Origin of the sequence: Streptomyces sp. NPDC050418 (genome assembly GCF_044458745.1) — a bacterium.
Taxonomy (GTDB): domain Bacteria; phylum Actinomycetota; class Actinomycetes; order Streptomycetales; family Streptomycetaceae; genus Streptomyces.
This window is the reverse complement of record NZ_JBITIG010000005.1, coordinates 467,266-523,870: the sequence shown is the minus strand read 5'-3', so window position 1 is coordinate 523,870 and position 56,605 is coordinate 467,266. Positions and strand designations below refer to the sequence as shown.

Sequence of the window (56,605 nt, the reverse complement as noted above, 5' to 3'; positions counted from 1 at the left end):
CCACCCGGATCGGCGGAATGATCGCGTTGCGCAGCCGTACCGCGAGGTCCGCCGCGTCCGCGCGGCCGAGCCCGTCGGCGAGCACCACGAACTCGTCGCCGCCGAGGCGCGCGACGGTGTCCCCGTCCCGTACACCGCTGGTGAGCCGGCGGGCCACCTCGATCAGGACCGCGTCACCGGTGTGGTGGCCGAAGCGGTCGTTGATCGACTTGAAGCCGTCGAGATCGCAGAAGAGCACCGCGAGCCCCTTCGTCCCGTCGTCGTGCTCGCCCTGTGGTGCGACGACGTGGACGTGGTGGTCGTGGATGCCATAGCCGGCGGCTGCGGGCGATGCGGAGTCGGCGGCCGCACGCGCGAAGTCGAAGCCATGGCCGTTGGAGTCGTAGGCCGGGGCGCCTTCGTACAGAGGAGAGGCGTTGGCGTCGTAGGCCAGCGAACCGTCGTACGGTGCCGCGCCGCCGTACGCCGCGTCGAGCGACTCGATCGCGCTCTGCGGCACGGACTGCGGACGCCCGCACAGCCGGGCGCCGAGCCGCGAGCGCAGCTCGGCGCTGTTGGGGAGCCCGGTCAGCGCGTCGTGCGAGGCGCGGTGGGCCAGATGCAGCTCGCGCCGCTTGCGCTCCTCGATGTCCTCGACGTGCGTGAGCAGAAAACGGGGGCCGTCGGTGGCGTCGGCGACGACGGAGTTGCGCAGCGAGACCCAGAGATACGTGCCGTCGCGGCGCCCGAGCCGCAGCTCGGCCCGGCCGCCCTCGGCGGAGGTGCGCAGGAGCGTGCCGACGTCCTCGGGGTGGACCAGGTCGGAGAAGGAGTAGCGGCGCATCGCGGCGGCCGGGCGGCCGAGCAGCCGGCAGAGCGCGTCGTTCGTCCGCAGAATGCGTCCGTGCTGGTCACCGCCCATCTCGGCGATGGCCATACCGCTCGGCGCGTATTCGAAGGCCTGCCGGAAGGACTCCTCGGAGGCCCGTAGCGCCTGCTGCTCCCGTTCGAGTCTGACCAGGGCGCGCTGCATGTTTGCTCGAAGCCGAGCGTTACTGATTGCAATGGCGGCCTGGAATGCGTACATCTGGAGCGCTTCCTGGCCCCAGGGGCCGGGCTTGCGGCCGTTGCGCGGGCGGTCGACGGATATGACGCCGATCAGTTCGCCCCCGGCGGACCCCGTCGCGTACATCGGGGCGTAGAGGCGGTCGGCGGGGTGCCACTCGTCCTCGAAACGGGGCTCAGGACCGTCCGTGTGCCACTGCGGGACGTCGTCGTCGACGAGGACCCAGCCCTCGGTGTGCGGGATGAAGCGGAGCGCGCCCCAGCCCTCGCCCATGGAGAGCCGGCGCTCCCAGTCGCCGCGCGGGCCCACCCGGCCGGCCATCAGGGCCTCGGCGGCGGGATTCCCGGCGAAGGCGGCCACGACCAGGTCTCCGTCGGCGCGTACGAGATTCACACAGCCGAGTTCGTAGCCGAGCCCGGTCACGACGCCGTCGGCCACGGCCTGGAGGGTGTCGGCGAGGCTGCGCGCCGTGTTCAGCTCGGCGACGACCTGATGCAGCTGCCGCAGGGTCGCAAGACGGACGTAGGGCTCCGACTCGGTCTCCATGCTCGCTCTCCCCGAGACCTCGACGACAGGACCTGCGGCTTCCCCTGCTTCTCGATGTTCTTCGGCGTATCGGCCGTTCTCCTCAGCCACTGAATCACAGTGAGCAGCTCACCCGGTACACAGGGTCAACAAAATTTGGAGCCTGTGACTCAAGTCACAACAGGGGCTTAAGGGTTGAGGGGTGAGCGGGCGCGCGGTGCGTATGTTTCCTGAACGCAAATCGCGGTCGGGATCGGTCCGGGGACCTAGTTCCGTCGCCCGATGCGCGGACCCGTGGCGCGGGATTACGGTCCTGACGTGTCGCAAGCCGTGAAGTCCCTCGCCGCAGTGCCCCCGCCCGCCGTGCATCCTGTGGGGGTGAGCAATGACGAGTTCCGTGCCGCGATGTCGCGCCTGGCCGCCGGCGTCGTCCTGGTGACGGCCCAGGAGGAGCCCCTGGGCGAGGGCGGTCCGGTCGGTGAGGACGTCGGCATGACGGCCACGGCGTTCCTGTCCGTGTCCCTCGATCCGCCGCTGGTGCTCGTCTCGCTGCGCGAGGGCTCCCGGATGGACGACCTGCTCGCGGAGCAGCCCCGCTGGGCCGTCTCCGTCCTCGCCGAATCCCAGCGCCATATCGCGGGCCGCTTCGCGATGAAGGGCCGCATCAGCGACCGGCTGCTCTTCGAGGACATCCCTTATGTACGGGGCGAGTTGTCGGGTGCGCCGCTCGTCGGCGGCGCGCTGGCGACCCTCGAATGCGAGACGGAGTCGCGGGTGGCGGCGGGCGATCACACGCTCGTGGTCGGGCGGGTCCTGTCGGCGTCGCTGCCGAGCGCGGAGGGCGGACCGCTCATGTACTTCCGGGGCCGCTACCGCCAGTTGGGCTGAATCCCGGCGCGACGGATCCCCGGACGCGAGGGCTTCCCTCGCCTACGACCAATCCCGCCCGGAGCGGCCCTTCTTGGTGTCCGAGCGTGCCTTCTTCTGGCGCAGCCGCCGCTCGTTGATGCCCCGCGGGATACGCGTGGGGCGCCGCGGCCTCGGCGGCGGGGCGGTGGCCTCGGCGAGCAGCGCGGCCAGGCGGGTGGCCGCCATCTCGCGGTTGCGCCACTGCGAGCGGTGCTCCGAGGCCCGTACGGAGAGCACTCCGCCGACGAGCCGGGACGCGAGCCGTTCGAGCGCGCGCTCCTTCCAGACCTCGGGCAGCGCCTTGGTGTTGGCGAGATCGAAGCGCAGCTCGACCTGGGAGTCCGAGGTGTTGACGTGCTGTCCGCCGGGCCCCGAGGAGCGCGAGAATCGCCACTGGAGCTCGGCCTCGGGAAGGGAGACGGAGCCGCGGATGACGTAGGGACCAGGCATGGCTCCCATTCTGCGGGCGGACCCCGTCCGCCGTCATGTCGATTTCGGCCAGGGGGTGCCCGGCCACCGGGGCGACCCTTCTTGGGCAACGGATGCGACAACGGTGACCGTCTGTTGCACAAGCGATATCTGAGTGGTGTAGACCTGGTGAAGACACAGGACGTCACGGGGGACCGACTGGATCACAACAAGGGTGGGAATCGGCTGTGCAGCGTCGCACACACATACTGATCGCGGCAGGTGCCGCGCTGGGCCTCACGGCGACCCTGGCGGGCTGCGGAGTCGGCATCGGCACCGGCTCCGGCGAGGTGACGCTCCGGCTGGTCGCCGCCGACTACGGCGCGACCTCGGAGAACAGCTCCGAGCGGTACTGGGCGGACGTGGTCGACAAGTTCGAGGCCGCGAACCCCGACATCAAGGTCGAGGTGACCGTGATGTCCTGGAGCAAGGTCGACGCCGAGGTCGCCAAGATGGTCAAGGCGGACGAAGCGCCCGACATGGCGCAGATCGGGGCGTACTCGGAATACGCGGCCCAGGACAAGCTCTACGCCGCGGACGAGCTGCTCTCCGTCCCCACCCAGGGCGATTTCCTCGCCTCGCTGACCTCCGCCGGTGAGGTCAACCGGATCCAGTACGGCATGCCGTTCGCGTCCTCGACGCGCCTGATGTTCTACAACAAGACGCTCTTCGCCGACGCCGGCATCACCAAGCCCCCGCGGACCTGGGACGAACTCGCTGCCGATGCGGAGCTGTTGAAGGACAACGGTGTCACGTACCCGTTCGCGCTGCCCCTCGGCAAGGAGGAGGCCCAGGCCGAGACCCTGATGTGGCTCCTGGCCGGCGGCGACGGCTACACCGACCAGGTCGGCACGTACAACATCGACTCGGACGCCAACAAGCGCACCTTCGGCTGGCTGAAGTCCCACCTCGTCGACAAGGGCCTCGTCGGCCCCGTCGCGCCGGGCAAGCTCGACCGCCAGAAGGCCTTCGACGCCTTCACCGCGGGCAACGTCGGCATGCTCAACGGGCACCCGACGCTGATCGCCCAGGCGAAGAAGAAGGACGTGGACTTCGGCATGGTGCCGCTGCCGGGCCGCAACGGGGCCGCGAAGTCCACGATGGGCGTGGCCGACTGGATGATGGCGTTCAAGCAGAACGGCCACCGCGACGAGATCGGCGCCTTCCTCGACTTCGTGTACAGCAAGGAGAACGTCCTCGCCTTCTCCGACCGCTACAACATCCTGCCGGTGACCAACTCGGCGGTCGACGAGATGCTCGCGGACAAGAGGTACAGCGAACTCAGCAAGTTCCTCGAAGAGCTGCCCACCTCGCAGCTCTACCCGGTCGGCAACACCTCCTGGGCCGAGGTCAGCCGCACCATCAAGGACGAGATCGGCAAGGCAGTCGCGCCGGGCAGCAGCCCGGAGGGCATCCTCACCGACATCCAGAACAAGGCGAAGGCGGCCGAAGCGGCCGAGTGACGCCCCGCTGTGCGCCCCCGGGAGCGCCGCACCGGCTCAGCGCCGGCTGCGGCGCTCCTCGCGTATCCGGCGCAGGCGGTTGACCGTCACGGGGTCGTGGGCGAGGGCGCGCTCGTCGTCGAGCAGGGCGTTGAGCAGCTGGTGGTAGCGCGCGGGGGACATGTCGAGCTCCTCGCGCACGGCGCGCTCCTTGGCGCCGGGCGAGGCCCAGTTCCGCTGCTCCAGGGCGAGCACCGCACGCTCCCGCGCGCCGAGCCCGCCGCGATCCGTCTCTTCCGCCATGCCGCCACCGTAATCGCCGCCTCTGACAACAGGGTCCGCGCGAGCCCGGCCGACGGATGACGCGATACGGCATGGGTGGGGCGCCCTCGCGTGGATAGGGTCGCCGTATGGGCAGCCATCCGCACCGCACGCCTGATCACACACCTGATCGCACGCCTGATCTGCCGACGCCGTCCACGCCCGCCGGACAAGGCGGCCTCGCCGCGCTTCTCGCGCATCCCGAGCGGGCCGTGATCGCCCTCGACTTCGACGGCACGCTCGCGGAGATCGTCCCCGATCCCGAGCGGGCCCGGGCCCACCCGGACGCTGTCCCCGCGCTCGCCGCCCTCGCGCCGCGGGTGGCCTCGGTCGCGGTGGTCACCGGGCGGCCGGCCGGGGTCGCGGTCCGCTACGGGGGCTTCGCGGGCGTCCCCGGACTCGAGCACCTCGTGGTCCTCGGCCACTACGGTGCCGAGCGCTGGGACGCCGTCTCCGGCACGGTCCAGGCACCCGAGCCGCACCCCGGGGTGGCCGCGGTGCGGGCCGAACTCCCCGGGTTCCTCGACGCGTTGGGAGTCTGGCGAGGGACCTGGATCGAGGAGAAGGGGCGGGCGGTCGCGGTCCACACGCGCCGGGCCGCGGACCCCTCGGCCGCGTTCGAGTCCCTCCGCGGCCCGCTCGGCGAACTCGCCGCGCGCCACGGGCTGATCGTCGAGCCCGGCCGCCTCGTCCTGGAGCTGCGCCCCCCGGGCATGGACAAGGGCGTCGCGCTCGCCTCGTACGTCCGCGAGGTCGGGGCGTCCTGCGTCCTGTACGCGGGCGACGACCTGGGAGACCTCCCCGCGTTCTCCGCCGTGGAGAAGCTTCGGTCGGAGGGGTTGCAGGGGGTGCTGGTCTGCAGCGGGAGCTCTGAGGTCTCGGAGTTGTCGGAGCGCGCGGATGTTGTGGTGGAGGGGCCGGCGGGGGTGGTGGGCCTGCTGCGGTCCGTGGCGGCTGAGCTCGGCGGTTGATTTTCCCCACCCCGCCGCAGGCGCAACGGCGAGCACCCCTACCCCCGCAACGCCTCCACCTGCCCCAGGAACCACTGCGCGGGCGGCAGCGCAGTGGCCGCCGCCGCGAGGCGCTTCGTGCGTTCGGCGCGCTCCTCCGGCTGCATCGAGAGCGCCGCGTGCAACGCCTCCGCCGTCTCGCAGATGTCGTACGGATTGACGACCAGCGCGTCCTCGTGCAGATCGGACCACGCCCCCGCCTCCCGCGAGAGCACCAGGACGCACCCGTCGTCCGACACGACCGGCACTTCCTTCGCGACGAGGTTCATCCCGTCCCGGATGGGGTTCACGAGCGCCACGTCCGCGATCCGGTACGCCGCGAGCGAGCGCGCGAAGTCATCCTTGACGTGCAGGATCACCGGGGTCCAAGTCGGCGTTCCGTACGCGGAGTTGATCTCCTCGGCCAGCCGCGAGACCTCCGCCGTGTACGCGCGGTACACCGCCAGGTCCTGGCGCGAGGGGTACGCGAACGCCACGTGCACGACCCGCTCACGCCACTCCGGACGCGTGTCGAGCAGCACCCGGTACGCCTCGAGGCCGCGCACGATGTTCTTGGAGAGCTCGGTGCGGTCCACGCGCACGATCACCTTGCGGTCCGGATCCCCGATCTGCGCCCGCAGGTCCGCCATCCGCGACACCACGTCCGGCTGGTGCGCGCGCGAGCGCAGGAAGTCGCCGTCGGCCCCGAGCGCGTGGACGTCGATCCAGGTGGTGGTCACGGGCGGCCGCCCGGTGACCGTGTGCTCGATGCACTTCGGCTTGCTCGGTACGGGGGAGTACGCGGTGATCCGCTCGTCGATCTGGTTGGCGCAGCTCATGAACGCGTGCGCCCACCGCCAGTCCAGGAACCCGAGCCGGTCGGCGCCGAGCATGCCCCGGATGATCTCCTCGCGGATGTCCGCGGGCAGCATCGCGAAGTAGTGGTCGGGCGCCCACGGCGTATGCGAGAAGTGCCCGATCCGCAGGTCGGGACGGAGGGCGCGCAGCATCCCCGGCACGAGCGTCAGGTGGTAGTCCTGCACGAGCACCACCGCACCCTGCCGTGCCTCCTCGGCCAGCGCCTCCGCGAACGCCCGGTTGTACGCGCGGTACGCCTCCCACTGCCGCCGGAACTCCGGCCCGAAGGACGGCTCCAGAGGCGTCTGGTAGAGCAGGTGGTGCAGGAACCACAGCACCGAGTTGGCGATCCCGTTGTACGCGTCGGCGTGCACGTCCGCGTCGATGGCGAGCATCCGCACGCCGGGCTCGCCGACCCCGCGCCGTACCGCCTCGCGGTCCCCGTCGCTCAGGGCCGAGCACACCCACAGCGCGTCCGCGTCGGGCCCGATCGCCGACAGGCCGGAGACGAGCCCGCCCCCGCCGCGCCGGGAGTCGAGCGCCCCGTCATCCCGTACGACATACGAGACCGGACCGCGATTGGACGCGACGAGTACCGCTGCACCGTGCTCGGAGACCATGACGCGAACCTAGCCCGTGCCGTAAACGCTCAAACGTACGGGCGCGGGGCGCCGCACGTGAGACGGCCGGACTCCCCCGAGGGGAGCCCGGCCGTCGTGTACCGGAGAGGACCGTCAGCGATCAGTCACGGCGGGAGCGGGAGGCCGCGAGCGCCAGGGCGCCCAGACCGCACAGCACGACCGCGAGACCGCCGAACAGCATCGAGCTCGAGCCACCGGTCTCGGCCAGCTCCGGCGGGGCCGGGCGGGCCTGCGTCCGCTTGCTGACGACGACCGAGACGCACGGGTCGGTGCCGCCCGCGCGGGTCTTCGCCGGCGTGCAGGTGGTCTTCGGGACATCGCCCGTCACGGGGATGACCACGACGCCGCCCGGGGTGCAGGAGGCCTTGACCGTCTGCTTGATGACGACCTTGCCCTTGGCGGGCACATCGCCCGTCCACACCCAGTTCGAGCCGGACTTGGTGACCTTGCCACCGCTCGCCTTCGGCGTGCCGCCCTTCTTCACCGGCCAGTGGATCTTCGCGCCCGTGCGCGCGGTGGCCGACTTGTTGGTGAGCGTGATCGTGTTGGTCGTGTCGGCGCACGGCGGTACGACCGGCGGCTGCGGCTTGGACTCGATCTCGATCGGGACGACCGGCGGGGGCTCCTCCTCGATCACGGGGGTGGTGCCGCAGGCCGGGTCGGTGGATCCCTCGTCGCAGTTGGAGCGCGGCGACTCGACGTCGATGTTGTTGCGCATCCGGCCGTCACCGGTGAGCGGGTCGTTGACCTTCACCGAGTACGTGACCGTCACGGTCTCGCCCGCCGGGATGTCGCCGAGGAACGAGATCTTCGGCTCGTCGTAGGTCGCGGTCCCGGCCGCCGCCGGCGTCACCTTCGCGTCGTCGTTGTACGTCGCGTCGTCGAGGTTGTCGCTCAGGTCGTCGGTGAACTTCGCGTTCGGGTACGGCAGTCGGCTGATGTTCTTCGCCGTGACCGTGTACGTCAGGGTGTCGCCGGGCCGGACCGTCTTCGGCGACGCGGTCTTGGTGATCTCCACGTCCGGTACGGGCACGGAGAACGCCAGCGCCTGCGGCACATACGTGTCGCCGCGGGTGCGGAACGTCAGGTCCGCCGAGGTGGCGCCCTGCTTGATGGTGGACCCGGGGATCTCGACGGTCTTCGCGTCGATGCTGAAGTTGTTCGGGTCGCAGGGGTCCGCGCAGCCCTGGGCGTGGCTGTTGAAGAAGTTGTTGGTGTCCCCGTTCTCGTTGGGGATGTTGGTCGCGTTCACCAGGAACCGGTCGCCGTTGACGTTCGCGTCGCCCTCGTACGCGGTGACGCTGGTGCGCAGCGGGTCGTTGCCGGTGCGGTAGAACCCGTCGACCTTGATCGTGGTGTCCGGGTCGGTGGACCGCTGCACCACGTGGCCGCCGTAGACGTACACGTTCTTGCGGTCCGGCGCGTACGTTTCGTTCGGGGCGTCGTACTTGTAGACGACGGTCAGCGACCAGCCGCCGACGCAGCCGTTCCCGGTCGGCGCCCAGACGTCGCCGACGGCGATCGGGAGCGGGGAGCCGGTGGGCGCCGCGGCGAACTGCGCGGTCACGTCCGCCTCGGCGGTGTAGTAGTGCGGACCGCCGGTCTCTGCCGGGGTCTTCACCGCGTTCTGCACGGTCACGCGCGTTTCCGTACCGCCGCCCACCTTGAGGACGGGCCGCGTGGTCAGCGGGTCGCCGGGCGCGGGGGTCGCGAGACCTGAGGTGTCACAGCGCTGGATCTGGTTGCGGCCCAGCTTGTACGTACCGTCGTTGCCGCCCCAGAACAGCCGCGCGTACGCGACTTCGGCGCCCGGCGGGATCGTCAGCCTGCCGGTGCTGGAGTTGAACACGTCCGTGGTGAGACCGGCCGTGTCCGTGTACTGCATCGGGAACTGGTTGTTGTTCTCGGGCGTCGTGCCGGCCTGCGCGGCGCGGCAGCGTGCCACCAGGTCCGGCGGTGCACTCGGGCAGTCGAGTACCGCGTTGCCGAGCGTGATGAAGTCTCCGTACAGCGCCTCGTCGTAGCGCTTGGCGAACGGTTCGACGACGATCGCGGCGGCGGGCGTGAGCCCGGTCAGCGAGGTCGCGGCGGCGGCGGTGGCGACCAGCGCGCCCACCGTGCGGCGCCTGACCCTTCCCATTGCTTGTCTAACCCACATAAATGGGAAATTTAGGCAATAGGCATGACCGGAAACGGGCACGCCACGCACTCCCGCGATGACGCCACCCGTCGCGCCCTGCCCGCTAGGCCACCCGCCGCGCCCGGTACTCCGCGATCTCCGTCATCGGCGGCCGCTCCTCCGTGTCCACCGCGTGCGTCCGCGGCTCGAACCCCTCCGCGCCCCGCTCGAACTGCGTGAGCCGGGGCCGTACGAGATGGCCGCGGGCCAGGCGCAGCTGGGCCGTGCGGTAGATCGCCGCCGCCATCCGGCCGAGCGCCCGCCCGTCCTGGTGGCGGTGCTTGCGCACCCCGACGTCGACCTGGGCGAGCGCGTCCAGGCCCACGGTGTGCAGGGCATCGACGAGGAGGCCGAGCTCGACGCCGTATCCGACGGGGAAGGGCAGCTGTTCGAGCAGCGAGCGCCGGGCCGCGTACTCGCCGCCCAACGGCTGGACGAATCCGGCCAGTTGGGGCCAGTGCAGGTTCAGGAGCGGACGGGCGACGAGCTCTGTGACCCGGCCGCCCTGCCCGGCCTCGTCCCCGAGGGGGCGGTCGTACATCGCCTTCACGAACTGGACCTCGGGTTCGGTGAGCAGCGGTCCGACGATGCCGCTCACGAAGTCCGGCGAGAACTCGCGCAGGTCCGCGTCCACGAAGCACACGATCTCGCCGCTCGTCACGAGCAGCGAGCGCCACAGGACCTCGCCCTTGCCGGGGACGGCGGGGATCCGCGGCAGGATCGCGTCCCGGTGCACCACGCGGGCGCCGGCCGCGGCGGCCACCTCGGCCGTACGGTCCGTCGAGCCCGAGTCGATCACCAGGAGCTCGTCGACGAGCGGGGCCGCGGGGCTCATCAGCTCGCGCCGGATCACGGTGACGATCTGTCCGACCGTGGCCTCCTCGTCGAGGGCGGGCAGCACGACGCTGACCGTCGTCCCCTGCCGGGCCTTCTCCGCCAGCAGCAGGTCGAGCGGCCGGTCCTTCACCGACCAGGAGCGCCGCTCCAGCCAGCGCTCCACCTCATCGAGCACGTCTGCCACTCCTTGGTGTGATCCATCTCGCCGTTCGGACGACTATCTCAACGGTCGGGGCGTTCGGTTACAGTCTTGAACAACGCGGATGACCGTCGCATGTCGGGGGTCACCGTCCACACAAACACCTGGCGGATGCCAGGTCATACCGCTCATCCAGAGGGGCAGAGGGATACGGCCCGTTGAAGCCCCGGCAACCCTCCAGTCAGTTCTCGCACCGCGCGACGCGAGGTCCCTGACTAGGGAAGGTGCCAAATCCGTCTCACGGCGAAGTGCGCCCTGAGGAAGATGAGGAGAAAGGGCCTCCCTCTCATGTCTGCACAGACGGTTGAAAACACCACCACTTCCGTGGACCTCGGACCCGCCACGGCCCTGAGCTGCCGCGAATGCGGCCACCGCGTCCCGCTCGGCCCGCTCTTCGCCTGCGAGGAGTGTTTCGGCCCCCTCGAGATCGCCTACGACTTCTCCGCGCACGACACCGAGGAGCTCCGCCGCCGCATCGAGGCGGGCCCCGCGAACATCTGGCGCTACGCCCCGCTGCTGCCCGTACCGGCCGACGTCGCCGAGAAGCCGAACCTGAACCCGGGCTGGACCAAGCTCGTCAAGGCCGACAACCTTGCGCGGGAAATCGGCATCGACGAGGGCAAGCTGTTCGTCAAGGACGACTCCGGCAACCCCACGCACTCCTTCAAGGACCGTGTCGTCGCCCAGGCCATCGAGGCCGCCCGCGCCTTCGGTTTCACCACGCTCTCCTGCTCCTCGACGGGCAACCTCGCGGGCGCCGTCGGCGCCGCGGCCGCCCGGGCCGGACTGCGCTCCTGTGTGTTCATCCCGCACGACCTGGAGCAGGGCAAGGTCGTGATGGCCGCCGTCTACGGCGGCGAGCTCGTCGCCATCGAGGGCAACTACGACGACGTCAACCGCTTCTGCTCCGAGCTCATCGGCGACCCGCTGGGCGAGGGCTGGGGCTTCGTCAACGTGAACCTGCGCCCGTACTACGCGGAGGGCTCCAAGACCCTCGCGTACGAGATCTGCGAGCAGCTCGGCTGGCAGCTCCCCGACCAGCTGGTCATCCCGATCGCGTCCGGCTCGCAGCTCACGAAGATCGACAAGGGCCTGCAGGAGCTGATCAAGCTCGGCCTGGTCGAGGACAAGCCGTACAAGATCTTCGGCGCCCAGGCCGAGGGCTGCTCCCCGGTCTCCGTGGCGTTCAAGGGCGGCCACGACGTCGTACGGCCGCAGAAGCCGGACACCATCGCGAAGTCGCTCGCGATCGGCAACCCGGCCGACGGCCCGTACGTCCTCGACATCGCGCGCCGCACCGGCGGCGCCGTGGAGGATGTCAACGACGAGCAGGTCGTGGACGCGATCAGGCTGCTCGCGCGGACCGAGGGCATCTTCGCGGAGACCGCGGGCGGTGTGACCGTCGGTGTGACGCACAAGCTCGTCAAGGAAGGCGTGCTCGACCCGACGCTGACCACGGTGGTCCTGAACACTGGCGACGGCCTCAAGACCCTCGACGCGGTCGCCGGTGCCGGTGCGACCGCGACCATCCGTCCGAACCTCGACGCGTTCCGCGCGACCGGTCTCGCGAGCTGACGCCGCCGTACGCCGCCGTACCCCCTGCTCCTCCTGAAAGGCTTCGATCCCATGAGCGTGAACGTCCGAATCCCCACCATCCTGCGCACCTACACCGGCGGTCAGGCCGAGGTCCCGGCCGAGGGCGCGAACCTCGGCGAGGTCATCGCGGACCTGGAGAAGAACCACACCGGGATCGCCGCCCGCGTGCTCGACGACCAGGGCAAGCTCCGCCGCTTCGTGAACGTGTACGTGAACGACGACGACGTGCGCTTCGAGCAGGGCCTGGAGACGGCCACCCCGGACGGGGCCGGCGTCTCGATCATCCCCGCCGTCGCCGGCGGCTGATCCCCGCTGCTCCGGATTGCCCTCTTCGCTTCCGTACGGGAAGCGGAGGGGGCAATTCTGCATGGTTGAGCGCGGTACAGTTGGGAATGCTGTTTCGCCTTTCGAGGCAGGCGCGAAGAAGAGTGTGCCGGGGTCATATGAGAACTCGCGCGCGCACCGCCAATAACTCGCAATGATGCTCGCGCCATTTGCACGTTTCGGCCCCTATGTCGGGCCCGACTTGCCCTGAAGTTCACGGAATTCTCCGCAAATTCCCGATCGGTCGTGCCCAGAATTCTCGTCCGATTGACCTGTTGCAGACGGCAGTTGGACAGATACATTCAGCGGCGGTCGACGCGTTCCGGCGCATCACCTCCACCTGTCGGGGGGTGAGTCTGACCCGGATCCTGCGAAGTGCGGATCTGTGCAAGGGCCAGTAATAGGGGAGTTAGGCATGGCTCAGGGCACCGTCAAGTGGTTCAACGCGGAGAAGGGCTACGGCTTCATCGCGGTCGACGGTGGTGCGGATGTATTCGTCCACTACAGCGCGATTCAGATGGACGGCTACCGCACCCTTGAAGAGGGCCAGCGGGTCGAGTTCGAGATCTCGCAGGGTCAGAAGGGGCCGCAGGCGGACATGGTCCGTGTGGCTGGCTGATCGCGCCGGAGCAGTCTGCAACGACGTGATGGAGGGTCCGCATCCCGGGAACGGGGTGCGGACCCTCTTGTTTGCCCCGGCATCGTGAAATCGATACCGCCGTATCCCCTTGACCACCCCTCCAACTGCCCCTAGCTTCCCGCCCGTAGCTCTGAAATCGATTGCACAGAGACCTGGCGGATCGACAGCAGGAGGCACACGTGAGACCTCGCAGGTGGATACGCGGCTCCGCGGCCGCGGCCCTCGCGCTCGCCGCGGCGGTGGTGCCGCCCTCGGCGGCCGGAGCGGCGGAAGAACCCGCCCCCGCGGCGGCGCCGGCCGCGGACGCAAAAGGCCCCGTCGGCTGGGACACCTACCGGCAGCTCGACCGGTTCGCCGGCCTCCCGGACGGCGTGCAGACCAAGCAGTTCTCCAGCTTCGACCGGACCGGCGGCAACAACCACGACGGGTTCGACGGCCGCTACTCCTGTCTGCGGGAGTCGGCCGCGGGCTGCGTCATCGCCGAGGCCGAGGGGGCGGGCGAGATCGGCGCCCTCTGGTTCACACGGGACGGCGGCGACGTCAGCCGCACCGGGAGGATCACGATCGAGCTCGACGGCCGCAAGGTCGTGGACGCCCCGCTGCAGGACCTCGTCGACGGCAAGCTCGGAGCGCCGTTCGCCGAGCCGCTCGTCGGCAACGCGGACGACAGCTCCGGCGGCGTCTACGTCGAAGTCCCCATGCCGTACCGCCAGTCGATGCGGATCACCACCGAGAACAACCCGCTCTTCCACCATGTCTCGTACCGGACCTTCGACGACGCCGCGGGCGTCACCACCTTCGACCCGCGCGACAAGGCCGAGGACGTCCTGAGCGTCCTGCGCAAGGCCGGAACCGCCGACCCGAAGCCGCAACTGCCCGGCGCCACCACGACGAAGGCGCCGCTGAGCATCGCGCCCGGCGGGACCCAGACCCTGGCCCGCACCGGCAAGGCGGGCCTGCTCTCCGCGCTGAAGGTGCGCCTCCCGCAGGCCGAGCACGTCACACCGCGTACCGCCGCGGACGAGGGGCGGGCCTTCGGTGCGGGCGGCGCCAGCGAGTTCACCGTGGCCGTCGACCCCGCGAACCAGGGCGTACGGCTGACGCGCCGGCTCGACCCGTCCATCGCCCAGCAGGTCGCGGACGTGTACGTGGACGGGGTGAAGGTGGCCGCCTGGCCCGCCAACGAGGCCTCCGGCGGCGGGGTGTGGGCCGAGCAGACCGTCGACCTGCCGGCGTCGGCGACCGCGGGCAAGGCGCGGATCACCGTCAGGAACGCCTTCGTCTCCTCGTCCCTGGACTACAACGAGTTCACGTACTGGGCCGACAGCCTCGTCGGCGGCGAGGCCCGCCGCACCGACACCGTGGACGTCGGCGACACGGCGGACGAGGCGGCGCACGCCTACCAGATCACCGCGCAGACCTGGCAGGGCGACCGGACCTTCGCGTTCCCGTTCAATGACGAGGAACTCGCCAAGGTGCGCGCCACCCGCGCCCTCCTCGAAGACCTCAGGATCCGCGTCTCCTTCGACGGCGAACGCACCGTCGACGCCCCGCTCGGCGAGTTCTTCGGCTCGGGCCAGGCGCTCAACGACGTCCGCTCGCTGATGTACGGCATCGACGCGAAGACGGCCACGCTCTCCTCGTGGTGGCCCATGCCGTTCGCCGACCGGGCCACCGTCTCCCTCTTCAACGGCTCGCGCACCGCCGTCACCGCGGGCGAGGCCGAGGTCACCGCCGCCCCCTCCCCGGCACACGCGCGCGCCGTGCGCTCCGGGGCGCAGGGGCACTTCGGTGCCGCCTCGCACGCGGGCCCCACCCAGGACGGGAAGAGCTGGACGTTCCTCAAGGCGTCCGGGCAGGGCAAGTTCGCGGGCGTCACCCACACCATGGAGGGGCCGGCCACCCGGTTCTTCCTCGAAGGCGACGAGCGGGTGCACGTGGACGGCTCGCGCAGCCCGCAGATCCACGGCACCGGATCCGAGGACTTCTACCAGGCCGGCTGGTACTTCAACCGCGAGACGTTCTCCGCTCCCTGGCACGGCAACCCGACCCACCTGGGAGGCGGCACGGGCTGCGGGACCGGCAAGGACTGCACGGGCGCGTTCCGGCTGATGCTGCACGACGCGGTGCCGTTCTCGTCCTCGATCGACTACGGCATCGAGCACGGCCCGACCAACGACGTGGCGGCGGACTACTCGTCCACCGCGTACTGGTACGGACGCTCCGCCGCGGCGAGCACCCGCACCGACTCCCTCACGCTCGGGGACACGGACAGCGAGCGGGCGCACGCGTACACCTCGACCGCCCCCGGTGAGGTGCGGCGCCTCACCTCCCGCTTCGAAGGCGATCTGCGCAACGCGCCGGGTCTGACCGCCGACACCCGGGCCACCGGCGCCGAGGTCTCCTTCAAGCTCGCGACCGACCGCGGCAACCGGGGCGTCGAACTGCGCCGGCTCTCCGACCAGCAGCACGCGTACCAGCACGTGAAGGTCTCCGTGAACGGCCGGGCGCTGCCCGACTGGCTCCAGCCGCTCGGCAACGGCGACCGGCGCTGGCTGGAGGACGCGTACCCGATCCCGGCCGGGATCACCGCGGGCAAGGCCTCGGTCACCGTGACCCTGACACCCGTGGACGGGGCGCCGGACTGGTCCGCCGCCTCGTACAGCGCGTACAGCCTGCGCTGACCTCGGACGCCGGTCCGCGCGGGGCGACGGGGTGGGCCTTTCGCCCTGCGCGGAGTCCCGCGCGGACTCTCCTGAGCCGCTTGCACTCGACAGGGGCGAGTGCTAATCATTGGCGTTAGCACTCTCCCAGTGAGAGTGACAAGAACTTGGATCGGACCGGTGAGGTCCACGGGCCGGGCGGGGCAAGGAACCGCCGGGGCCGAGGGCCGTCCGTCGCGGGCATCGCGCTCGATCCGGAGCAATCCACCCCTGTCCGGGAGGACCACTTCACATGGCCAAGATCATCGCGTTCGACGAGGAGGCACGGCGCGGTCTCGAGCGCGGGATGAACCAGCTCGCCGACGCCGTCAAGGTCACCCTCGGCCCCAAGGGCCGTAACGTCGTCCTCGAGAAGAAGTGGGGCGCCCCCACGATCACCAACGATGGTGTCTCCATCGCCAAGGAGATCGAGCTCGAGGACCCGTACGAGAAGATCGGCGCCGAGCTGGTCAAGGAAGTCGCCAAGAAGACGGACGACGTCGCCGGCGACGGTACGACCACCGCCACCGTTCTCGCCCAGGCGCTCGTCCGCGAGGGCCTGCGCAACGTGGCCGCGGGTGCCAACCCGATGGCCCTCAAGCGCGGCATCGAGAAGGCCGTCGAGGCCGTCTCCGGCGCGCTGCTCGACCAGGCCAAGGAGGTCGAGACCAAGGAGCAGATCGCTTCGACCGCCTCCATCTCCGCCGCCGACACCCAGATCGGCGAGCTCATCGCCGAGGCCATGGACAAGGTCGGCAAGGAAGGCGTCATCACGGTCGAGGAGGCCCAGACCTTCGGTCTGGAGCTGGAGCTCACCGAGGGCATGCGCTTCGACAAGGGCTACATCTCGGCGTACTTCGCGACCGACATGGAGCGCATGGAGGCCGTCCTCGAGGACCCCTACATCCTCATCGCCAACTCCAAGATCGGCTCGGTCAAGGACCTGCTGCCGCTCCTCGAGAAGGTCATGCAGTCCGGCAAGCCGCTGCTGATCATCGCCGAGGACGTCGAGGGCGAGGCGCTCTCCACCCTGGTCGTCAACAAGATCAAGGGCACCTTCCGCTCCGTGGCCGTCAAGGCCCCGGGCTTCGGCGACCGCCGCAAGGCGATGCTGAACGACATCGCGATCCTCACGGGCGGCGAGGTCATCTCCGAGGAGGTCGGTCTCAAGCTCGAGAACGCGACCGTGGACCTCCTTGGCCGCGCCCGCAAGGTCGTCATCACCAAGGACGAGACCACGATCGTCGACGGTGCCGGTGACAGCGAGGCCGTCGGCGGCCGCGTGAACCAGATCCGCGCCGAGATCGAGCAGTCGGACTCCGACTACGACCGCGAGAAGCTCCAGGAGCGCCTCGCGAAGCTCGCCGGCGGCGTGGCGGTCATCAAGGCCGGTGCCGCGACCGAGGTCGAGCTCAAGGAGCGCAAGCACCGCATCGAGGACGCCGTTCGCAACGCGAAGGCGGCCGTCGAAGAGGGCATCGTCGCCGGTGGTGGCGTCGCTCTCCTCCAGGCCTCCTCGGTCTTCGAGAAGCTCGAGCTCGACGGTGACGAGGCGACCGGCGCCAACGCCGTGAAGCTCGCGCTCGAGGCCCCGCTCAAGCAGATCGCCGTCAACGGTGGTCTCGAGGGTGGCGTCGTCGTGGAGAAGGTGCGCAACCTGCCCGTCGGCCACGGCCTCAACGCCGCGACCGGTGAGTACGTCGACATGATCGCCCAGGGCATCATCGACCCGGCGAAGGTCACGCGTTCCGCTCTGCAGAACGCCGCGTCCATCGCCGCGCTCTTCCTCACCACCGAGGCCGTCATCGCCGACAAGCCGGAGAAGGCCGCGGCCGGCGCTCCGGGCGGCATGCCGGGCGGTGACATGGACTTCTGATCCTCGCGGATCGGTTGTTCGTGGTCGGACGTCTCGTACGTTCGTAGCCGTACGTCTCGTACGCAGCTGTACGCAGGGCGGCACTTCCCTCACGGGAGGTGCCGCCCTGTCGCGTGTACGGGATCACAGTGGGGCCACGGAATGCCGGACCGGCCCGGGGAGTTGACCTCCCCAGGAAGCCCGCCACCCCCTCCCCCCAGGAGCCCCTGTGACGCTCAGCGACGCCACCTCCCGTACCGCGGAAATACTGTCCCGGCCGGTCACGCTCAACGGACTGACCGTGCCGAACCGCATCGCGATGGCGCCGATGACCCGGCAGTTCTCGCCGGGCGGCATCCCGGGCGAGAACGTCGCGGGCTACTACGCGCGCCGCGCTGCCGCGGGCGTCGGCCTGATCGTCACCGAGGGCACGTACGTCGGGCACGACTCGGCGGGCCAGAGCGACGACATCCCGCGCTTCCACGGCGAGGAGCAGCTCGCGGGCTGGAAGAACGTCGCGGACGCGGTGCACGCCGCGGGCGGCAAGATCGTGCCGCAGCTGTGGCACATCGGGATGGTGCGCAGGGCGGGGCAGCCGCCGTTCGCCGATGCCGAGCCGATGGGGCCGTCCGGGCTGTACAAGGAGGGCGCCGAGCCGACCGGCAAGGCCATGACGCAGCAGGACCTCGACGACGTGATCGCGGCCTTCGCCCGCGCCGCCGCCGACGCCGAACGTCTCGGCTTCGACGGCGTCGAGCTGCACGGCGCGCACGGCTACCTGCTCGACCAGTTCCTGTGGGACGGCACCAACCGGCGCACGGACGCGTACGGCGGCTCGGCCGTGGCCCGTACGAAGTTCTCCGCAGAGATCGTCGCGGCGGTCCGCGCGGCCGTGTCCCCCGCCTTCCCCATCCTCTTCCGCTACTCGCAGTGGAAGCAGCAGGACTACACGGCCCGCCTCGCCGAGACCCCCGAGGACCTGGAGTCGATCCTGACCCCGCTCGCCGCGGCCGGCGTCGACGCCTTCCACGCCTCGACCCGCCGCTACTGGCTCCCCGAGTTCGAGGGCTCCGACCTCAACCTGGCGGGCTGGACGAAGAAGCTCACGGGCAAGCCCACCATCACGGTCGGCTCGGTCGGCCTGGACGGCGAGTTCATCAACGCGTTCGCGGGCAAGGGCTCCGAACTGCGCGGCATCGACGACCTCCTCGACCGCCTGGAGCGCGACGAGTTCGACATGGTCGCGGTCGGGCGGGCGCTGCTGCAGGATCCGGAGTGGGCGGCGAAGGTGCTGTCCGGGCGGACGGCCGAGCTTTCTGCGTACGACGCGGCGTCGCTCGGCTCGCTGAGCTGACACCGGGCGGGGCGGGCTTCGGGCCCGCCCCTCCGCTTCAGTCCGCGTCAGTCCGCGTAGTCCTTGAGCTTCTCGGTTTCGAGGGTGAGGGCCACCGGGCCCGGCGAGCGAGCTCCTCGAATTCCTCGACCGACATGTCAGGGCGGTTGGTGGCGCTGGGGGTCATCGGATCGCCTCCTCCCTTCCATCGTGCCCCGCACCGGCGACGGATGTGCAGAAGGTTCATGTGTGGCTCCTCGCCGGGGTCCTGACGGCCGTGGCGCGGATCTGCGCCGCACGCGCGCGGACGTCCTCAGGCGTCAGTGGCGTGGGAGGCGCCGTCCCGGGCGGGGCTTCGCCACGGCACCCGGCGCACATCCCGCCTGGCAGAGCCTCCGCCCGCCCCGGGGAGCCGCACATCGCGCACTCCAGGACGCGCAGTACGGAGCGGGGGACGGGCTCCGGCGGGAGCTTGGTGGTCAGGCGGTTGCGTACGAGGCCGGCCGGGCTGTGAACGAGGGGTGGCAGGCCCGCGGTGAGGGCGCGCACGATGTCCGCTTCCGTGGCACCGCGCTCGAACCAGCGGACGGTGAGGGGCGCGAGCGCCGCGCAGTCGGCGGCGGAGAGGGAGAGCGCCGGGGCAGTGCGGCCCAGGGCTGCGAGGAGGATGTGGGCGCGGCTGCGGGTGGGTGGGCGACGGGGTGGGGTGGGTGAGTCACCCTCCGGCTCCTCTTCGTCGCCGGTCTCGTCCGCTACGTACTCCTGCGGTACGTCACCACGGGTGAAGCTTGCCCACCAGGTGTCGTCGCGTGCGGTGCGGGTCCACCACGTTCGGGTGATCCAGCGGGCGCTGTCCGCTCCGCGCACGTGTTCGCGGCCGCGCCTCAAGTGGCCTGCCTCTTGCAGGCGGTTGAGGGAGGTGCGGAGGGCGCACTGGCCGTACGGGAGCTGCTTGGCCAGCGTCTTCACGGAGATGTCCGAGCCGTCGGGCAGCCGGTCGATGTACGCGGCGATCGCGCCATCACGGGGCAGGAGATGGGTGAAGTCGTGGCGTCGGCGGGGGTGTTGGCCCGGCGCGGAGCGCTTTCCGTAGCCCGGGGTGGACATCGGGTGCGGGGAGGTGGGATGCGCGGGGTGCGCGGCAGCACTAAAGTTGGCGTCAGCCATGGGATCGACTGCTTTCGATCTCGTCGGTGAAGCCCCCGCAGGTGTTGTCCGCACCTGGCGGGGGCTGTTTTGTTCGTTAATCGGGCACCGCAGACCACCGTCACGCTGCGTTGCAACCCGGTCGCTGAATGCGCTCGACCTGCTCAACTCGCAGGGAGGGAGGGTGGGTTGAGGTCCACTCCCGTTCAAAACAAGCACTGCTCGGGGCTTGCCGCTTGAGCCCCGAGCGGGGGTATCGCCGGTGCTGCTGAGACCCGCGACGAAGGCCGTCCAGTCCGATGCCCGGAACGCAATCCTGCGCCAGACGTGCAGCGAAGGCCGGATCAGCCTGTGGCCGTGAGGTCGACGATCTGGGCCGCGGTGGCGGCGGGGTCGACGGTCTGGTGCAGGTGGGCCTCGGTGGCGAGGGGCTCGTAGGGAGGGCTGAACAAGAGGTACGAGCAGGTGGGAGGGTCGTCCCAGCCCGGGGGCACCGGAATGTGCTGCTCGTAGTAGGACAGCGGGAGTCTCGGTTGTTCGTCGGTGATGGCCTGGCGGACTGCCGGATCAGGGAACAGCGGGGCGAGGTCGGTCTCGTCCCACCAGTCGGTCCATCGCGGCAGCTTGCCGTTCTGTGCCAACGGGCGGAGGAATCTCAGCAGTTCGGGAGGGGCGGAGGGAGTCGTCCCGGTCCGCGACGGTAGTGCGGCGTCCACGAAGACCGAGCCCCACCTGCCGGAGCTCGTGACGTACCGCTTCGGCGATGCGGGGCCAGAAGGGCGGAGTGCCGGCGCAGGCGTTCAGCAATGAAGGGACGAGGACCTGCCGCCCGGCTTCTGCCAGCTGTCCGGCGACGGGACGCCAGGTCGAAGGGCCGACCACCGGGCTGTGCACGAGAACGAAGACCGGCTTCATGGATCGATCCTGTGGCGTTCATGCGGGAAAGTCCACGGCACCGGCGCAAGCGCGGCCTGGCACGCAAGTGGGCACCGGTGCATCGCTCACACGATCGTGGGACGCTGAGGGGAGCGGCTTCGGGCTGCCGCTGCCCGTCGATCTGCGCTCGGCCACGTCAGGCCAGTGAAGGAGGGACTCGCGATGACCGCTGCGATGGTCGAGCCCGACCAGACGCCTCAGGGGCGCCCGTGGGACTACTTGCTCCAGTCGTGGCGCGAGGTGGACGCGCCCGAGGGCTGGCGCGCCGAGATCGACGAAGGCCAGATTGTCCTGGTACCACCGCCCCATGCGCGGCATCACCACATTGCGGGTGTGGTGCAGCGCGCGCTCTACCGGAATCTCCCCGAGGAGCTGGACATTTACCAGACCCTTGGGCTGCATATCGCACCACTCGACAAGCTGTACGTACCGGACTTGGTGGTCGTCCCGTCGGAGCTGACCGCGACCGCCGACCCGGACAGTAACGACCCGGTTGATGCCGCCGAGGCCCTCCTCGTCGTAGAGATCACGTCCAAGAGCAACGCCAAGGACGACCGTACGAAGAAGCTGTGCGCCTACGCCCACGCGCCCGTTCCGGTGTATGTCCTGATCGATCGTTTCGATGAGCACGGGCCCACGACGACGGTGTTCACCGAACCGCTCAACGGGGCGTACAAGCATGCGGAGCGCGTCCCCTTTGGGGAGACGCTGTCCCTGGGGGAGCCTCTGAGCACCGATATCGATACGGGGCGGTTCCCGCGCTGACGCAGGTCGGAGCAGCAGAAGGGCGGCGCCCCGGTGATCGGGGGCGCCGCCCTTATTGATGCGAGGCGATCAGACCTTCGCCGCCGCCGGAGCCGGCTCCGCCGACGTGGCCGACGTAGCAGGCGTGCCCGACGCCACCGTCACCTCCTGCGGAGCGTTCAGGTCCACCAGCATCTGCTTCGAGAAGCCGAAGAAGTACGTGGCGAAGAAGCCGACCAGGTAACCGACCAGGAGGCCGCCCGCGTAGATCGCGATCGTGGTGCCCAGGCCGTGGTTGCCGTCGAGGAGCGGGAACAGGGCCCAGCCCGAGGGGCCGATGGCGGTGGAGCCGACCTTGTCGCCGAGCATCGAGAACGTACCGATGAACGCGCCGCCCGCCGCGCCGCCGACGCACGCGGTGATGAAGGGGCGGCCCAGGGGGAGCGAGACACCGTAGATGAGGGGTTCGCCGACGCCCAGGAAGCCTGCGGGGAGGGCGGACTTGATGGTGGTGCGGATGGAGGTGTTGTTGCGCAGGCGCTTGTAGACCGCGATCGCGCAGCCGACCTGGCCCGCGCCCGCCATCGCCAGGATGGGGAGCAGGACGGTGAAGCCCTGCTGCTCGATCAGGGTGGTGTGGATGGGGATCAGGGCCTGGTGCAGGCCGAGCATCACGAGCGGGAGGAACAGGCCGCCGAGGACCAGGCCCGCGAACGCGCCGGTGTTCTCGAGGAGCCAGTTGGCCGCCGTGCCGATGCCCGTGGAGATCTCACCGGCGAGGAACATCAGGCCGAAGATCGTGACGAGGCCGGAGATGAGGACCGTCAGGGTCGGGGTGACGAGGACGTCGACCGCCTCGGGGACCCACTTGCGGCACCACTTCTCGACGTACGTGGCGAGCACCGCCGCGCCGAGTGCGCCGAGCACACCGCCCTGGCCGGGGGAGAGCTGCTGGCCGAAGGCCGAGATGTTGGCGACGCCCGGGAAGACGATGATCGCGGCGACCGCACCGCCCAGGATCGGCGTACCGCCGAACTCCTTGGCCGTGTTGAAGCCGACGAAGACGGCGATCAGGGCCATGAAGCCGGAGGCCATCGCGGCGAGTGCCGGGGTGACGGACGGCAGCCAGCCGAGGTTGATGAGCAGGCCGTTCAGACCCGCGATGATGCCGCAGCCGATGAGGGCGGGGATCAGCGGGACGAAGATGTTCGCGATCCGGCGCAGGAAGAGCTTGAACGGGGTCTGGTTCTTGGCCTTCTGGGCGGCCTTCATCTCCGCGCCCTGGGACGCCAGTTCATCCGCCGATACGGACGAGGAGGGGGCGGCCGCCCGCTCCTCGGCGACCAGCGCCTCGAACTCCGGCGTGACCCGGGCGACCGTGCCCGGGCCGAGCACGATCTGGTACGTGTCGTCCTCGACGACGCCCATGACGGCCGGTACGGCCTTGAGCGCCTCGTCCTGGACGAGCGAGCGGTCGCGCAGACCCAGCCGGAGCCGGGTCATGCAGTGGGCGATGGAGGTCACGTTGGCCGCGCCGCCGACGAGGGGCAGGATCGCGGCGGCAGTGGCGCGGTTCTTGTCTTCGGTGCTCATGTGCGGTGGTGCCTTGCTACGAGGGGGGTACGGGGGTGCGTCAGCCCGAGGCGGACTGGAGGGCGGCGCGCAGGTGGCCCTGCGAGTCGCCGAGGAGACGGTTCGCGGTGGTGGCGTCGAGGTCCGCGAGGATCATCAGGATGGCGGTCTTCACCTCCCCGTCCGCCCCGGTCAGGGCCGCCTCGATCGCCTCGTCGGAGGCGTCGGTGGCGAGGGCGACGATGCGCCGTGAGCGGGCCCGCAGCTTCTCGTTGGAGGCGCGGACGTCCACCATCAGATTCCCGTACGTCTTGCCGAGCCGGATCATCGTGATGGTGGAGAGCATGTTCAGGACGAGCTTCTGGGCCGTGCCCGCCTTCAGACGGGTGGAGCCGGTGAGAAGTTCGGGGCCGACGACGACCTCGATGCCGTGCTCGGCGGCGGCCGCGAGGGCCGAGTCCGCGTTGCAGGACAGGCCGATGGTCAGCGCGCCGACCGTACGGGCGTGCTCGACCGCGCCGATGGCGTACGGGGTGCGGCCCGAGGCCGAGATGCCGACCACCGTGTCGCCGGCGGTCAGCCGCAGGGCGTCGAGGTCCTCGCGGGCCAGCTCCTTGGAGTCCTCCGCGCCTTCGACGGCGGTGACCATCGCGGACGGGCCGCCGGCGATCAGGCCGATGACCTCGGACGGGTCGGTGTTGAAGGTGGGCGGGCACTCGGAGGCGTCGAGCACACCGAGCCGGCCCGCGGTGCCCGCGCCCGCGTAGATCAGCCGTCCGCCGCGTGCCATCCGCTCGGCCGTGCCGTCGATCGCGGCGGCGATCTGCGGCAGGCGCGCGGCGACGGCGGCCGGGACGGTGGCGTCCTCGCCGTTCATCGTGGCCGCGATCTCCTGGGTGGAGAGCCGGTCGATCTCGGCGAGTTCGGGCCGGAACGCCTCGGTCGTCAGCGTCGCGAGCTCGGCGCGGAGCTCACCGTAGGTGCTGTCGGCACCGGCGTCGTCCCGGGCGATCGAGGTGCCGGTGGTTTCGGGCGTGGTCGAGGTCATGACGGAGTGCTCTTCCATGTGCGGGTGAAAGGGGTGGCGGCAGGAATTGCGGGTGGCTTCAGCGGGTCGTCCGTGGACTGTGCCGGTGGGCGAGCGCCTCGTAGGACGCGGCGAGCGCGGGCGCCGCGGTCTCGTAGGTCCGCTGCGCGACGCCGACGAACAGGCAGTCCACGACGAGCAGTTGGGACGTACGGGAGGACATCGCGGCGGGGCGCAGCTCGCTCTCGCGCGCGGTGGAGGTGGTCAGAATGTGGTCCGCGTACTGCGTGACCGGGCTGTCCGGGCGGCCGGTGATCGCGATGGTCGTGGCGCCGTGCTCGAAGGCGACGCGCAGCGGCTCGATGATGTCGCCGGTGGAGCCGGAGTGGGTGATCGCGATGGCCACGTCGCCGGAGCGCAGGGTCACCGCGTTGGTGACGGCCAGGTGCGGGTCCGAGTGGGCGTGCGCGATGTGGCCTATGCGGAGCAGCTTCTGCGCGAGGTCCTGGGCGACGAGCCCGGAGGCGGCGACCCCGTAGACCTCGACGCGGCGGGCGGCCGCGAGGGCGGAGACGGCGGCGCCGAGCTGGGCCATGTCGAGCCCGGCGGCGGTGTCGGCGAGCGTCTGCTGCTCGTCGTAGGCGAGCTTGGCGACCACGTCGGGCAGCGGGTCGTCGACCGCGATGTCGGCGGTGACGGCCGGGGCGCGGCCCGACTGCTGCTGGGCGGCGAGGCCCGCGAGCGCCAGGCGCAGATCGCGGTAGCCGGGGTAGCCGAGCAGGCGCGCGGTGCGTACGACGGTGGCTTCGCTGGTGCCGGTGCGTTCGGCGAGGCCGGTGACGGTGAGCGCGGCACAGCCGGCCGGGTCACCGGCGACGGCTTCGGCGACGCGCTGCATCGAGCGGGTCATGGAGGGTGCGAGCGTGCGCACCTTGGCCGCGAGTGCGGCAGGCGCCGGCGGGGTGCTCGGCAGCGTGCCGGTGCTGAGGCCGGTGCCGCCCGGGGCGCCGCCCGTGAAACTTTCCTTCAAGTCATTGCTCACCCTTGAAAGATATTTTCCGCGTTCTTACATCGTCAAGAGGCCCTTGGTCCCGCGTTCATCACGGGGGGCATACGGAATGAAAGCCGCCACCTGCTTGTTCGCACCTGACATGCCCGCACCCGCCAGCAGCTCCCGTATGCCCATAGCCGTCTACACGCTCGGCACAGCTGTCTTCGCACTCGGCACCAGCGAGTTCATGCTCTCCGGACTGCTCCCGGAGATCGCCCGCGACATGGACGTCACCATCCCGCAGGCCGGACTGCTCATCTCGGCCTTCGCCATCGGCATGGTCGTGGGCGCGCCACTGCTCGCGGTGGCCACACTGCGGCTGCCCCGCCGCACCACCCTCATCACCCTGATCTCGGTCTTCGGCCTCGGGCAGATCGCGGGCGCGCTCGCCCCGACGTACGAGATCCTCTTCGCCTCGCGCGTGATCAGCGCCCTCGCCTGTGCGGGCTTCTGGGCGGTCGGCGCGGCGGTCGCCATCGCGACGGTGGAACTCGGGCAGCGGGCCCGTGCGATGGCCGTGATGATCGGCGGACTCTCCGTGGCCAACGTGCTCGGCGTGCCCGCGGGCGCCTTCCTCGGCGAGCACCTCGGCTGGCGCTCCGCGTTCTGGGCCGTGGCCCTCTCCTCCGCGGTCGCGCTCGTCGGCGTCGTCACGCTCATTCCGCGCATCCCCCTGCCCGAGCGCAAGCCGGAGCTGCGCCGCGAACTGGCGATCTACAAGGACCGCGCCGTCTGGCTGCAGATCGCGCTGATCGCGCTCGCCGCGGGCGGCGTCTTCTGCGCGTTCAGCTACCTCGCGCCGCTGCTCACCGACGTGGCCGGGCTCGACTCGGGCTGGGTGCCGTGGGTGCTCGGGCTCTTCGGTGTGGGTGCGCTCATCGGTACGACCGTCGGCGGACGGATCGCGGACGCGCACCTCTTCGGCGTGATGTTCAGCGGCATCGCCGCCTCCACGCTCTTCCTGTGCGCGTTCGCGCTCTTCGCGAGCAGCGCGGTGGCCGTCGTCGGCCTCGCGTTCCTGCTCGGCTTCTCGGCGTTCTACACGGCTCCGGCGCTCAACGCCCGGATGTTCAACGTGGCCGGCGCCGCGCCCACGCTCGCCGGGGCCACCACGACCGCGGCGTTCAACCTCGGCAACACCGGCGGGCCCTGGCTCGGCGGCGCGGTGATCGACGCGGACTTCGGCTACCGCTCGCCCGCGTGGGCCGGGGCGGCGATGACGGTGACGGCGCTCGGGGTCGCGTACGCGGCGCTGCGGGTGCAGCGCAGCCGTGGTGCGGCGTCGGTGCGGGTGGCCGGGCACGTGGCCGGGTCGTCCGAGCCGGCGGTGGACCGGGCCGCGCTGTAAGGGGACCGGGCCGCGCTGTGAGGGGACCGGGCCGCGCTGTGAGGGGACCGGGCCGCGCTGTGAGGAGGCGGGTCCGGCACGTCCGCTGCTCCCCGCGCGTGCGGTGGCGATCACGCCTGCCGCAGTACGGCGGGTGGGGCGCACAATGGCGTTATGGACGCCGCGGAACACAGACCTCGCCTGGAACAGGCCCTCCACACGGCACGCGCCCTCGTGCTCGCCGACCTCGTGGCCGGTGATGTGGCCGAGGCCGATGTCGTCTCGCTGGTCGAGGACGCGGTGGCGCACCGGCGGTGGTGGGTGGAGCAGTGGCCGGACGGCGCGGAGTTCCTGTCCGGGCTCGTGGCGCAGGACGTCCAGGACGCGCTCCTCGAACGCTACGGGCGGTGGCCTCTGTGCCCCGTGTGCGGCTCGGGCGACCCGCACGCCCTGGAGGTCGAGCCCGAGCTGGGGGCCGACCCGCACTGGGTGTGCGCGAAGGCCGCGGTGGTGGTGGCGCGGGTCGGGGCGCTCGGTGGGGTGGCCCGGTGACGGTCTACATCGATCCGCCGACGTGGCCCGGGCACGGGCGGATGTGGTCGCATCTCATCAGCGATTCCTCGTATGAGGAGTTGCATGCGTTCGCGGCTTCGATCGGGTGTCCTGCGCGGGCGTTCGAGCGGGATCACTATGACCTGCCGGCCGGGCGGTATGCGGATGCGGTGGGTGCGGGGGCCGTGGAGGTCTCCTCGCGGGAGGTTGTGCGGTTGTTGGTTGCCTCCGGGCTCCGGCGGCCGAAGGGGCGGGCTGTGGGGTGAGGCCCCCGGGCCCCGGCATCCGGACTTCGTTCGGATCTGCTCAAGCGCCGCAGGGGCTGGGTGTGCCGAACGGGCTGAGTTCGTACGCCAGCCAAGCCGGATCCTCCGAAGCCACCCGCCTGAACCCGACCCGCTCCAGGGCCCGTTGGGACGGCTCGTTCGTGGGGTCCGTGCGGGCCGTGATCGTGTCGGCCTGCGGGGTCGAGAGGGCCCAGGTGGTGAGGGCGCGGAGGGCCTGGGTGGCGTAGCCGTTGCGGCGGGCCGTGGTGACGACGTCGTAGCCGATCTCCGCGCGGCCCTCGGCGGGGGCGCCGTGGAAGCCCATCGCGCCGACCGCGAGGCCGTCCGACTCCCTGACCAGGATGTAGGTGCCCCAGCCCGGGACGTACGCACCTTCTGCCGCCGCCTTCGCCATCAGGCCGGCACCGATCCGCGTGCCCTCCTCGGGCCCGCCCTCGATCCAGGTGAAGCCGCCCGTGCCGCCCGAGGACAGGTCGAGCGCCGCCGCGGGGGCGAGCGCGACGAGGCGCAGGTCGGGGGTGCGGAGGGCGAAGGGGGCGTCGAGGGAGCCGTGGCCGGAGTCGTTCATCGCATCTGTCACCGCGCGATTATGCGAGGCCCCGGGTGAGTTGCGCGAGCTCTTTCTCCAGGTTGGCGCGGGCCCGGGCCTCCCACTCGGTGGCCGCGTACGGCGTGTGGAACAGCCGTGGGAGCGCGAGGAGTTGGGCGAGGATCCGGGCGCGGCCCGTACGGAAGGCGTCGTCGGGCACGAAGCCGTACTCGTCACGTACCGCCGCCGTGTACGCGGCGTAGGCGGCGGGGTCCGACGCCAGGATCGCCAGGTCAGCGTCGCACAGGACCTGCCCGTTGCGGTCGTCGGGGGCGGGATCGTGCGTGACGGTCAGCCGGACGAGACGCGCCACCTCGGCGACGGCGGACGCGCTCAACCCGGCCTCCGCCAGCGCCCGTTCGGCCAGCCGCGCCGACCGCTCCTCGTTCTCCGAACGGTCGGGCAGGTACACGGCGTCGTGGAACCACGCACCCAGCCGCACGAGGTCCGGATCGTCCGCGTGCGAGGCCAGTACGTCGATGTGGTCGAGGACCGCGGTGAGGTGCGCGACCGTGTGATAGCGCCGCTGCGGTTCGGCCCAGCGCTTCAGCAGGTTCTCCGCGTACGGGGCCGGATCCGGCGCCGGATGCCCCGGCTCCGTCCCCGCGGTACCGCGCACCGCGTGCAGGGTGTCCGAGAAGCGGGTGCGCAGCGCGTCGAGTCGCTCGGTCATGGGGCGGGACATGGGGTGAGCGTAATGGCCCGCCCGCACAACGGACCGTGCCGGGAGGGCGGCTGAGCCTGCCCTCCCGGCACGGGGTGCACGGGACCTCCGTCACGAAGCCGCCTTGAACCCCCGCAGCCGCAGCGAGTTCGCCACCACGAACACCGACGAGAACGCCATCGCCGCTCCCGCGAGCATCGGGTTGAGCAGCCCGGAGGCCGCCAGCGGCAGCGCGGCCACGTTGTAGGCGAAGGCCCAGAACAGGTTCACGCGGATCGTGCCGAGCGTGCGGCGGGCCAGGCGGATCGCGTCGGCCGCCGCGCGCAGGTCGCCGCGGACCAGCGTGAGGTCGCCCGCCTCGATCGCCGCGTCCGTGCCCGTGCCCATCGCGAGGCCGAGGTCGGCCTGGGCCAGGGCGGCCGCGTCGTTGACGCCGTCGCCGACCATCGCGACCGAACGGCCCTCCGCCTGGAGCTTCTTGACCACGTCGACCTTGTCCTGGGGGAGGACCTCGGCGATGACGTGCTCGGGTGCGATGCCCACCTCGGCGGCCACGGCCTCGGCCACCGCCTTGTTGTCACCGGTCAGCAGGATCGGCGTCAGACCCAGTGCGCGCAGCCTGCTGATCGCCTCGGCGCTGGTGTCCTTGACCGCGTCCGCGACTTCGAGGACACCGCGTGCCTCGCCGTCCCACGCGACCGCGATGGCCGTACGGCCCGCGGCCTCAGCGGCCGACAGGGCCCGCTCCAGCTCCACCGGCAGGTGGATCTCCCACTCGGCGAGCAGCTGGGTACGGCCCACCAGGACCGCGTGGCCCTCGACGATGCCCTGGACACCGAGCCCGGGAACGTTCGCGAAGTCCTCGGGGACGGGCAGGGGCTGCGGGGCGCCCGCGGCGACCGCCTGGGCGATCGGGTGCTCGGAGGCGTTCTCCAGCGCACCGGCCAGGCGCAGCAGCTCGTCCGCGGAGACTCCGTCGGCCGTCTGCGTGGCGAGGAGCGTCATCCGGCCCGTGGTGACCGTGCCGGTCTTGTCGAGCACGATCGTGTCGACCTTGCGGGTCGTCTCCAGGACCTCGGGGCCCTTGATCAGGATGCCGAGCTGCGCGCCCCGCCCCGTACCGACCATCAGCGCGGTCGGCGTCGCGAGACCCAGGGCGCAGGGGCAGGCGATGATCAGGACCGCGACGGCCGCGGTGAAGGCGGCGCTCCAGCCGGCCCCGTTGCCCAGCCAGAACGCGAGGGTGGCGAAGGCGAGCGCGATCACGACCGGGACGAAGACCGCGGAGATGCGGTCCGCGAGGCGCTGCGCGGCCGCCTTGCCGTTCTGCGCGTCCTCCACCAGGCGCGCCATCCGGGCGAGCTGGGTGTCGGCGCCGATCCGGGTGGCCTCGACGACCAGCCGGCCGCCCGCGTTGAGGGTCGCACCGGTGACCGCGTCGCCCACGCCGACCTCGACGGGCACGGACTCGCCGGTCAGCATCGAGGCGTCCACGGCCGAGGAGCCCTCGACCACGGTGCCGTCGGTGGCGATCTTCTCGCCGGGCCGCACGAGGAAGCGGTCACCGGTCTTCAGCTCGGAGGTGGGGATCCGGACTTCGGTGGTGCCGTCGCGCAGGACCGTGACGTCCTTCGCGCCGAGTTCGAGCAGCGCCTTGAGCGCGGCGCCCGCCTTGCGCTTGGAGCGCGCCTCGAAGTAGCGGCCGGCCAGGATGAAGGCCGTGACGCCCGCGGCGGCCTCCAGATAGATGTTCCCGGCGCCGTCGGTGCGCGCGATGGTCAGCTCGAAGGGGTGCGTCATGCCGGGGGTGCCGGCCGTCCCGAAGAACAGCGCCCACAGCGACCACAGGAACGCCGCCGACGTACCGACCGAGATCAGGGTGTCCATCGTCGCCGCGCCGTGGCGGGCGTTGGTCCACGCGGCCTTGTGGAAGGGCCAGGCGGCGTACGTGACCACGGGCGCGGCCAGCGTCAGGGACAGCCACTGCCAGTACTCGAACTGCAGCGCCGGGATCATCGCCATCGCGATCACGGGAACGGAGAGCACGACCGCGGTCGTCAGACGCTCGCGCAGTGTGCGCAGCTCGTCGGACGCGGGCGCCTTGCCCGCCTCGTCGCCCGCCGTGTCCGCGGTGCGCGGCGGCTCGGGCTCCTGGGCGGTGTAGCCGGTGGCCTCGACCGTGGCGATGAGGTCCCCGACGGAGATGTCGTCACGGAAGTGGACCTTGGCCTTCTCGGTCGCGTAATTGACCGTGGCCTCGACCCCGTCCATCCGGTTGAGCTTCTTCTCGATACGGGCCGCGCAGGACGCGCAGGTCATCCCGCCGATTTCCAGCTCGACCTGTGCCTGCGCCTGTACGGCCCCGGTATCGATCTCGGTGGTCATGGCTGCGGTCTCCTCGCGTCCGTTCGGCAGGTACCCCAGGGGGGTATTGCTGAGTGCGAGTTCATGTATACCCCCCACCCCTATCGAATGCAAGCGGCTCCTCTCGCTTGACTTTATACCCCCTAGGGGTATGGTCGCAGGTATCGGACCCAGGCCGCACAGGGAGCACGCCATGAAGACAGCACTCCGGATCACCGCCTTCGTCGCCGCGCTCGGCGCGACCTTCGGCACCGCGTACGCGGTCGGGACCGGGTTCGACCCGGTGATCGACAAGAAGGAGAGCGGCGCGGCCGCGCACGACGAAGGCGGTCACGACGGTGGAGGGGAGGAAGCGGGTGCCGGCAAGGAGAAGGCGGCGAAGACCGCGTACACCCTCGGGCTCAAGACCCCGCGGCTGACCGCCGACCGGGCCGGTGAGCTGCGGTTCGCGATCGAGGACGAGCAGGGCAGGCCGCTCAAGTCCTATACGCGCGAGCACGGCAAGGAGCTGCATCTGATCGTCGCCTCGCGCGATCTGACCGTGTACCGGCATCTGCACCCCGAGCGGGACGCGGACGGCACCTGGTCCACGCCCGTGAAGCTGCCGGAGGCCGGCAGCTACCGGATCTTCGCCGACTTCAAGGCGAAGGGGGCCGCCGAGGGCGATGTGCAGGCGGCCGAGGTCGCGGTGGCCGGCCCGTACAAGCCGAAGGAGCTGCCGAAGGCCTCGCCCGTCGCGAAGGTCGACGGCTACGAGGTGCGGCTCAACGGGAAGCTGAAGCCCGGCAAGGCGAGCGAGCTGGTCCTGAGCGTGAGCAAGGACGGCCGCCCGGTGAAGAACCTGCAGCCCTATCTCGGCGCGTACGGCCACTTGGTCGCGCTGAAGGCCGGGGACCTGGAGTATCTGCACGTCCACCCGAACGACGGCCCGGCCGGACCGGACATCTCCTTCACCGCGGAGACCACCGGCAAGGGCGCGTACCGCCTCTTCCTGGACTTCCAGCACGAGGGCAAGGTCCGTACGGCCGCCTTCACGGTGTTCACGGACGGGACCGTGTCCGCGGCGCCGGAGACCTCCGAGGCGCCCGGGGCCGAGGAAGAAGAGGGGCACGGTCACTGATCGACTCCCCAGCGGCCCGATCACCGCGTACTCTGATATTGGACTAGACCAGCAGAGTGCAGATTGTCGCGATCAACGGTGATCCGTGAGGAGTGGGCCCATGACGAAGCGTGCAGTCCTTGAGGTGATCGCCCTCGGGCCCGAGGACGCGGTCGCCGCACAGACGGGCGGCGCGGACCGGCTCGAAATGGTCACCGACATGGCGGCCGACGGGCTCACTCCGAGCGTGGCCACGTTCAAGTCGATCCGCTCCTCGGTGGACATCTCCCTGCGGGTGATGCTGCGGGCCGCGGACGGCTTCGCGGCCGGAGACGTGCAGGCCCTCGTGCGCTCGGCGCGCGAGCTGCGCGAGGCGGGCGCCGAGGAGTTCGTGCTCGGCTTCCTCGACGAGACGGGCGCGCCGGACCTGCCGGCCGTCGAGGCGCTGGTCGCGGCCCTCGACGGCGCGCGCTGGACCTTCCACCGCGCCATCGACCGCGCGGCCGACCGCGACGCCCTGCGCAAGCAGCTCGCGGAGCTGCCCGGCCTCGACACCTACCTCACGGCGGGTGCGGCGGGCGGCGTCGACGAGGGCATGGCGACCCTGGTGGCGGAGGCGGGCCGCGCCGCCTCGGGCGAACCGGGCTACGAGCCGCAGATCCTGGTCGGCGGCGGCCTCGCCCTCCACCACGTGCCGCACCTGAAGGCCGCCGGCCTCGACGCCTTCCACATCGGCTCGGCCTCGCGGCCGGGCGGCTGGAACGAGCCGGTCTCGGCGGACGCGGTGGCCGAGTGGCGGGCGGCGGTCGACGCCTGACGTCCGGGCGGTGGTCGACGCCTGACGTCCGGCGGTGGGCGAGGTGCCTGCGGCGGGCTTCGCTCCCCGCCCCGCCGCAGGGCCGGGAAATGGCACACTGGAGGTTTGGCCAGCAGAAGGGGTGTGCGTGTGAACGGCCCGCTCATCGTCCAGTCCGACAAGACCTTGCTCCTCGAGGTCGACCACGAGCAGGCCGACGCCTGCCGTCGTGCCATCGCTCCGTTCGCCGAACTGGAGCGCGCACCGGAGCACATCCACACCTATCGCGTGACCCCGCTCGGCCTGTGGAACGCGCGGGCCGCGGGGCATGACGCCGAGCAGGTCGTCGACGCGCTCGTCGCGTACAGCCGCTACCCCGTCCCGCACGCCCTCCTCGTCGACATCGCCGAGACGATGGACCGCTACGGGCGCCTCACGCTCTCCAAGCACCCGGCCCACGGCCTCGTCCTGACCACGACGGACCGGCCGGTCCTGGAGGAGATCCTGCGCTCCAAGCGGATCACCCCGCTCGTGGGCGCCCGGATCGACGCGGACACCGTCGCCGTGCACCCCTCCGAGCGCGGCCAGATCAAGCAGACCCTGCTCAAGCTCGGCTGGCCCGCCGAGGACCTCGCCGGGTACGTGGACGGCGAGGCGCACGCCATCGAGCTCGACGAGTCGGGCTGGGCGCTGCGTCCGTACCAGAAGCAGGCCGTCGAGAACTTCTGGCACGGCGGCTCCGGCGTCGTCGTCCTGCCCTGCGGCGCGGGCAAGACGCTGGTCGGCGCGGGCGCGATGGCCGAGGCGAAGGCGACCACGCTGATCCTCGTCACCAACACCGTCTCGGCCCGCCAGTGGAAGCACGAGCTGGTCAAGCGCACGAGCCTGACCGAGGACGAGATCGGCGAGTACAGCGGGACGAAGAAGGAGATCCGCCCCGTCACCATCGCCACGTACCAGGTCCTGACGACGCGGCGGAAGGGCGTTTATCCGCACCTGGAGCTCTTCGACTCCCGCGACTGGGGCCTGATCCTCTACGACGAGGTGCACCTGCTGCCCGCGCCCGTCTTCAAGTTCACCGCCGATCTGCAGGCGCGCCGCCGCCTCGGTCTCACGGCCACGCTCGTACGCGAGGACGGCCGCGAGTCCGACGTGTTCTCGCTCATCGGCCCCAAGCGCTTCGACGCGCCCTGGAAGGAGATCGAGGCGCAGGGCTACATCGCGCCCGCCGACTGTGTGGAGGTCCGCGTCAACCTCACCGACTCCGAGCGGCTCGCGTACGCGACGGCGGAGACCGAGGAGAAGTACCGCTTCTGCGCGACGACCGCCACCAAGCGCAAGGTGACGGAGGCGATCGTCAAGAAGTTCGCCGGCCAGCAGATCCTCGTCATCGGCCAGTACATCGACCAGCTCGACGAACTGGGCGAGCACCTGAACGCGCCCGTCATCAAGGGCGAGACCAGCAACGCCCAGCGCGAGAAGCTCTTCAACGCGTTCCGTGAGGGCGAGATCAGCGTGCTCGTCGTCTCGAAGGTCGCGAACTTCTCCATCGACCTGCCCGAGGCCACGGTCGCGATCCAGGTCTCCGGCACGTTCGGCTCCCGCCAGGAGGAGGCCCAGCGCCTGGGCCGCGTCCTGCGCCCCAAGTCGGACGGCCACCAGGCCCACTTCTACTCGGTCGTCGCCCGCGACACCATCGACCAGGACTTCGCGGCCCACCGGCAGCGGTTCCTGGCGGAGCAGGGGTACGCGTACCGGATCGTGGACGCGGACGATCTGCTCAAGGACGCCTAGGGCGAGTGCCGGAAACCCCGCACAAGGCAACGCTCAGGCGGCTGCCCGCAGTTCACGCCGGTAGCCGCCGGGCGCCTGCCCGTACTCGCGCTTGAAGGCCTTGGCGAACGCGTACTCCGAGCCGTATCCGGTCCGCGCCGCCACGGCCGCGAGCGTCTCCTCGGACTCGCGCAGCAGCCGCGCCGCCGTGGTCATCCGCCAGCGGGTCAGATACGCCATCGGCGGCTCGCCCACGAGGTCGGTGAAGCGGCGCGCGAAGGCCGCGCGCGACAGGCCCGCCCGCGCGGCCAGTTCCTGGACGGTCCAGGACCGGGCCGGATCGCCGTGCAGCGCGGTGAGCGCGGGCGCGACGGCCTGGTCGGAGAGGGCCGCGGCCCAGCCCCGCGCACGCTCCGTCGGCTGCTCCTCGTACCAGGCGCGCAGGACGTACAGGAGCAGCGAGTCGATCAGCGCGGGCACGATGCCGGCCGAGCCCATCCGCGGCCGGTCCAGCTCGGATCTCAACAGGCCGATCGCGGCGGCCAGTTCGGGCGAGCGGGTGCCGGCGGCCGGCAGGTGGACGATGCGCGGCAGGCGGCTCACCAGCGGGTGCGGGCGGGCCTGGTCGAGGTGGTAGTAGCCGCAGAGCAGATCCGCGCGCTCGCCGCCCTCCTCGCCGACGACCACCGTGCCGATGGGCGCCCCCGGGGCGAACTCGGCCTCCCGCGGCTCCTGCGGTGCCGTGTCCGGACGGTCGCCGAGTACGGCGCCGCAGCCGTCCCGCAGGAACACCACATCGCCTTCGAGCAGCCGCACGGGCCGCGCCGCCTCCCCCTCCGCCGGACTCTCCAGAGGAGTCAGCCAGGACGAGCCCGACAGCACCACATGGAACCCGGAGCCGGAGACCGGCGGCAGACCGACCGCCCAGGGGGCATGGCCCGTGGTGCGTACGGAGACGGGCCGGCCGGTGCGCATCGAGGCCAGCGCCTCACTGAGGATGTCCACCGCCGGCCCCTTCCGCCGTCCGCCCGTTGCGCCGTGCCCGCACCTTACGCGGCGACCCGCAGGACGACCTTGCCGCGGGTGCGCCCGGAACCCACCAGCTCATGCGCCTTCGCGGCCTCGTCGAGCGGCAGCGTCTGCGCGACATGCGGGCGGACGCGGCCCTCGTCGATCAGGGCGGCGATCGCTTCGAGCGAGGCGTAGTCGGGCTCGACGGACACCCCGGCGAAGCGCCGGCCCGCGGCCTCGACCCGGGCGGCGAGCTCCGTGTTCCAGTGCTCCATGATGCTGATGAGCGTGCCGCCGGGCTTCAGGACCTCCAGCGAACGCTCGCCCTGCGAGCTGGAGTCGAAGACCACGTCGAGGTCGCGTACGGCCTCGGTGTAGTCGGTGCTCCGGTAGTCGATGACCTCGTCGGCGCCCAACTCCCGTACGAAGGCGTGGTTCGCCTCGCTCGTCAGGGCCGTCACGTGCGCGCCGCGCGCCTTGGCGATCTGCACCGCGAAGTGCCCGACCCCGCCGGCGGCGCGGTGCACGAGCACCCGCTGCCCCTCGCGTATCCCGGCCGCGTCGACGAGACCGTGCCAGGCGGTGAGCGCCGCCAGCGGTACGGCGGCGGCCTCGGCGTGGCTCAACGATGCGGGCTTACGGGCGACTTGGCGCGACGGTACGGCGACGTAGTCGGCGTACGCGGTCGCCGCCCGCGGGAAGAACGGCATCCCGAACACCTCGTCCCCCGGCTTGAACCGGGCCCCGGGCCCGGCCTCCTCGACCACCCCGGAGATGTCCCAGCCGACCCCGAACGGCGGCTCGCCGAGCAGCGGGAGCGCACCGGCCCGCACCGCCACGTCCACGGGATTCACCCCGGCCGCGTGCACCCGGACCAGGACCTCGCCGCCGAGCGGGGCGGGCTTGTCGGTCTCGGTGACCTGGAGGACCTCGGGTCCGCCGAACGACTGCTGCAGGACTGCGCGCATGGTGAACTCCCTTGAGACGGCTACGGATTGGGCCCCACCGAGTGGGCGGTGCGCCTTCGATGTCCGTAACTCTAGGAAGATCCGTTGAGCGTCTGAATATCCTAAGGACTCGGAAAGATGTCCCAGCGTCTACGGGTTCACTGGGCGCCCGATCGGTCAGGGGTTGCCGTCGAGCAGGATCCGGCCCGTTGCTCGATCAGCCGTGAGGACGGGTACTCACGGCGTCCGAACCGCAGCGCCACGCACACCAGGAGCGCCACCGCGAGCAGCGCGTACGGGGAGGCCAACGGCTGCTGCCACCACGGCAGATGCAGGTCCAGGTCGCCCTGGTGCGGCAGGATCCAGAAGCTGCGGGCCGTGAACACCGCCACCACCGCGAGCGCGATCCGCGTGCGGCCCTCCGCGAGCAGGAGCGCGAGCAGCGGTACGCACCACACCCAGTGGTGGGACCAGCTGATGGGGGAGACGAGCAGGGCCGTGAACGCGGTGGTCAGGAGGGCCCACGCGGGGGAGCGCCGGTGGACGCGGGCCGCGAGCCACAGTCCGTACGCCGCTGTCAGGGCCGCCGGGACCAGCCACAGCACGCCGGGCGCCGGATCGCCGAGGACGCGGGCGATCAGGCCCTGCAGCGATTGGTTGTCGACGATCCAGGCCTTGCCGACGCGGCCGGTCGCGAAGAGGTGACGGGTCCAGAAGTCGAGGCTCGCGGACGGCAGGACCAGCGCGCCCAGCAGGACCGTGCCCGCGAAGGAGGCCGAGGCCGTGGCCGCGGCGCGCAGTTGGCGCGTCAGGAGCAGGTGCACGATGAAGACGGCGGGTGTCAGCTTCACACCGGCGGCGACCCCCAGCGCGAAGCCCTTGCCGAGTGCGGAATCCGGCCGGTTCAGGTCCCACAGGATCATGCAGATCAGGACCAGGTTGATCTGGCCGAACAGGAGCGTCTGGAAGACGGGTTCGAGCCAGAGACCCACCGCCACGGTCACGTACAGAAAGGGGCGGGGGAGCGGGAGGCGGGCGAAGCGGGCCGAGTGGTGGATCAGGAGCGCGAGGAGCAGGGCGTTGCCCGCCATGAACGCGAGTTTGAGGGCCGGAAGGGGCAGCCAGGTCGTCGGGACGAAGAGGATCGCGGCGAACGGCGGATAGGTCGCGGGCAGGGCCCACTCGGTGACGGTGAAGCCGTACAGATCGGTGCCGTGCATCACGGCGGCGCCCTCGGCCCGGTACACGAGCGTGTCGGCCATCGGAACGCGCCGTACGACGCAGAGCACGGCGAGCGCCAGGGCGGACACCGCGAGTGCGGCGGGTGGGCGGAGGGGGGCAGTCCTGCGGATCACGCGCGTGACCCTAGCGCAGGGTCACCATCCGCATACGGATGGTGACTTGCGCTGCTCGGGCTATGTGCGCCGGCGGACCACGCCCGCGTCGCGTGCGTACTCGCCGAGGATGATCACGTCCATCGCCGCGGCGGCGAAGACCTTGACGGCGCGCAGGGCGTTGCCGACGTGGTGGGTGTGCCGGGTGGCGCCGGTCGCGGTGGCTCCGCTCGGCTTTCCGGGGCGGACAGGGGCCTGGGTGAAGGTTGCGCTGCTCATGTACTCAAGGATGGCCGAGCGCCCCATATCGGACATCGACCTGCGGGCTGAACCCGACCCTCATCCCCATAGGGGACGGTCTCCGACTTTGGGCAGAGGGGGAGGCCGAAGGGAAGGCCACGAGGAAAAAACGGTTGGCCCGGCCACCGATCCGTGATCTAGACTGCACGGTTTCCCGCCTCCGACGCACCCGCGGAGCGCCGCCGCCCGGCTGATACCGGGGGCCACCCTGGAACAAGGTCCAACTCCTGTGGAGGCTCTGCTGTGCCCGTGCACGACGACAACCCCCTGACCCGCGAGCGGTCCCACCTCACCGCGTCCCGCGCCGCCCTGCGGGCGATGCGCGAGGACGCCGAGGGGCTCGACATCCGCGACGTCACGGCGAACTGGGTGAACGCGGCCGTCCTGCAGCACCAGATCGACGAGCGCATCAAGGCCCTCGCCGACCTCGCCCACACCCCGCTCTTCTTCGGCCGCCTCAGCTACCTGCACACGGTCGGCGCCGAGGACGCGGAGGGTGCCGCGGGCGACCAGTTCTACATCGGCCGCCGGCACGTCCACGACGCCGACGGCGACCCGATGGTCATCGACTGGCGCGCCCCCGTCTCGCAGCCCTTCTACCAGGCCTCCAAGCAGAAGCCGATGGACGTCGCGCTGCGCCGCCGGTTCGGTTACACGGGCGGCGAGATCACCGCGTACGAGGACGAACACCTCTCCGACCCCGCCGCTGTGACAATTTCCGGCTCCGCCGGGGGGACGCAGACAAGCAAACTGCTCCAGCAGGAGATCGAGCGCCCGCGCGTCGGCCCGATGCGCGACATCGTGGCGACGATCCAGCCGGAGCAGGACGAAATCGTCCGCAGCGGCCTCGGCGGGACCGTCTGCGTCCAGGGAGGTCCCGGCACCGGCAAGACGGCCGTCGGCCTGCACCGTGTCGCGTACCTCCTCTACGCGCACCGCGAGCGGCTCGCCCGCACCGGCACCCTCGTCATCGGCCCGAACAAGTCCTTCCTCCACTACATCGAGCAGGTCCTTCCCGCGCTCGGCGAGCTGGAGGTGCAGCAGGCGACCGTCGACGACCTTGTCGCGCATGTCGAGGTGCGCGGCACGGACGCCGCGGAGACCGCCCTGGTCAAGGGTGACGCCCGGATGGCCGAGGTGCTGCGCCGAGCCGTCCGCTCGCACGTCACGCTGCCGACCGAGGCGCTGATGGTCGTACGCGGCTCACGCCGCTGGCGCATCCCGTCCCACGAACTCACCGAGATCGTGGAGGAGTTGCTGGCCCGCGACATCCGCTACGGGGCCGCGCGCGAGGCGCTGCCGCAGCGGATCGCGCACGCCGTGCTCGTCCGGATGGAACAGTCCGGTGAGGCGCCCGACGACCGTGTGCAGGACTCCGTCGCGCGCAACGCGGCCGTGAAGGCCGCCGTCAAGGCGATCTGGCCGCCGGTCGATCCCGCGAAGCTGGTGCTGCGGCTGCTGTCCGACCCGGAGTTCCTCGCGGCCCACGCGGAGGGGCTTCTGAACGCCGACGAGCAGAAGGTGCTGCTGTGGGCGAAGCCCGCGCGCTCGGTGAAGTCGGCCAAGTGGTCCGCCGCGGACGCGGTCCTGATCGACGAGGCCTCGGACCTGGTGGCCCGTACGCACTCGCTCGGCCATGTCGTCCTCGACGAGGCGCAGGACCTCTCGCCGATGCAGTACCGCGCGGTCGGCCGCCGCTGCACCACCGGCTCGGCGACCGTACTCGGTGACCTCGCGCAGGGCACGACGCCCTGGGCGACGCGCAGTTGGGACGAGGCGCTCACGCATCTGGGCAAGCCGGAGGCGATCATCGAGGAGCTCACCGCGGGCTTCCGCGTGCCGCGCGAGGTGATCGCCTACGCCTCGCGCCTCCTGCCGTCGATCGCGCCGGGCCTCGCGGAGGTCTCCTCGGTCCGTGAGGCCCCGGGCTCCCTGTCCGTACGGGAGTCGTCCGCGCTCGACACGGACGTGGTGGCCGCGTGCGTGGAGTCCCTGCAGCGGGAGGGCTCGATCGGCCTGATCGCGGCGGACGCCCGTATCCCCGCGCTGGCCCAGGCCCTCGACGCGGCGGGTCTCACCTACCTCGACCCGGGCGAGGAGACCACCCGGGAAACCCGTCTGACCCTGGTCCCGGCCTCCCTGGCCAAGGGCCTGGAGTACGACTACGTGGTCCTCGACGAGCCCGCGGCGGTCGTCGACGGCGAGCCGGACGAGCGGACGGGCCTGCGCAGGCTGTACGTGGCGCTGACGCGAGCGGTGTCGGGGCTGATCGTGGTGCACGGGGCACCCGTGCCCTCAGGGCTGGCGGCCTAGGCGGCAGTTCGGCCGGGGTGGGGGCGAAACCCTGCGGCGCCCCCGCCCGCCCCGTGCGCCTTCACTCCCCGGAGGCCCGCTGCGACCGCCACACCAGGAACAACGCCGACGCGGCCGCCGCCCCTCGTACGACCCACGGAATCGTCTCCTGGACGGCCGCGCCCATCGCCTCGTCCCCGATCGGCTGCCCCCAGCGCCCTTCGACCCGCCCCCACAGCCACACAAGGCCCGAGGCGACGGCCAGACCGGGCACCCACATCACCGCGAGCTTCGCCTCGTTGCGGGTGAGGCGGCGCGAGGCGTAGGCGATGCCCCAACCGCAGATCAGAGGTACGGGGTGACCCATGACCGCACCGGCCACCAGCAGCGCCGCCGCGATCAGGAGCAGCGGGTTGGTGAAGCTCAGCGAGCGTTCGGCGGGGGCGCGGCGCCGGCGCAGGAGACGGCGGCGCGGACGCTCCTCGTCCTCCTCCTCCTCTGCTTCCTCCTCGTACGCGTCCTCGTCCTCGTCGTCCGCCTCCTTGGCGACCCGCCTGGCACGAACCTCGCGCGCGTCCTCCTCCTGCTGCGGCGGCCGCAGTATCTCGGGGATCTCGATCCCGCCCACGAACCCGGGCACGCCGTCCCCCGGCCCGCTGCCCGTCGCGTCGACACGCCACCAGTCAGGCTCGACCCCGCCGCGCCCGAGCTCGTCCTCGCCGGCGAGATGCGGCGGCGAGGCGGCGGTGGACGGCGGGGGCGTGACCTCCTCGGGCCGCCGCGGCCGCGGCAACGTACGCCGCAGACCGCTCCGACGCCCCGTGGCCGAGTCCGAACCGGCGCCGGAGCCCGGGGCGCGGTCCGCTCCACCCGACCCCGCGCCGCGCCCGAACCGGCGCCCCCCACTGCGCTGCGTCGGCAGGTCCGACTCGGGCGGCAGGTCGAGGTCCTGCCCGGACTCCGCCTGCGTCACCAACTCCTCAGGCGTACCGATACGGGCCAGCAGCCGCCGCACCGACGCGGGGCTCTCGCCGCCCACCGCCCGCGACCGCCGCGCCTCGATCTCCCGGCGCAACTCCGTGACAAGGCGCATCCGTACGGAGGAGGACAGCTGCCGCTGCTGGGCCAGATCACCGACCCGGCTCAGATAGTCGAAGACGAGCTGATCGCTCTCGATGGCCACCGGAGACCCCCTGCACACGTGCCGCCACTCGCGGAACCGGCCACGTGGACGAACGCCAAGTCCCTTCCGGGCACGCCTTCTTGCGCCACCCCGGCGCCCCGACGGTACCGCGCCCGCCGCCGCCGTACAGGCCCTAGGTACTACCGTGGGCCGGATGAGGACCGAGAGCACGGCCGCAGGTACCCCGCGGACCCTGGCGGAAGAGCTGCGGCAGCGGGACGACGCGTCGCTTGCCGATCTGCTGCGGGCGCGTGCCGATCTGCTCAATCCGGTGCCGGGTGACCTCACGCAGCTGGCGACCCGCGCCGGCACCCGCGCCTCGGTCGTGCGTGCCCTGGAGCGGCTCGACACGTTCGCGCTGCAGACCGCGGAGGCCCTCGCGGTCGCGCCCGACCCGGCGGCGTACGACGAGCTGAGCGCCCTGCTCACCGGCGAGGGCGAGCACGACCCGGACATCGAGAGCGCGCTGCCCACCGCGCTGGCCACGCTGCGCGAACAGGCCGTCGTCTGGGGCGGCGACGACCGGCTGCGGCTGGTGCGCACCGCCCGCGAACTGCTCGCCCCGAGCCCGGGCCACCCCTCGCCGACGGGCCTCGGCCCGACCGTCGCCGAGTCCACCGCGGGCATGTCACCGGGCCGCGTGCAGCAGCTGCTCGCGGGCGCCGGGCTCACGCCCACGCACGACGCGGTCTCGGCCGTCACCGCCCTGACCGACCTGTTCCGCGACCGTACGAGGATGAGCGCCCTGCTCGACGAGGCGCCCGTCGAGGCGCTCGAGGTGCTCGGGCGGCTCACGTGGGGGCCGCCGTACGGGCAGGTCACCGCGCAGCCCGCCCCGCATGTGCGCTGGCTCCTCGACCGCGGCCTGCTGCTGCCCACCGCGCCCGGCACCGTCGTACTGCCGCGCGAGGTGGCGCTGCATCTGCGCGGCGGGCGCGCGCACCGCGAGCCGAAGCCGCTGCCGCCGACGGTCGGCGCCGCGTCCGAGCACAGCGGGCGGGTGGTGGACGCGACGGCGGCCGGGCAGGCGTACACCGCGCTCGCCACCGTCGAGGAGCTGCTCAAGGACTGGGACGAGGGCGGTCCCGCCGTGCTGCGGGCCGGCGGACTGAGCGTGCGCGACCTGAAGCGGACCGCGGTCGCGCTGGACGTGCCGGAGCCGGTCGCGGCCTTCTGGGTCGAACTCGCCCATGCGGCGGGCCTGGTGGCCTCCGACGGCGAGGCCGACGAACGGTACGCGGCGACGCCCGCCTACGACGACTGGCTGGAGCTGCCGTCCGCGGAGCGCTGGCGGGTCCTGGCCACGGCGTGGCTCGCGGCCACGCGGGCGCCGGGCGTGGCCGGCTCCCGGGACTCCAAGGACCGGGTCCTGTCCGTGCTCGGCCCGCATCTGGACCGCTCGGCGGCCCCGGAGATCCGCCGCCGCGTCCTGCACCTCCTCGCGGCCGTGCCCGAGGGCGGCGCGCCCACCGCGGCGGCCGTCCTGGAACGGCTGCGCTGGGAGCGGCCCCTGCGCGGCGGCGGTGCCCAGGCCGGGCAGGACGATCTGCGCGCCCGGCTCGCCCAATGGGCGCTCACCGAGGCCGAGTTGCTCGGTGTGACCGGACGCGGCGCGCTGTCCACGCACGGCCGCGCCCTGCTCGCCGCCGACCCCGCACTCGTCGAGGCCTCCCTCGCGCCGCTCCTGCCGGACCCGCTCGACCACGTCCTGCTCCAGGCCGACCTCACCGCCGTGGCCCCGGGCCCGCTGGAACGTCCGCTCGCCGACATGCTCGGCGTCCTCGCCGACGTGGAGTCGAAGGGCGGCGCGACGGTCTACCGCTTCACGGCCGGATCGGTCCGCCGCGCGCTCGACGCGGGCAAGTCCGCCTCCGACCTGCAGTCCTTCCTCACGGCCCACAGCCGTACGCCCGTCCCGCAGCCGCTCTCGTATCTGATCGACGACGTGGCCCGCAAGCACGGCCACCTGAGGATCGGCGCGGCCTCCGCGTACGTCCGCTGCGACGACGAGTCGGTGCTCGGCGAGATCATGGCCGACAAGCGCTCCCAGGGCCTGCGCCTGCGCCGTCTCGCCCCTACGGTTCTCGCGGCGCAGGCCGATCCGGGGACGCTGCTCGACGGGCTGCGGTCGATGGGGTTCGCACCCGCGGCGGAGTCTGCCGAGGGGGATGTGCTCATCACCCGCGCTTTGTCCCACCGCACCCCGCCGCGTACGGCTCCCGAGCCGGTGCCGGATGGGCCGCCCGCCCCGGACGGCGCGCTACTCGATGCGGCGGTCCGGGCGATCCGGGCCGGTGACCTTGCCGCGACCACTCCGCGTAAGGCCGCTCCGGCTGCTCCGGATGGGCGGCTTCCCCGGACTACTCCGGCGGAGACGTTGGCCACGATGCAGGCGGCGGTGCTTACCGGGGAGGCGGTGTGGATCGGGTACGTCAACGCGGAGGGGGCTGCGAGTCAGCGGGTGCTCGCGCCCGTCCGGGTCGAGGGTGGGTTCGTCACCGGGTATGACCACACGGCCGATGAGGTCCGTACGTATCCGTTGCACCGGGTCACGGGGGTGGCGGAGCTAGCGGAGGAGTAGGCGCGGCCGTCAGGCCTTCCACGGCGCCCCGGGCACCACCAGCGGCGACCCCGTCACCGGATCCGGCACCACCACGCACTCCAGGCCGAACACCTCACGTACCAGCGAGGCCGTGACGACCTCCGACGGCGGACCCGACGCCACCACGCGGCCCGACTTCATCGCCACCAGGTGGTCGGCGTAGCGGGCGGCCTGGTTGAGGTCGTGGAGGACGACCACGACCGTGCGGCCCTTGTCGTGGTTCAACTGGCGCACCAGGTCCAGGACCTCGACCTGGTGGGAGATGTCGAGGTACGTGGTCGGCTCGTCGAGCAGCAGCAGATCCGTCTCCTGCGCGAGCGCCATCGCGATCCAGACCCGCTGGCGCTGACCGCCCGACAGCTCATCGACGGACCGCTCCGCGAGGTCGGAGACGTCGGTGCGGCGCATCGCCTCCGCCACGGCGCGTTCGTCCTCGGCCGACCACTGCTGCCACCAGCTCTGATGCGGCTGACGGCCGCGCGCGACAAGGTCCGCGACCGTGATCGCCTCGGGGGCCACCGGCGTCTGCGGGAGCAGGCCGATCTGCTGGGCGATGCGCTTCGTGGGGAGCTTCGCAAGTTCGGTGCCGTCCAGGAGGACCGCACCCGACTTCGGCCTGAGCAGCCGTCCGAGGGCGCGCAGCGTCGTCGACTTGCCGCAGGCGTTCGGGCCGACGATCACCGTGACCTGCCCGTCGGGCACGTCGAGGTCGAGCTCCTCGACGACCGTGCGGTCGTCGTACGCGAGGGTCAGGGACCGGGTGCCGAGCCGGCTCACGGAGACAGGGGCGGTCACTTGCTTCCTCCGACGCTACGGCTGCGGATGATCAGCCAGATGAGATACGGGGCCCCGACGGCCGCGGTCAGCACACCGACCGGCAGCTCCGTCGGCGAGAACAGCCGGCGCGCGAGGAGATCGGCGAGCACCACGATCACCGCACCCATCAGGGCGCTGCTCACCAGCGGGATCTGCGCCGTCCGCGTCAGCCGCCGGGCGATCTGCGGCGCGAGCAGCGCCACGAAGTCCACCGGACCCGCCGCGCCCGTCGCCACGGAGGCCAGCACCACACCGAGCGCGACAAGACCGAGGCGTACCCGCCCGAGCCGCACCCCGAGCGCGGTCGCCGTGTCGTCGTCGAGCGAGACCGTGCGCTGCGCCCGCGCCGCCCACGCGACCGCGGGCACCAGGACGAGCAGGATCGGCGCGAGCACCGACGCCTCCGGCCAGCCGCGGCCGTTGAGCGACCCCGTCATCCAGATCTGCGCCTGCTGCGCGACGAGATAGTCGCCCTTGGTCATGAACAGCGTGGTGACCGACCGCAGCGCGATGGCGAAGCCGATGCCGATCAGCACGAACCGTGTCGCGTGCAGCCCGCCGCGCCACGCGAAGAGATAGACCAGCGCGGCGGCCAGCACACCGCCCGCCACCGACAGATACGGCAGCACGCTGTACGAGGTGACGCCCAGCGTCATCGAGGCGACGGTCAGCGCGCTCGCGCCCTGGCTGATCCCGATGACATCCGGGCTCGCGAGCGGATTGCGCGCCACGGTCTGGATCAGCGCCCCCGCCACACCGAAGGCCGAACCGACCAGGAGGGCGACGACCAGCCGCGGCAGCCGCAGCTCCTCGACGACCAGCTCGTCCGGCGAGGTCCCGCCGAGCAGCACCTTCAGGACGTTGCCGGGCGCGACGAAGGCCTCGCCGACGCAGAGATACGCGACGCAGGACACGGCGAGCAGCAGCACGAGCCCCGAGGCCACGGCGACGGCCCGCCGGTGCACCAGGAACGCCGCCGGTCCCGTCCGCACGACGGCGTACCCCGCGGGCCGCACCGCCGGCCGGTCCTTCACGTCCGCACTCACGCCGCCACCGCCTTCCGCCGCACCAGCGTCACCAGGAACGGCACCCCGATCAGCGCGGTCATCACACCCGCGGGCACCTCCGACGGCGGGAAGACCACCCGCCCGATCACATCCGAGACCAGCAGCATCACGGGCCCGATCAGCGCGGCCATCGGCAGCACCCAGCGGTGGTCCGAGCCGACGACCGCCCGCGCGATGTGCGGCACCGCGAGCCCGATGAACGCGATCGGTCCGGCCGCCGCGACCCCCACGCCGGTGAGCACGGTCGCCCCGAGCCCGCCCACGATCCGTACCGTCGCCACCCGCTGCCCGAGCCCCTTCGCGACGTCCTCGCCGAGCGCCAGCGCATCGAGCCCGCGCGCCACCGAGAACACCAGGACCACCCCGACCAGGAGGAACGGCCACACCTGGCCGACCACATCGGAGCCGCGCCCCGCGATCGACCCGACCTGCCAGAACCGGAACTCGTCGAGCGCCGAGGCCTTCGTCGTCAGGACCGCCATCGTCACCGACACGAGCAGCGCGTTGATGGCCGCGCCGCCGAGCGCCAGCTTCACCGGCGTCGCACCCCCGCGCCCGCTCGACGCGATGGCGTAGACGGCGACGGAGGCGAGCCCGGCGCCCGCGAACGCGAACCAGACATAGCCGGTGAGCGTGTGGATCCCCGCGTACGCGATGGCGAGCACCACCGCGACCGAGGCGCCCTGGCTGATCCCGAGAATCCCCGGGTCGGCGATCGGATTGCGCGTGATGCCCTGCAGCGCGGTCCCGGCGAGCGCGAGGGCCGCGCCCACCATCAGACCGATCATCGTCCGCGGCACCCGCAGCTCCCGTACGACCTGCGCCGCGTCGCTCTCACCGCCGTGCAGCAGCGCGTCGATCACCGCGGACGGGGCGATGGCGCGCGCACCGACGGCCAGCGAGAGGAGCACGGCGAGCAGCAGGGCGAGCACGGCCGCCCCGGTCAGCACGAGACGCCTCACCGCGAACGGGCGGTGCGCCGTGGGGGAGGGGGCAGCGGCGGTCGGCATCGGGGCCATTTCTGGTTCTTCGGGTCCACGGGCTCATGGCCCCGTGATCGTTCAGGCTCAGGGTGCCCTAAGTCTAGGCCGGACCAGGACGCCGCCCCCGTCGGCCCGCGCCCCGGACCGCCCGCGACAATGGCCGCATGACCTCCACCGCGTGCCCCGAGCTCCTGACCGTCGGCTTCGACCTCGACATGACCCTGATCGACTCCCGGCCCGGGATCAAGGCCTGCTTCGAGGCGCTGCGTGCCGAGACGGGCGTGCACATCGACACCGACCTTGTGGTCTCGCGGCTCGGCCCGCCCCTGGAGCAGGAACTCGCGCACTGGTTCCCGGAATCGGAGATCACCGCCACGGCCGCGCACTACCGCGGGATGTACGCCTCGTACGCCATCGCCCCGTCCCCCGCGATGCCCGGCGCCCGCGAGGCGATCGCCGCCGTCCGCGCGGCCGGCGGGCGGGCGATCGTGGTCACCGCCAAGAACGACCCCGATGCCAAGCGCCACCTCGACCACCTCGGCATCGACCCGGACGCGGTGATAGGCCGCCTCTGGGCGGAGGGCAAGGCGCAGGCGCTGCGCGAGTACGGCGCCCAGGTCTACGTCGGCGACCACCTCGGCGACGTCCGGGGCGCCCGCGCGGCGGACGCCCTCTCGGTTGCGGTGCCGACCGGACCCTGCTCCGCGGACGAGCTGCGCGCGGCGGGCGCGGACGTGGTCCTCACGGACCTCACCGCGTTCCCGCAGTGGCTGGCCGGCTACTGCGAGGCGCGCGCCTGACGGCGCTGCACCGCGATCGACTTCAGCACCCCGGCCCCGGCGATGGCGAAGCCGAGGCCCATCAGCATGCACACGGCATACGCGATGGACGGGAACGGCTCCGTTCCCAGGAACAAAGGGGCAACGGTGGCCATAGTGGCCACCGTCCCGATGAGGAAGACGATCGCGCCGATGCGTACGAGCCGGTCGCCGGGCCCGGAAGGTGTGTTGCTCACGTGGCCAGGGTAGTTCCCTGCGGACAGGGGGCGACGGGCGCCGCCGGGAGCAGCGGAAAGCAGGCTTGTCAGGGGCGCCTGGACCAATAGTCTTGGTGTCGGCGGGTCCACACGGCCCGCTGCAGTGCTATCCAGAGCCGTTTTGTGAACGGGCGACCAGTACGAGGACGAGGACGGACATGCCGACGGGCAAGGTCAAGTGGTTCAACTCCGAGAAGGGCTTCGGCTTTCTCTCCCGCGATGACGGCGGCGACGTCTTCGTCCACTCTTCCGTGCTGCCCGCCGGCGTCGACTCGCTCAAGCCCGGCCAGCGGGTGGAGTTCGGTGTGGTCGCCGGGCAGCGCGGCGACCAGGCGCTCTCCGTGACCCTGCTCGACCCGGCACCGTCGGTCGCCGCGGCCCAGCGCCGCAAGCCCGACGAACTGGCGTCGATCGTGCAGGACCTGACCACGCTCCTGGAGAACGTCACCCAGCAGCTGGAGCGCGGCCGCTACCCCGACAAGGCGCACGGCTCGAAGATCGCCGGCATGCTGCGGGCGGTCGCGGACCAGCTGGACGTCTAGCTATACGAGGTTGAGCGCATCGCGGCCGAGGGGCGGGACGAGCCCCTCGGCCGCGGCGCGTGTGAGCAAGCCGCGGATCGCCGCGTGGCCGTCCTCGCCGAGGTCGGCGGTGAACTCGTTGACGTACAGGCCGATGTGCTGGTCGGCGACCGCCGGGTCCATCTCCTGGGCATGCTCCAGGACGTACGCGCGCGAGGCCTGTGGGTCGTCCCAGGCCATCCGGACCGAGGAACGGGCCGCGTCCGCGAGGGACTTCAGCGTCTCCTCGCCCAGCGAGCGCTTGGCGATGATCGCGCCGAGCGGGATCGGCAGACCGGTCATCCGCTCCCAGTGCACGCCCATGTCGGCGAGGCAGTGCAGCCCGTAGTCCTGGTACGTGAAGCGCGCCTCGTGGATGACGAGACCGGCGTCGACCCGGCCGTCGCGCACCGCGGGCATGATCTCGTGGAACGGCAGGACCACGATCTCGCCGACGTCGCCGGCGAGCGTGTCGGCGGCCCACAGCCGGAAGAGCAGATACGCGGTCGACTTCTCGCTCGGCACGGCGACGGTCCTGCCGGTCAGGTCGACGCCCGGCTCCCGCGTGAGCACCAGCGGCCCGCAGCCCCGCCCGAGCGCACCGCCGCACGGCAGCAGCGCGTACTCGTCGAGGACGTACGGCAGCACGGCGTACGAGACCTTGAGGACGTCGAACTCGCCGCGCTCGGCCATCCCGTTGGTGATGTCGATGTCCGCGAACGTGACATCGAGCTCGGGTGCCCCGGGGACCAGGCCGTGGGCCCAGGCGTGGAAGACGAAGGTGTCGTTGGGGCAGGGCGAGTAGGCGATCTTCAGCGGCTGCCCGGAGGCCGGCTGCTCAGTGGTCATCGGCTCAGTGGTCATACGGGTTCCAACTCTCCAGTACGGGTGCGGCCTTCCCGAACCCGTCCGTGAGCGCTGCCAGCGCGTCGCCGATCCGCCAGGCAGAACGGTCGCGGGGTCCCACGGGGTTGGAGACGGCACGTATCTCGACGGCCGCGACACCCTGGGCGGCGGCGGCCTCGGCGACCCCGAAGCCCTCCATCGCCTCGATCAGCGCACCGGGATGGCGGGCGGCCAGCTCGGTCGCGCGGGCCGCGGACCCGGTGACCGTGGAGACGGTGAGCACGGCGCCGGTGCGGGCGCCGGTGGCGGCGGCGAGGTCCCGTACGAGCGCGGCGGGCGGCTCGTGGCGGACGGTGCCGAAGCCGAGGTCCGTGACGCGCACGAAGCCGTCGGCCGTCTCGGCGCCCAGGTCGGCGGCGACGATCGCGTCGGAGACGGCGAGCGAGCCGACCGGGGCGGCGGGCAGGAACCCGCCGCCGATCCCGGCGGAGACGACGAGCCCGTAGGGCCGGCCGCCGAGTGCGGCGGCGGTCAGCTCACGGGCGGTGGCGGCAGCGGCGGCCGCGGGGCCGACACCGGCCGCGGTCACCTCCAGGCCGGGAGCGCCGGCGGCGACGGCTTCCGCCTCCGCCGGCACCGCGGTCACGACCAGGACACGCATCGCGGCCTTCTTACGCGTCGGCGTTCTCGAGCTTGAAGTTCCACACGCCCTTGACCTTGTCGCCGCGCTCGTTCTGTTCGACGACGCTCACGTAGAGGGTCTTCGGGGCGGGCTGGCCCTGCTGCGGGGCGAACAGGTCGATGCCGTCGAAGGAGTAGTACGTCTTCTTGTACGGGTTCGTGGCCTGCTGGCCGTTGATCCAGAGCGACCAGCCGGTCTCGGCGACCTCGGGGTCGACCCCGACGCGCAGCGTCTCGCCCTGCTTGACCTTGATGGTCTTCGCGGACTTCTTGAGCGCGCAGGCGGCGGCTTCCTTCATGGGCAGGTTCTTGTCGTGCTCGTAGCAGGTCGCATCGGTCGACACCGAGTCGCTGCCGAAGGTGACGGTCGCGACAGGGCTCGGCTTCTCGCACGCGGAGAGCACGAGCAGGCCGGCCGAAACGGCGCCAAGCGTGGCCGCGACGCGGCGGCCCTTGGCGGAGAAGCGCAGGGAGGTCATGGCCGAAGGCTATCGGGAGGTGTGGCGCGTACGGCCAGGTGGGTACGGCGTGGCGGTGCGCACGCCCCTTATGCGACCCGAGGGTGCGCGGGGCCGTGGCGGGACGCGGTGACCAGGCCCCGCAGCGTCAGGATCCAGGCCGTTCCGACGATCACCGCGGCCACCGCGAAGCCGACGACGCCGTGCAGCGGGAGCACGATGCCGATCGCGCCGCCCACCACCCACGCCATCTGGAGCAGCGTCTCGGAGCGGGCGAACGCGGAGTTGCGGACCTGTTCGGGGACGTCGCGCTGGATCAGGGCGTCGAGCGCCAGCTTGGCGAGGGCCTGGGCGGCGCCCGCGACCGCGCCGAGCGCCGCCACCAGGACCGTGCCGAAGAGCACCGCCGCGGTGACCGCGACGCCGGTGGCGGCGGCGAGCACCGTCACCACGATCAGCTCCGGCGCGCGGCCGCGCAGCGCCGCACCGGCCGCCGTGCCGAGCGCGTTCCCGAGCCCCGCGGCGACCGCGACCATGCCGAGCGAGACGGCGGCGCTCTGCCCGGCGAAGGGATGCTCGCGCAGCAGGAACGCCAGGAAGAAGATCAGGAACCCGGACAGACAGCGCAGCCCCGCGTTCGCGGCGAGCGCGTGCGTGACCGAGGGGCCGACGGTCCGCAGCCCCGGCCGCTTTCCGTGCGCACGGCGCAGATGCTCCTCGTCGGCGGCGAGCAGCGCCTTGTCCTCGCCCTTCGCCGAGTCCACCTTGTGCGGCAGCGTGAACGACAGGAACGTGCCGACGACGAACAGCGCGAACGCCCCGTACAGCGGCCAGCGCGGCCCGATCTGGTGCAGTCCCGCGCCCAGCGGAGCCGCGAGCCCGGTCGCGAGCAGACCGCCGAGTGTCACCCGCGAGTTCGCCTTGACCAGCGAGAACGTCGGCGGCAGCAGCCGCGGCACGACAGCGCTGCGCACCACCCCGTACGCCTTCGACGCGACGAGCACCCCGAGCGCCGCCGGATACAGCTCGAGGCTCCCGGAGACCACCGCGCCGGCCAGCGTCAGCGCGAGCAGCGCCCGCGTCAGCATCGCGGCGGCCATCGCGGCGCGGCGGCCGTGGGGTATGCGGTCCAGGAGCGGGCCGATCACCGGGGCGAGCAGCGCGAACGGGGCCATCGTGATCGCGAGGTAGAGCGCGACGCGGCCGCGGGCCTCGTCGGTCGGTACCGAGAAGAAGACGGTGGAGGCGAGGGCGACGGTGACGAGCATGTCGCCCGCGCTGTTCACCGCGTGCAGCTCGATCAGCTTCCCGAGCCCCGACTCGCCCGCGCCATGCGCGCTGGTCACCCGCCGGACCCCGCGCCCCGCCTTCGCGAAGGGCGCACCCAGGACACGGCCCGCGGCACGGCCCGCCCTGCGCACCGCATCCCCCGACGCACGTGCTGTGCTTTTCCGGGGGACACCCCCGGCACCTCCGGGCGAGATGGTCACCCCGACATAGTGCCCCAACGCGCCCGGCCCTCACCCCGTTCCTGCGGGGTTCGTACGGGTTCGCGGACGATGCCATGTGGGCCTTCGCCCTCGGAGGGGGTAGCGTGCGTAGCGCGCCTGCGGCGGTTGGTCTTGGCCGCGCGCCTCTTCGCGATCCCGCAGAATGGTTCGTATAGGTGCGCCCGAGAGTGACCGGGCGCGGACGTCGACGCGGCCCTTCGGTCCGCTCCGTCCGCCCCGTCGCCGGGACCGGCGCACCCGTGACACGGCGTAGGAGAGAAGCGATACCTGTGAGCGCAGCGACAACGCGAAGCCGCACCCCTGACCGCCTGTGCGCCGAGGCGGTGGACCTCGCGAGGGAGGCGGCCGAGGAGGCCGCGTTCCCCGGCGTCGTCGGAGAGCATGTCTCGGCGGTCGCCGAGGGGGACCGGGTGGTCACCCACTACTTCGAGTGCAAGGAACCGGGCTACCGGGGCTGGCGCTGGGCGGTGACGGTCGCCCGCGCGTCCCGTGCGAAGTACGTCACCCTCAGCGAGACGGTGCTGCTGCCCGGCACCGACGCCCTTCTCGCCCCCGAGTGGGTGCCGTGGAGCGAGCGGCTGCGCCCCGGCGACATGGGCCCCGGCGATCTGCTCCCCACCGAGGCCGACGACCTCCGCCTGGAGCCCGGCTTCTCCGGCGAGGACGCGCCGCCGCCGAACTCCGCGGTCTCCGAGGAGATGGCCTCCCTGGTCGAGGCCGAGGACGCCGAGGTCACCGCGGGTCCGCCCGCCTCCCTGCCGCTCGTTCCGGCCCGCGGCTCGATCGCCTCGGTCGCCGAGGAGCTCGGCATGCGGCGTGCGCGGGTGCTGTCGCGTTACGGGCTGCACGGTGCGGCCGACCGCTGGGACGAGTCCTTCGGCGCGAAGACGCCGATGGCGCAGGCGGCTCCGGCCTCCTGCATGTCCTGCGGTTTCCTGGTCCCGCTCGGCGGCTCCCTCGGGCAGGCGTTCGGCCTCTGCGCCAACGAGTTCGGTCCGGCCGACGGCCGGGTCGTCTCCCTTTCGTACGGCTGCGGCGGCCACTCCGAGGCGGCCGTGATGCCGAAGCCTCCGGTGCCGTCCAAGCCGGTCATCGACGAGTTCCTGGTCGATGCGATGCCGCTGCGGCCCGACGCGGATTCCGGGTCGGTGTCGGTGGGTGCGGTCTCCGGCGCGGAGGACCTCGGGCATTCGTAGGCCGGGGACCGGCGTGGTGCGGCCGGGTGGACGGGGAACATGACCCGTCCGCCCAGGCGGTAACGTCACTGCACCCGCACCGCCCCTGACCGAAAGGCCCCCGCCCCGTGACGACCGACCCCTTCGGAACCGCACGGCTGCGCCGCGGCGTACTCGACGCGTGGGCAGCATCCCCGGCCCGCTTCCGCGAGGACGCCAACGCCGAGGAGGACCTCGCGCTCGGCGGCTACCGCGACCGCGTCATCGTCGAACTCGCGCAGAACGCCGCCGACGCGGCCGCCCGCAAGGGCGCCGAGGGCCGGCTCCGGCTCACCCTCCGCGACGGCGTGCTCGCCGCCGCCAACACCGGCGCCCCCCTGGACGCACAGGGCGTGGAGTCCCTCAGCACCCTGCGGGCCAGCGCCAAGCGCGAGGAGGGCGACGGGACCGTGGGCCGGTTCGGGGTCGGCTTCGCGTCCGTGCTCGCCGTGTCCGACGAACCCGCCGTCCTCGGCCGCGGCGGCGGTGTCCGCTGGTCGCTGGCCGAGGCGCGGACCCTCGTACAGGACGCGGCCGAACGGCAGCCGGGTCTCGCGGACGAGCTGCGGCGCCGCGAGGGCCATGTGCCGCTGCTGCGGCTGCCGTTGCCCGCCGAGGGCGAGGCCCCGGCCCCGTACGACACCGTCGTGGTGCTGCCGCTGCGCGACGCCGCCGCGACCGCGCTCGCCGAGCGGCTGCTCGCCGGCGTCGACGCCTCGCTGCTGCTCACGCTGCCCGGTCTCGCCGAGGTCGTGGTCGAGACGGACGACGGCGTACGGACGCTCACCCGACACCATGAGACCGGCGGGCTCGTCCGGATCGAGGACAGCCGCGACGGCGTCAGCCGCTGGCGGACCACCACGCGGCAGGGGCCCACCGACGCGAAGCTGCTCCGGGACCGGCCGGTCGAGGAGCGGCTGCGGCCGCACTGGACCGTCACCTGGGCCGTCCCCGTGGACGCCGAGGGCGCGCCCGAGCGTCCCCGCACGGCCCCGGTCGTGCACGCCCCGACGCCGAGCGACGAACCGCTCGGCGTGCCCGCCCTGCTCATCGCCTCGTTCCCGCTGGACACCACCCGCCGGCACGTCGCCCCCGGCCCGCTCACCGACTTCCTGGTGGCCCGCGCCGCCGCCGCGTACGCCGAACTGCTCGGCGACTGGCGGCCGGTGACCACCGGCCTGATCGACCTGGTGCCGGGCCCGCTCGGCAAGGGCGAGCTGGACGGCGCGCTGCGGGCCGCGGTCCTGGAGCTGCTGCCGCGCACCGCGTTCCTGCCGCCCGCGGTCGCGGGCGCCGGATCCGGGCCCGGCAGGCGCGGGCCGGAGGACGCCGGGACGGCTGAGCACGGGACGGGCCGTCCGGACGGCGGCGACCCCGACGCCCGCGGCGGCCTCGCCGACGACGAACTCCCGCTCGCCCTGCGCCCCTTCGAGGCCGAGGTCGTCGAAGGCGCGGGCGCCGACACCGTACGGGTCCTCGCCGAGGTGCTGCCGACGCTGCTGCCCGCGGGCCTGGAACGCCGGGCCGAGCTGCGCACGCTCGGTGTCGCGCGGCTTCCGCTGCAGGACGCCATCGACCGGCTCGCGGGTCTGGAGCGCGACGCCGGGTGGTGGTTCCGGCTGTACGAGTCCCTGGCGGGGGTCGACCCCGACCGGCTGACCGGGCTCCCGGTGCCGCTCGCCGACGGGCGGACCACGATCGGGCCGCGGCAGGTGCTGCTCCCGGCCGCGGACACCCCGTCCGACGCACAGCAGCTGGCGCGCCTCGGTCTCAAGGTCACCCACCCCGACGCCGCCCACGCGCTCCTGGAGAAGCTGGGCGCGCTGCCCGCGACGCCGCGCGCCGTGCTCCGTACGCCGCAGGTCAGGGCCGCGGTCGCGGCCTCACTCGACGGCGGGCTCGGGGACGTGTGGGACGAGGACGCCCTGGACGCCGAGGAGCTGGCGGAGGTCGTCCTCGGCCTCGCCCGCGACGCCGCGCTGGCGCCCGGCGACGAGCCGTGGCTGGGCGCGCTCGCGCTCCCCGACGACGAGGGCGAGCTCGCGCCCGCGGGCGAACTGGCCCTGCCCGGCAGCCCGTTCGCCGCCGTGATCCGGCCCGGCGAACTGGGCGAGGCCGACGCGGAACTCGCCGCGCGCTGGGGCGAGCAGCCGCTCGCCGCCTGCGGCGTCCTCGCGAACTTCGCGCTCGTACGGGCCACGGATGTCGTCCTCGACCCCGATGAACTGGAGCCCCGCGAGGGCGACTTCGCGGAGCCCGACGACGCGGGCCTGCTCGACGCCGTGGACGTGTGGTGCGAGGACCTCCTCGACGCGCTCCCCGACACCCCGGTGCCGCCGGTCGCGACCGAACTCGTCGCCGTACGGGACCTCGACCTCGTCGACGACGAGCGCTGGCCCGAGGCCCTGGCCCTGCTCGCGCAGCCGCCGCTGCGTGACGCGCTCACCCAGCGCGTCCGCATCCTGCTGCCCGACGGCACCACGGAGTCGGTCCGCCCGTACACCGCGTGGTGGCTGCGCGGGCACCCCGTCCTCGACGGGCGCCGTCCCGCGGGCCTGCGCGCGGCGGGCGGCGATCCGCTCCTGGCCGGCCTCTACGAGGAGGCGGACGCGAGCGGCTTCGATGACGAGCAGGTGCTCCGCGCCCTCGGCGTCCGTACGTCCGTCGCCGCGCTGCTCGACGAGCCGGGCGGCGCGGCGGAACTCCTCGACCGTCTCGCGGACCCGTCCCTGCCGGTTTCCTCCGCTCAACTCCACGGCCTGTACGGTGCGTTGGCCGGTCTCGACCCCGAACAGGTCACGCTGCCCGACGAGCTGCGGGCCGTGGTGGACGGTGCGGTGGTGGTCGTGGACGCGTCGGAGGCTCTGGTCGCGGACGCCCCGGACCTGCTTCCGTTCGCGGAGGGCCGCCCGCTGCTCCCGGTCGCCCCGTCGCGCGCCGCGGACCTGGCGGACCTCTTCCAGGTCCGCCGCCT

General features: G+C 72.0%; 49 protein-coding genes and 1 riboswitch (2 of these 50 running past the window's edge). Of the genes, 22 read left to right on the top strand and 27 right to left on the bottom strand.

The window, feature by feature from the left end:
• Nucleotides 1–1,591: the 5' portion of a diguanylate cyclase CdgB gene (cdgB, locus tag ACIBI4_RS15110; protein WP_399204266.1), read on the bottom strand. The gene continues 146 nt to the left of window position 1, outside the view; only the first 1,591 of its 1,737 coding nucleotides appear in the window; the start codon lies at nt 1,589–1,591; its stop codon lies off the left edge, out of view.
• Nucleotides 1,592–1,975: 384 nt separating this feature from the next.
• Between cdgB and ACIBI4_RS15105 the strand changes: the two genes are divergently transcribed.
• Nucleotides 1,976–2,458 carry a flavin reductase family protein gene (locus ACIBI4_RS15105; RefSeq protein WP_399204323.1) on the top strand — a complete coding sequence of 161 codons (483 nt, stop codon included), beginning with the start codon at nt 1,976–1,978 and terminating at the stop codon, nt 2,456–2,458.
• Nucleotides 2,459–2,500: 42 nt separating this feature from the next.
• Here the strand turns inward: ACIBI4_RS15105 and arfB are convergent, their stop codons facing one another.
• On the bottom strand, nt 2,501–2,938 hold the full coding sequence (arfB, locus tag ACIBI4_RS15100; protein WP_399204264.1) for an alternative ribosome rescue aminoacyl-tRNA hydrolase ArfB: 438 nt from the start codon (nt 2,936–2,938) through the stop codon (nt 2,501–2,503).
• Between the two features lie 197 nt (nt 2,939–3,135).
• On the opposite strand from arfB, the gene ACIBI4_RS15095 reads away from it, so the two are divergent.
• The gene (locus ACIBI4_RS15095; protein WP_399204263.1) at nt 3,136–4,410 is read left to right on the top strand and encodes an extracellular solute-binding protein; all 1,275 of its coding nucleotides are present in this window, start codon (nt 3,136–3,138) and stop codon (nt 4,408–4,410) included.
• A gap of 36 nt (nt 4,411–4,446) precedes the next feature.
• Here the strand turns inward: ACIBI4_RS15095 and ACIBI4_RS15090 are convergent, their stop codons facing one another.
• Nucleotides 4,447–4,692 carry a DUF3263 domain-containing protein gene (locus ACIBI4_RS15090; RefSeq protein ID WP_399204262.1) on the bottom strand — a complete coding sequence of 82 codons (246 nt, stop codon included), beginning with the start codon at nt 4,690–4,692 and terminating at the stop codon, nt 4,447–4,449.
• Nucleotides 4,693–4,799: 107 nt separating this feature from the next.
• Between ACIBI4_RS15090 and otsB the strand changes: the two genes are divergently transcribed.
• Nucleotides 4,800–5,681, top strand: a complete 882-nt coding sequence (gene otsB / locus ACIBI4_RS15085) for a trehalose-phosphatase (RefSeq protein WP_399204261.1) — start codon at nt 4,800–4,802, stop codon at nt 5,679–5,681.
• Between the two features lie 38 nt (nt 5,682–5,719).
• On the opposite strand, the gene ACIBI4_RS15080 is transcribed toward otsB, so the two are convergent.
• The 3 genes from ACIBI4_RS15080 to ACIBI4_RS15070 form a co-directional block, all read right to left on the bottom strand.
• Nucleotides 5,720–7,177, bottom strand: a complete 1,458-nt coding sequence (locus ACIBI4_RS15080; protein ID WP_399204260.1) for a trehalose-6-phosphate synthase — start codon at nt 7,175–7,177, stop codon at nt 5,720–5,722.
• A 121-nt stretch (nt 7,178–7,298) separates the two neighbouring features.
• Nucleotides 7,299–9,338: a hypothetical protein gene (locus tag ACIBI4_RS15075; protein WP_399204259.1), complete on the bottom strand. Its 2,040-nt coding sequence runs from the start codon at nt 9,336–9,338 to the stop codon at nt 7,299–7,301.
• Between the two features lie 103 nt (nt 9,339–9,441).
• Nucleotides 9,442–10,389 (bottom strand): glucosyl-3-phosphoglycerate synthase, encoded by a 948-nt coding sequence (locus ACIBI4_RS15070; RefSeq protein WP_399204257.1) that lies wholly within the window; start codon nt 10,387–10,389, stop codon nt 9,442–9,444.
• A gap of 149 nt (nt 10,390–10,538) precedes the next feature.
• Nucleotides 10,539–10,684: riboswitch (SAM riboswitch) on the top strand.
• A 17-nt stretch (nt 10,685–10,701) separates the two neighbouring features.
• On the opposite strand from ACIBI4_RS15070, the gene thrC reads away from it, so the two are divergent.
• From thrC to ACIBI4_RS15040, 6 genes are all read left to right on the top strand, one after another.
• The gene (gene thrC, locus ACIBI4_RS15065) at nt 10,702–11,988 is read left to right on the top strand and encodes a threonine synthase (protein ID WP_399204256.1); all 1,287 of its coding nucleotides are present in this window, start codon (nt 10,702–10,704) and stop codon (nt 11,986–11,988) included.
• A gap of 51 nt (nt 11,989–12,039) precedes the next feature.
• On the top strand, nt 12,040–12,315 hold the full coding sequence (locus tag ACIBI4_RS15060) for a MoaD/ThiS family protein (RefSeq protein WP_362388314.1): 276 nt from the start codon (nt 12,040–12,042) through the stop codon (nt 12,313–12,315).
• Between the two features lie 433 nt (nt 12,316–12,748).
• Nucleotides 12,749–12,952, top strand: a complete 204-nt coding sequence (locus ACIBI4_RS15055) for a cold-shock protein (RefSeq protein WP_003986833.1) — start codon at nt 12,749–12,751, stop codon at nt 12,950–12,952.
• A 200-nt stretch (nt 12,953–13,152) separates the two neighbouring features.
• Nucleotides 13,153–15,657, top strand: coding sequence for a glycoside hydrolase family 172 protein (locus ACIBI4_RS15050; protein ID WP_399204254.1), 2,505 nt, complete (start codon nt 13,153–13,155; stop codon nt 15,655–15,657).
• Between the two features lie 271 nt (nt 15,658–15,928).
• Entirely contained in the window at nt 15,929–17,551 is a 1,623-nt protein-coding gene (groL, locus tag ACIBI4_RS15045) for a chaperonin GroEL (protein WP_399204253.1), read from the top strand.
• 208 nt (nt 17,552–17,759) lie between these two features.
• Nucleotides 17,760–18,884: an NADH:flavin oxidoreductase gene (locus tag ACIBI4_RS15040; RefSeq protein WP_399204252.1), complete on the top strand. Its 1,125-nt coding sequence runs from the start codon at nt 17,760–17,762 to the stop codon at nt 18,882–18,884.
• Nucleotides 18,885–19,106: 222 nt separating this feature from the next.
• Here ACIBI4_RS15040 and ACIBI4_RS15035 read toward each other — a convergent pair whose 3' ends face one another.
• The gene (locus ACIBI4_RS15035; RefSeq protein ID WP_399204251.1) at nt 19,107–19,970 is read right to left on the bottom strand and encodes a hypothetical protein; all 864 of its coding nucleotides are present in this window, start codon (nt 19,968–19,970) and stop codon (nt 19,107–19,109) included.
• Nucleotides 19,971–20,353: 383 nt separating this feature from the next.
• The gene (locus ACIBI4_RS15030) at nt 20,354–20,650 is read right to left on the bottom strand and encodes a hypothetical protein (RefSeq protein ID WP_399204250.1); all 297 of its coding nucleotides are present in this window, start codon (nt 20,648–20,650) and stop codon (nt 20,354–20,356) included.
• A gap of 457 nt (nt 20,651–21,107) precedes the next feature.
• Between ACIBI4_RS15030 and ACIBI4_RS15025 the strand changes: the two genes are divergently transcribed.
• Nucleotides 21,108–21,710, top strand: coding sequence for a Uma2 family endonuclease (locus ACIBI4_RS15025; RefSeq protein WP_399204249.1), 603 nt, complete (start codon nt 21,108–21,110; stop codon nt 21,708–21,710).
• A gap of 69 nt (nt 21,711–21,779) precedes the next feature.
• Here ACIBI4_RS15025 and ACIBI4_RS15020 read toward each other — a convergent pair whose 3' ends face one another.
• The 3 genes from ACIBI4_RS15020 to ACIBI4_RS15010 are packed head-to-tail and all read right to left on the bottom strand — an operon-like array spanning nt 21,780 to nt 25,330.
• Entirely contained in the window at nt 21,780–23,282 is a 1,503-nt protein-coding gene (locus tag ACIBI4_RS15020) for a PTS transporter subunit EIIC (RefSeq protein WP_399204248.1), read from the bottom strand.
• A gap of 40 nt (nt 23,283–23,322) precedes the next feature.
• Nucleotides 23,323–24,309 (bottom strand): N-acetylmuramic acid 6-phosphate etherase, encoded by a 987-nt coding sequence (murQ, locus tag ACIBI4_RS15015; RefSeq protein WP_399204247.1) that lies wholly within the window; start codon nt 24,307–24,309, stop codon nt 23,323–23,325.
• Between the two features lie 58 nt (nt 24,310–24,367).
• Nucleotides 24,368–25,330, bottom strand: a complete 963-nt coding sequence (locus tag ACIBI4_RS15010) for a MurR/RpiR family transcriptional regulator (protein ID WP_399204246.1) — start codon at nt 25,328–25,330, stop codon at nt 24,368–24,370.
• Nucleotides 25,331–25,466: 136 nt separating this feature from the next.
• Here ACIBI4_RS15010 and ACIBI4_RS15005 point away from each other — a divergent pair, with 136 nt between their 5' ends.
• The 3 genes from ACIBI4_RS15005 to ACIBI4_RS14995 all read left to right on the top strand — a co-directional run bounded on the left by ACIBI4_RS15005 (nt 25,467) and on the right by ACIBI4_RS14995 (nt 27,484).
• Nucleotides 25,467–26,687, top strand: a complete 1,221-nt coding sequence (locus tag ACIBI4_RS15005; RefSeq protein ID WP_399204322.1) for a Cmx/CmrA family chloramphenicol efflux MFS transporter — start codon at nt 25,467–25,469, stop codon at nt 26,685–26,687.
• 153 nt (nt 26,688–26,840) lie between these two features.
• Complete coding sequence (locus ACIBI4_RS15000) at nt 26,841–27,218, top strand: hypothetical protein (RefSeq protein ID WP_399204245.1); 378 nt, start codon at nt 26,841–26,843, stop codon at nt 27,216–27,218.
• Complete coding sequence (locus tag ACIBI4_RS14995; RefSeq protein ID WP_399204244.1) at nt 27,215–27,484, top strand: DUF4031 domain-containing protein; 270 nt, start codon at nt 27,215–27,217, stop codon at nt 27,482–27,484. The genes ACIBI4_RS15000 and ACIBI4_RS14995 overlap by 4 nt, the downstream gene beginning before the upstream one ends.
• Before the next feature lie 40 nt (nt 27,485–27,524).
• Here ACIBI4_RS14995 and ACIBI4_RS14990 read toward each other — a convergent pair whose 3' ends face one another.
• The 3 genes from ACIBI4_RS14990 to ACIBI4_RS14980 all read right to left on the bottom strand — a co-directional run bounded on the left by ACIBI4_RS14990 (nt 27,525) and on the right by ACIBI4_RS14980 (nt 31,143).
• Entirely contained in the window at nt 27,525–28,085 is a 561-nt protein-coding gene (locus ACIBI4_RS14990) for a GNAT family N-acetyltransferase (RefSeq protein WP_399204243.1), read from the bottom strand.
• Nucleotides 28,086–28,092: 7 nt separating this feature from the next.
• The gene (locus ACIBI4_RS14985) at nt 28,093–28,779 is read right to left on the bottom strand and encodes a hypothetical protein (protein ID WP_399204242.1); all 687 of its coding nucleotides are present in this window, start codon (nt 28,777–28,779) and stop codon (nt 28,093–28,095) included.
• 90 nt (nt 28,780–28,869) lie between these two features.
• Complete coding sequence (locus ACIBI4_RS14980) at nt 28,870–31,143, bottom strand: heavy metal translocating P-type ATPase (RefSeq protein WP_399204241.1); 2,274 nt, start codon at nt 31,141–31,143, stop codon at nt 28,870–28,872.
• A gap of 172 nt (nt 31,144–31,315) precedes the next feature.
• Here ACIBI4_RS14980 and ACIBI4_RS14975 point away from each other — a divergent pair, with 172 nt between their 5' ends.
• The 3 genes from ACIBI4_RS14975 to ACIBI4_RS14965 all read left to right on the top strand — a co-directional run bounded on the left by ACIBI4_RS14975 (nt 31,316) and on the right by ACIBI4_RS14965 (nt 34,811).
• The gene (locus ACIBI4_RS14975; RefSeq protein ID WP_399204240.1) at nt 31,316–32,242 is read left to right on the top strand and encodes a hypothetical protein; all 927 of its coding nucleotides are present in this window, start codon (nt 31,316–31,318) and stop codon (nt 32,240–32,242) included.
• A 100-nt stretch (nt 32,243–32,342) separates the two neighbouring features.
• A complete protein-coding gene (locus ACIBI4_RS14970; protein WP_399204239.1) occupies nt 32,343–33,038 on the top strand; it encodes a copper homeostasis protein CutC in 696 nt (231 codons plus the stop codon).
• 129 nt (nt 33,039–33,167) lie between these two features.
• Complete coding sequence (locus ACIBI4_RS14965; RefSeq protein WP_399204238.1) at nt 33,168–34,811, top strand: DNA repair helicase XPB; 1,644 nt, start codon at nt 33,168–33,170, stop codon at nt 34,809–34,811.
• Between the two features lie 33 nt (nt 34,812–34,844).
• Here ACIBI4_RS14965 and ACIBI4_RS14960 read toward each other — a convergent pair whose 3' ends face one another.
• From ACIBI4_RS14960 to ACIBI4_RS14945, 4 genes are all read right to left on the bottom strand, one after another.
• Nucleotides 34,845–35,795 carry an AraC family transcriptional regulator gene (locus ACIBI4_RS14960; RefSeq protein WP_399204237.1) on the bottom strand — a complete coding sequence of 317 codons (951 nt, stop codon included), beginning with the start codon at nt 35,793–35,795 and terminating at the stop codon, nt 34,845–34,847.
• A 44-nt stretch (nt 35,796–35,839) separates the two neighbouring features.
• Nucleotides 35,840–36,769, bottom strand: coding sequence for an NADP-dependent oxidoreductase (locus ACIBI4_RS14955; protein ID WP_399204236.1), 930 nt, complete (start codon nt 36,767–36,769; stop codon nt 35,840–35,842).
• A gap of 137 nt (nt 36,770–36,906) precedes the next feature.
• Nucleotides 36,907–38,103, bottom strand: coding sequence for a glycosyltransferase 87 family protein (locus ACIBI4_RS14950; RefSeq protein ID WP_399204235.1), 1,197 nt, complete (start codon nt 38,101–38,103; stop codon nt 36,907–36,909).
• A gap of 60 nt (nt 38,104–38,163) precedes the next feature.
• Entirely contained in the window at nt 38,164–38,361 is a 198-nt protein-coding gene (locus tag ACIBI4_RS14945; protein ID WP_399204234.1) for a hypothetical protein, read from the bottom strand.
• 264 nt (nt 38,362–38,625) lie between these two features.
• On the opposite strand from ACIBI4_RS14945, the gene ACIBI4_RS14940 reads away from it, so the two are divergent.
• Nucleotides 38,626–40,695: a HelD family protein gene (locus ACIBI4_RS14940; protein WP_399204233.1), complete on the top strand. Its 2,070-nt coding sequence runs from the start codon at nt 38,626–38,628 to the stop codon at nt 40,693–40,695.
• 61 nt (nt 40,696–40,756) lie between these two features.
• On the opposite strand, the gene ACIBI4_RS14935 is transcribed toward ACIBI4_RS14940, so the two are convergent.
• Nucleotides 40,757–41,857, bottom strand: coding sequence for a hypothetical protein (locus tag ACIBI4_RS14935; RefSeq protein WP_399204232.1), 1,101 nt, complete (start codon nt 41,855–41,857; stop codon nt 40,757–40,759).
• A 154-nt stretch (nt 41,858–42,011) separates the two neighbouring features.
• Between ACIBI4_RS14935 and ACIBI4_RS14930 the strand changes: the two genes are divergently transcribed.
• Nucleotides 42,012–44,438, top strand: a complete 2,427-nt coding sequence (locus ACIBI4_RS14930; protein ID WP_399204231.1) for a helicase-associated domain-containing protein — start codon at nt 42,012–42,014, stop codon at nt 44,436–44,438.
• A 9-nt stretch (nt 44,439–44,447) separates the two neighbouring features.
• Here ACIBI4_RS14930 and ACIBI4_RS14925 read toward each other — a convergent pair whose 3' ends face one another.
• The 3 genes from ACIBI4_RS14925 to ACIBI4_RS14915 are packed head-to-tail and all read right to left on the bottom strand — an operon-like array spanning nt 44,448 to nt 47,361.
• Complete coding sequence (locus ACIBI4_RS14925; protein ID WP_399204321.1) at nt 44,448–45,236, bottom strand: ABC transporter ATP-binding protein; 789 nt, start codon at nt 45,234–45,236, stop codon at nt 44,448–44,450.
• 14 nt (nt 45,237–45,250) lie between these two features.
• Nucleotides 45,251–46,321: a FecCD family ABC transporter permease gene (locus ACIBI4_RS14920; RefSeq protein WP_399204230.1), complete on the bottom strand. Its 1,071-nt coding sequence runs from the start codon at nt 46,319–46,321 to the stop codon at nt 45,251–45,253.
• Nucleotides 46,318–47,361 carry a FecCD family ABC transporter permease gene (locus ACIBI4_RS14915; protein WP_399204229.1) on the bottom strand — a complete coding sequence of 348 codons (1,044 nt, stop codon included), beginning with the start codon at nt 47,359–47,361 and terminating at the stop codon, nt 46,318–46,320. Before ACIBI4_RS14915 ends, ACIBI4_RS14920 begins: the two co-directional genes overlap by 4 nt.
• A 128-nt stretch (nt 47,362–47,489) precedes the next feature.
• On the opposite strand from ACIBI4_RS14915, the gene ACIBI4_RS14910 reads away from it, so the two are divergent.
• Nucleotides 47,490–48,125 (top strand): HAD family hydrolase, encoded by a 636-nt coding sequence (locus tag ACIBI4_RS14910; protein WP_399204227.1) that lies wholly within the window; start codon nt 47,490–47,492, stop codon nt 48,123–48,125.
• Here the strand turns inward: ACIBI4_RS14910 and ACIBI4_RS14905 are convergent.
• Nucleotides 48,104–48,340 (bottom strand): hypothetical protein, encoded by a 237-nt coding sequence (locus tag ACIBI4_RS14905; RefSeq protein WP_399204226.1) that lies wholly within the window; start codon nt 48,338–48,340, stop codon nt 48,104–48,106. The two genes, ACIBI4_RS14910 and ACIBI4_RS14905, sit on opposite strands and share 22 nt — an antisense overlap.
• Nucleotides 48,341–48,519: 179 nt before the next feature.
• Between ACIBI4_RS14905 and ACIBI4_RS14900 the strand changes: the two genes are divergently transcribed.
• Nucleotides 48,520–48,903: a cold-shock protein gene (locus ACIBI4_RS14900; RefSeq protein ID WP_399204225.1), complete on the top strand. Its 384-nt coding sequence runs from the start codon at nt 48,520–48,522 to the stop codon at nt 48,901–48,903.
• Here the strand turns inward: ACIBI4_RS14900 and ACIBI4_RS14895 are convergent, their stop codons facing one another.
• The 4 genes from ACIBI4_RS14895 to ACIBI4_RS14880 form a co-directional block, all read right to left on the bottom strand.
• Entirely contained in the window at nt 48,904–49,770 is an 867-nt protein-coding gene (locus tag ACIBI4_RS14895) for a 1,4-dihydroxy-6-naphthoate synthase (RefSeq protein ID WP_399204224.1), read from the bottom strand.
• A 4-nt stretch (nt 49,771–49,774) separates the two neighbouring features.
• Complete coding sequence (locus tag ACIBI4_RS14890) at nt 49,775–50,428, bottom strand: futalosine hydrolase (RefSeq protein WP_399204223.1); 654 nt, start codon at nt 50,426–50,428, stop codon at nt 49,775–49,777.
• Nucleotides 50,429–50,438: 10 nt separating this feature from the next.
• Nucleotides 50,439–50,927, bottom strand: coding sequence for a hypothetical protein (locus ACIBI4_RS14885; protein WP_399204222.1), 489 nt, complete (start codon nt 50,925–50,927; stop codon nt 50,439–50,441).
• Between the two features lie 68 nt (nt 50,928–50,995).
• Nucleotides 50,996–52,327 carry an MFS transporter gene (locus ACIBI4_RS14880; RefSeq protein WP_399204221.1) on the bottom strand — a complete coding sequence of 444 codons (1,332 nt, stop codon included), beginning with the start codon at nt 52,325–52,327 and terminating at the stop codon, nt 50,996–50,998.
• A gap of 359 nt (nt 52,328–52,686) precedes the next feature.
• Between ACIBI4_RS14880 and ACIBI4_RS14875 the strand changes: the two genes are divergently transcribed.
• Both ACIBI4_RS14875 and ACIBI4_RS14870 read left to right on the top strand, forming a co-directional pair.
• Nucleotides 52,687–53,613: a DUF3027 domain-containing protein gene (locus tag ACIBI4_RS14875; protein ID WP_399204220.1), complete on the top strand. Its 927-nt coding sequence runs from the start codon at nt 52,687–52,689 to the stop codon at nt 53,611–53,613.
• 107 nt (nt 53,614–53,720) lie between these two features.
• Nucleotides 53,721–56,605, top strand: the 5' portion of a protein-coding gene (locus tag ACIBI4_RS14870; protein WP_399204219.1) for a sacsin N-terminal ATP-binding-like domain-containing protein. It continues 307 nt past the right edge of the window; 2,885 of the gene's 3,192 nt are visible here — the first part of the coding sequence; the start codon lies at nt 53,721–53,723; the stop codon falls past the right edge of the window.

What these genes read in the sequence shown, in the direction of transcription:
- ACIBI4_RS15105 (WP_399204323.1), top strand. Translation starts at nt 1,976, where the DNA reads ATGTCGCGCCTGGCCGCCGGCGTCGTCCTGGTGACGGCCCAGGAGGAG.
- arfB (WP_399204264.1), bottom strand. Translation starts at nt 2,938, where the DNA reads ATGGGAGCCATGCCTGGTCCCTACGTCATCCGCGGCTCCGTCTCCCTT.
- ACIBI4_RS15090 (WP_399204262.1), bottom strand. Translation starts at nt 4,692, where the DNA reads ATGGCGGAAGAGACGGATCGCGGCGGGCTCGGCGCGCGGGAGCGTGCG.
- otsB (WP_399204261.1), top strand. Translation starts at nt 4,800, where the DNA reads ATGGGCAGCCATCCGCACCGCACGCCTGATCACACACCTGATCGCACG.
- ACIBI4_RS15080 (WP_399204260.1), bottom strand. Translation starts at nt 7,177, where the DNA reads ATGGTCTCCGAGCACGGTGCAGCGGTACTCGTCGCGTCCAATCGCGGT.
- ACIBI4_RS15075 (WP_399204259.1), bottom strand. Translation starts at nt 9,338, where the DNA reads ATGGGAAGGGTCAGGCGCCGCACGGTGGGCGCGCTGGTCGCCACCGCC.
- thrC (WP_399204256.1), top strand. Translation starts at nt 10,702, where the DNA reads ATGTCTGCACAGACGGTTGAAAACACCACCACTTCCGTGGACCTCGGA.
- ACIBI4_RS15060 (WP_362388314.1), top strand. Translation starts at nt 12,040, where the DNA reads ATGAGCGTGAACGTCCGAATCCCCACCATCCTGCGCACCTACACCGGC.
- ACIBI4_RS15055 (WP_003986833.1), top strand. Translation starts at nt 12,749, where the DNA reads ATGGCTCAGGGCACCGTCAAGTGGTTCAACGCGGAGAAGGGCTACGGC.
- groL (WP_399204253.1), top strand. Translation starts at nt 15,929, where the DNA reads ATGGCCAAGATCATCGCGTTCGACGAGGAGGCACGGCGCGGTCTCGAG.
- ACIBI4_RS15035 (WP_399204251.1), bottom strand. Translation starts at nt 19,970, where the DNA reads ATGTCCACCCCGGGCTACGGAAAGCGCTCCGCGCCGGGCCAACACCCC.
- ACIBI4_RS15025 (WP_399204249.1), top strand. Translation starts at nt 21,108, where the DNA reads ATGACCGCTGCGATGGTCGAGCCCGACCAGACGCCTCAGGGGCGCCCG.
- ACIBI4_RS15020 (WP_399204248.1), bottom strand. Translation starts at nt 23,282, where the DNA reads ATGAGCACCGAAGACAAGAACCGCGCCACTGCCGCCGCGATCCTGCCC.
- murQ (WP_399204247.1), bottom strand. Translation starts at nt 24,309, where the DNA reads ATGACCTCGACCACGCCCGAAACCACCGGCACCTCGATCGCCCGGGAC.
- ACIBI4_RS15005 (WP_399204322.1), top strand. Translation starts at nt 25,467, where the DNA reads ATGCCCATAGCCGTCTACACGCTCGGCACAGCTGTCTTCGCACTCGGC.
- ACIBI4_RS15000 (WP_399204245.1), top strand. Translation starts at nt 26,841, where the DNA reads ATGGACGCCGCGGAACACAGACCTCGCCTGGAACAGGCCCTCCACACG.
- ACIBI4_RS14985 (WP_399204242.1), bottom strand. Translation starts at nt 28,779, where the DNA reads ATGTCCCGCCCCATGACCGAGCGACTCGACGCGCTGCGCACCCGCTTC.
- ACIBI4_RS14980 (WP_399204241.1), bottom strand. Translation starts at nt 31,143, where the DNA reads ATGACCACCGAGATCGATACCGGGGCCGTACAGGCGCAGGCACAGGTC.
- ACIBI4_RS14975 (WP_399204240.1), top strand. Translation starts at nt 31,316, where the DNA reads ATGAAGACAGCACTCCGGATCACCGCCTTCGTCGCCGCGCTCGGCGCG.
- ACIBI4_RS14970 (WP_399204239.1), top strand. Translation starts at nt 32,343, where the DNA reads ATGACGAAGCGTGCAGTCCTTGAGGTGATCGCCCTCGGGCCCGAGGAC.
- ACIBI4_RS14955 (WP_399204236.1), bottom strand. Translation starts at nt 36,769, where the DNA reads ATGCGCGCAGTCCTGCAGCAGTCGTTCGGCGGACCCGAGGTCCTCCAG.
- ACIBI4_RS14945 (WP_399204234.1), bottom strand. Translation starts at nt 38,361, where the DNA reads ATGAGCAGCGCAACCTTCACCCAGGCCCCTGTCCGCCCCGGAAAGCCG.
- ACIBI4_RS14930 (WP_399204231.1), top strand. Translation starts at nt 42,012, where the DNA reads ATGAGGACCGAGAGCACGGCCGCAGGTACCCCGCGGACCCTGGCGGAA.
- ACIBI4_RS14915 (WP_399204229.1), bottom strand. Translation starts at nt 47,361, where the DNA reads ATGGCCCCGATGCCGACCGCCGCTGCCCCCTCCCCCACGGCGCACCGC.
- ACIBI4_RS14910 (WP_399204227.1), top strand. Translation starts at nt 47,490, where the DNA reads ATGACCTCCACCGCGTGCCCCGAGCTCCTGACCGTCGGCTTCGACCTC.
- ACIBI4_RS14900 (WP_399204225.1), top strand. Translation starts at nt 48,520, where the DNA reads ATGCCGACGGGCAAGGTCAAGTGGTTCAACTCCGAGAAGGGCTTCGGC.
- ACIBI4_RS14895 (WP_399204224.1), bottom strand. Translation starts at nt 49,770, where the DNA reads ATGACCACTGAGCAGCCGGCCTCCGGGCAGCCGCTGAAGATCGCCTAC.
- ACIBI4_RS14890 (WP_399204223.1), bottom strand. Translation starts at nt 50,428, where the DNA reads ATGCGTGTCCTGGTCGTGACCGCGGTGCCGGCGGAGGCGGAAGCCGTC.
- ACIBI4_RS14885 (WP_399204222.1), bottom strand. Translation starts at nt 50,927, where the DNA reads ATGACCTCCCTGCGCTTCTCCGCCAAGGGCCGCCGCGTCGCGGCCACG.